The sequence below is a fragment of the Ruegeria sp. H7 genome, assembly GCF_056532945.1.
This window is the reverse complement of the sequence record NZ_JBQFNZ010000005.1, coordinates 229,766-287,436: the sequence shown is the minus strand read 5'-3', so window position 1 is coordinate 287,436 and position 57,671 is coordinate 229,766. Positions and strand designations below refer to the sequence as shown.

At 58.4% G+C, this 57,671-nt stretch carries 42 protein-coding genes and 1 tRNA gene; 26 read left to right on the top strand and 17 right to left on the bottom strand.

What is annotated here, in order from left to right; translation table 11 throughout:
• Positions 1-77 precede the first annotated feature (77 nt).
• The gene (locus tag ACR0AC_RS13255) at positions 78-1,658 is read left to right on the top strand and encodes an FMN-binding glutamate synthase family protein (protein ID WP_480873985.1); all 1,581 of its coding nucleotides are present in this window, start codon (positions 78-80) and stop codon (positions 1,656-1,658) included.
• Positions 1,659-1,663: 5 nt separating this feature from the next.
• On the opposite strand, the gene ACR0AC_RS13250 is transcribed toward ACR0AC_RS13255, so the two are convergent.
• The 4 genes from ACR0AC_RS13250 to ACR0AC_RS13235 are packed head-to-tail and all read right to left on the bottom strand — an operon-like array spanning position 1,664 to position 5,580.
• A complete protein-coding gene (locus ACR0AC_RS13250) occupies positions 1,664-2,320 on the bottom strand; it encodes an ABC-type transport auxiliary lipoprotein family protein (RefSeq protein ID WP_170453728.1) in 657 nt (218 codons plus the stop codon).
• Positions 2,317-3,633, bottom strand: a complete 1,317-nt coding sequence (locus ACR0AC_RS13245) for an MlaD family protein (protein ID WP_170522967.1) — start codon at positions 3,631-3,633, stop codon at positions 2,317-2,319. The genes ACR0AC_RS13250 and ACR0AC_RS13245 overlap by 4 nt, the downstream gene beginning before the upstream one ends.
• Before the next feature lie 5 nt (positions 3,634-3,638).
• Positions 3,639-4,454: an ABC transporter ATP-binding protein gene (locus tag ACR0AC_RS13240; protein WP_170453730.1), complete on the bottom strand. Its 816-nt coding sequence runs from the start codon at positions 4,452-4,454 to the stop codon at positions 3,639-3,641.
• 1 nt (position 4,455) lies between these two features.
• Positions 4,456-5,580, bottom strand: a complete 1,125-nt coding sequence (locus ACR0AC_RS13235) for an ABC transporter permease (RefSeq protein WP_480584543.1) — start codon at positions 5,578-5,580, stop codon at positions 4,456-4,458.
• Between the two features lie 207 nt (positions 5,581-5,787).
• On the opposite strand from ACR0AC_RS13235, the gene ACR0AC_RS13230 reads away from it, so the two are divergent.
• The 8 genes from ACR0AC_RS13230 (at position 5,788) to ACR0AC_RS13195 (ending at position 15,974) form a co-directional block, all read left to right on the top strand.
• Positions 5,788-6,192, top strand: coding sequence for an SxtJ family membrane protein (locus ACR0AC_RS13230; protein WP_480873980.1), 405 nt, complete (start codon positions 5,788-5,790; stop codon positions 6,190-6,192).
• Positions 6,193-6,209: 17 nt separating this feature from the next.
• On the top strand, positions 6,210-6,359 hold the full coding sequence (locus ACR0AC_RS13225) for a DUF5989 family protein (protein ID WP_170453733.1): 150 nt from the start codon (positions 6,210-6,212) through the stop codon (positions 6,357-6,359).
• Between the two features lie 4 nt (positions 6,360-6,363).
• Complete coding sequence (locus tag ACR0AC_RS13220) at positions 6,364-8,199, top strand: carbamoyltransferase family protein (protein ID WP_480873977.1); 1,836 nt, start codon at positions 6,364-6,366, stop codon at positions 8,197-8,199.
• Between the two features lie 72 nt (positions 8,200-8,271).
• Positions 8,272-9,804 (top strand): alkaline phosphatase family protein, encoded by a 1,533-nt coding sequence (locus ACR0AC_RS13215; protein WP_480873974.1) that lies wholly within the window; start codon positions 8,272-8,274, stop codon positions 9,802-9,804.
• A 192-nt stretch (positions 9,805-9,996) separates the two neighbouring features.
• Positions 9,997-11,682, top strand: a complete 1,686-nt coding sequence (gene aspT, locus ACR0AC_RS13210) for an aspartate-alanine antiporter (RefSeq protein WP_170453736.1) — start codon at positions 9,997-9,999, stop codon at positions 11,680-11,682.
• Between the two features lie 18 nt (positions 11,683-11,700).
• Positions 11,701-13,317 carry a bifunctional aspartate transaminase/aspartate 4-decarboxylase gene (locus tag ACR0AC_RS13205; RefSeq protein WP_480873970.1) on the top strand — a complete coding sequence of 539 codons (1,617 nt, stop codon included), beginning with the start codon at positions 11,701-11,703 and terminating at the stop codon, positions 13,315-13,317.
• A 60-nt stretch (positions 13,318-13,377) separates the two neighbouring features.
• Positions 13,378-15,273, top strand: a complete 1,896-nt coding sequence (locus ACR0AC_RS13200; RefSeq protein WP_480873967.1) for a hybrid sensor histidine kinase/response regulator — start codon at positions 13,378-13,380, stop codon at positions 15,271-15,273.
• The gene (locus ACR0AC_RS13195; RefSeq protein ID WP_170453739.1) at positions 15,273-15,974 is read left to right on the top strand and encodes a response regulator transcription factor; all 702 of its coding nucleotides are present in this window, start codon (positions 15,273-15,275) and stop codon (positions 15,972-15,974) included. Before ACR0AC_RS13200 ends, ACR0AC_RS13195 begins: the two co-directional genes overlap by 1 nt.
• 58 nt (positions 15,975-16,032) lie before the next feature.
• On the opposite strand, the gene ACR0AC_RS13190 is transcribed toward ACR0AC_RS13195, so the two are convergent.
• The 5 genes from ACR0AC_RS13190 to ACR0AC_RS13170 all read right to left on the bottom strand — a co-directional run bounded on the left by ACR0AC_RS13190 (position 16,033) and on the right by ACR0AC_RS13170 (position 25,526).
• Positions 16,033-17,343 (bottom strand): HlyD family type I secretion periplasmic adaptor subunit, encoded by a 1,311-nt coding sequence (locus tag ACR0AC_RS13190; RefSeq protein ID WP_170453740.1) that lies wholly within the window; start codon positions 17,341-17,343, stop codon positions 16,033-16,035.
• Complete coding sequence (locus ACR0AC_RS13185; RefSeq protein WP_480873964.1) at positions 17,327-19,477, bottom strand: type I secretion system permease/ATPase; 2,151 nt, start codon at positions 19,475-19,477, stop codon at positions 17,327-17,329. Before ACR0AC_RS13185 ends, ACR0AC_RS13190 begins: the two co-directional genes overlap by 17 nt.
• On the bottom strand, positions 19,474-20,808 hold the full coding sequence (locus tag ACR0AC_RS13180) for a TolC family protein (RefSeq protein ID WP_480873961.1): 1,335 nt from the start codon (positions 20,806-20,808) through the stop codon (positions 19,474-19,476). Before ACR0AC_RS13180 ends, ACR0AC_RS13185 begins: the two co-directional genes overlap by 4 nt.
• Entirely contained in the window at positions 20,801-21,631 is an 831-nt protein-coding gene (locus ACR0AC_RS13175) for a SapC family protein (RefSeq protein ID WP_480873958.1), read from the bottom strand. The genes ACR0AC_RS13180 and ACR0AC_RS13175 overlap by 8 nt, the downstream gene beginning before the upstream one ends.
• Before the next feature lie 64 nt (positions 21,632-21,695).
• The gene (locus tag ACR0AC_RS13170) at positions 21,696-25,526 is read right to left on the bottom strand and encodes a beta strand repeat-containing protein (protein WP_480873955.1); all 3,831 of its coding nucleotides are present in this window, start codon (positions 25,524-25,526) and stop codon (positions 21,696-21,698) included.
• A gap of 225 nt (positions 25,527-25,751) precedes the next feature.
• Between ACR0AC_RS13170 and ACR0AC_RS13165 the strand changes: the two genes are divergently transcribed.
• Positions 25,752-27,800: a dockerin type I domain-containing protein gene (locus ACR0AC_RS13165; protein WP_480873953.1), complete on the top strand. Its 2,049-nt coding sequence runs from the start codon at positions 25,752-25,754 to the stop codon at positions 27,798-27,800.
• Positions 27,801-27,899: 99 nt separating this feature from the next.
• Here the strand turns inward: ACR0AC_RS13165 and ACR0AC_RS13160 are convergent, their stop codons facing one another.
• A complete protein-coding gene (locus tag ACR0AC_RS13160) occupies positions 27,900-29,354 on the bottom strand; it encodes an FAD-dependent oxidoreductase (RefSeq protein ID WP_480873950.1) in 1,455 nt (484 codons plus the stop codon).
• Between the two features lie 248 nt (positions 29,355-29,602).
• Between ACR0AC_RS13160 and ACR0AC_RS13155 the strand changes: the two genes are divergently transcribed.
• Positions 29,603-30,520: a polysaccharide deacetylase family protein gene (locus tag ACR0AC_RS13155; protein ID WP_480873947.1), complete on the top strand. Its 918-nt coding sequence runs from the start codon at positions 29,603-29,605 to the stop codon at positions 30,518-30,520.
• Positions 30,521-30,662: 142 nt separating this feature from the next.
• Positions 30,663-31,787 carry a glycosyltransferase family 4 protein gene (locus ACR0AC_RS13150; protein WP_480874041.1) on the top strand — a complete coding sequence of 375 codons (1,125 nt, stop codon included), beginning with the start codon at positions 30,663-30,665 and terminating at the stop codon, positions 31,785-31,787.
• A 95-nt stretch (positions 31,788-31,882) separates the two neighbouring features.
• On the opposite strand, the gene ACR0AC_RS13145 is transcribed toward ACR0AC_RS13150, so the two are convergent.
• Positions 31,883-31,967, bottom strand: a tRNA-Leu gene (locus ACR0AC_RS13145).
• Positions 31,968-32,719: 752 nt separating this feature from the next.
• On the opposite strand from ACR0AC_RS13145, the gene ACR0AC_RS13140 reads away from it, so the two are divergent.
• The 14 genes from ACR0AC_RS13140 to ACR0AC_RS13075 all read left to right on the top strand — a co-directional run bounded on the left by ACR0AC_RS13140 (position 32,720) and on the right by ACR0AC_RS13075 (position 50,781).
• The gene (locus ACR0AC_RS13140; RefSeq protein WP_170453747.1) at positions 32,720-33,142 is read left to right on the top strand and encodes a hypothetical protein; all 423 of its coding nucleotides are present in this window, start codon (positions 32,720-32,722) and stop codon (positions 33,140-33,142) included.
• A gap of 3 nt (positions 33,143-33,145) precedes the next feature.
• Positions 33,146-35,155: a dynamin family protein gene (locus ACR0AC_RS13135; RefSeq protein WP_170453748.1), complete on the top strand. Its 2,010-nt coding sequence runs from the start codon at positions 33,146-33,148 to the stop codon at positions 35,153-35,155.
• 8 nt (positions 35,156-35,163) lie between these two features.
• Positions 35,164-36,870 (top strand): dynamin family protein, encoded by a 1,707-nt coding sequence (locus ACR0AC_RS13130; protein ID WP_480626722.1) that lies wholly within the window; start codon positions 35,164-35,166, stop codon positions 36,868-36,870.
• Positions 36,871-36,922: 52 nt separating this feature from the next.
• Positions 36,923-37,324 carry a hypothetical protein gene (locus tag ACR0AC_RS13125; RefSeq protein WP_480626721.1) on the top strand — a complete coding sequence of 134 codons (402 nt, stop codon included), beginning with the start codon at positions 36,923-36,925 and terminating at the stop codon, positions 37,322-37,324.
• A 23-nt stretch (positions 37,325-37,347) separates the two neighbouring features.
• Positions 37,348-38,208, top strand: a complete 861-nt coding sequence (locus ACR0AC_RS13120; protein ID WP_480873945.1) for a hypothetical protein — start codon at positions 37,348-37,350, stop codon at positions 38,206-38,208.
• A 64-nt stretch (positions 38,209-38,272) separates the two neighbouring features.
• A complete protein-coding gene (locus ACR0AC_RS13115; protein WP_170622135.1) occupies positions 38,273-40,312 on the top strand; it encodes a dynamin family protein in 2,040 nt (679 codons plus the stop codon).
• On the top strand, positions 40,309-41,595 hold the full coding sequence (locus tag ACR0AC_RS13110; RefSeq protein ID WP_480873942.1) for a dynamin family protein: 1,287 nt from the start codon (positions 40,309-40,311) through the stop codon (positions 41,593-41,595). The genes ACR0AC_RS13115 and ACR0AC_RS13110 overlap by 4 nt, the downstream gene beginning before the upstream one ends.
• A gap of 339 nt (positions 41,596-41,934) precedes the next feature.
• Positions 41,935-44,088: a serine/threonine protein kinase gene (locus ACR0AC_RS13105; RefSeq protein WP_170453754.1), complete on the top strand. Its 2,154-nt coding sequence runs from the start codon at positions 41,935-41,937 to the stop codon at positions 44,086-44,088.
• A gap of 208 nt (positions 44,089-44,296) precedes the next feature.
• Complete coding sequence (locus ACR0AC_RS13100; protein WP_170453755.1) at positions 44,297-45,337, top strand: FHA domain-containing protein; 1,041 nt, start codon at positions 44,297-44,299, stop codon at positions 45,335-45,337.
• A 3-nt stretch (positions 45,338-45,340) separates the two neighbouring features.
• Entirely contained in the window at positions 45,341-46,126 is a 786-nt protein-coding gene (locus ACR0AC_RS13095; RefSeq protein ID WP_170453756.1) for a protein phosphatase 2C domain-containing protein, read from the top strand.
• Between the two features lie 20 nt (positions 46,127-46,146).
• The gene (locus ACR0AC_RS13090; protein ID WP_170622139.1) at positions 46,147-47,409 is read left to right on the top strand and encodes a transporter substrate-binding domain-containing protein; all 1,263 of its coding nucleotides are present in this window, start codon (positions 46,147-46,149) and stop codon (positions 47,407-47,409) included.
• A 44-nt stretch (positions 47,410-47,453) separates the two neighbouring features.
• Positions 47,454-48,560, top strand: a complete 1,107-nt coding sequence (locus tag ACR0AC_RS13085) for a transporter substrate-binding domain-containing protein (RefSeq protein ID WP_170453758.1) — start codon at positions 47,454-47,456, stop codon at positions 48,558-48,560.
• Positions 48,561-49,168: 608 nt separating this feature from the next.
• Positions 49,169-50,125 carry an ATP-grasp domain-containing protein gene (locus ACR0AC_RS13080; protein WP_480708502.1) on the top strand — a complete coding sequence of 319 codons (957 nt, stop codon included), beginning with the start codon at positions 49,169-49,171 and terminating at the stop codon, positions 50,123-50,125.
• A complete protein-coding gene (locus ACR0AC_RS13075; protein ID WP_480873935.1) occupies positions 50,125-50,781 on the top strand; it encodes an HAD family hydrolase in 657 nt (218 codons plus the stop codon). Before ACR0AC_RS13080 ends, ACR0AC_RS13075 begins: the two co-directional genes overlap by 1 nt.
• Here ACR0AC_RS13075 and ACR0AC_RS13070 read toward each other — a convergent pair.
• The 6 genes from ACR0AC_RS13070 to ACR0AC_RS13045 all read right to left on the bottom strand — a co-directional run bounded on the left by ACR0AC_RS13070 (position 50,751) and on the right by ACR0AC_RS13045 (position 57,662).
• Entirely contained in the window at positions 50,751-51,863 is a 1,113-nt protein-coding gene (locus tag ACR0AC_RS13070; RefSeq protein ID WP_480873932.1) for a glycosyltransferase family 4 protein, read from the bottom strand. The genes ACR0AC_RS13075 and ACR0AC_RS13070 overlap by 31 nt on opposite strands.
• Before the next feature lie 5 nt (positions 51,864-51,868).
• The gene (locus ACR0AC_RS13065) at positions 51,869-52,891 is read right to left on the bottom strand and encodes a glycosyltransferase family 2 protein (RefSeq protein WP_170453762.1); all 1,023 of its coding nucleotides are present in this window, start codon (positions 52,889-52,891) and stop codon (positions 51,869-51,871) included.
• Positions 52,888-53,850, bottom strand: a complete 963-nt coding sequence (locus ACR0AC_RS13060; RefSeq protein WP_170453763.1) for an NAD-dependent epimerase/dehydratase family protein — start codon at positions 53,848-53,850, stop codon at positions 52,888-52,890. Before ACR0AC_RS13060 ends, ACR0AC_RS13065 begins: the two co-directional genes overlap by 4 nt.
• Before the next feature lie 10 nt (positions 53,851-53,860).
• A complete protein-coding gene (locus ACR0AC_RS13055; RefSeq protein WP_480626714.1) occupies positions 53,861-55,099 on the bottom strand; it encodes a class I SAM-dependent methyltransferase in 1,239 nt (412 codons plus the stop codon).
• A gap of 239 nt (positions 55,100-55,338) precedes the next feature.
• Positions 55,339-56,457 (bottom strand): acyltransferase family protein, encoded by a 1,119-nt coding sequence (locus ACR0AC_RS13050; protein WP_170453765.1) that lies wholly within the window; start codon positions 56,455-56,457, stop codon positions 55,339-55,341.
• Entirely contained in the window at positions 56,454-57,662 is a 1,209-nt protein-coding gene (locus ACR0AC_RS13045; RefSeq protein ID WP_170453766.1) for a DegT/DnrJ/EryC1/StrS family aminotransferase, read from the bottom strand. The genes ACR0AC_RS13050 and ACR0AC_RS13045 overlap by 4 nt, the downstream gene beginning before the upstream one ends.
• Positions 57,663-57,671: the final 9 nt, after the last annotated feature.

Below are 57,671 nucleotides of genomic sequence, written 5' to 3'. Positions count from 1 at the left end.
TTTGGCGTCAATGCCTTCGGTCTAAATCACATGGGTTCAGACCGCCCCCACCAACAACCCACCCAAGGAGATCAGGAATGGTTGTACGCAGGCTCTATTATTTTCTGAGTTTCGTCTGTCTGCCCTTGGTGGCGATCCTGGGCTTTTTCTGGCCACCGGCGCACTGGCTGCTGGTCATTTTGATCCCGTACGCCGTGATCGGGATGTATGACATGCTGACCACCAAGCATAACGTGCTGAACAACTATCCGGTGCTGGGGCATTTTCGGTACATGCTGGAATTTGTCAGCCCCGAGATCCGGCAATATTTCGTGGAAACCAACGAAAGCGGGCGGCCCTACAACCGGATCATTCGCAGCCTTGTATATTCCCGCGCCAAGGGTCAGGTCGATACGCAGGCGTTTGGTACCCAATATGACATCCTGACTGTGGGCTACCATCGGGCCAACCACTCGCTTGCGCCCAAGGATGTGCACGAAAGCGAAGAAAGGGTGATGCTGGGCGGGCCGCAATGCGAAAAACCCTATGACGCGTCGCGCCTGAATGTGTCGGCCATGAGCTTTGGCGCGCTCAGCGCCAATGCGATCCGGGCCCTGAACGGCGGGGCGAAGGATGGCGGGTTTGCGCACAACACGGGCGAAGGCGGGCTGTCACCGCATCATCTGGCCGAAGGTGGCGATATCATCTGGCAGATCGGCACCGGCTATTTCGGCTGTCGCACGCCCGAAGGTGGGTTTGACAAGGACAAGTTCGCGGAGAAAGCCAAGAAAGACGTCGTCAAAGCGATTGAAATCAAGCTCTCGCAAGGGGCAAAGCCATCACATGGCGGGGTGCTTCCGGCCGCGAAGGTTGACAAGGAAATCGCCGAGATCCGCGGCGTGCCCGAACATCAGGATGTGATTTCACCCCCCGTTCATTCCGCTTTCGACGGCCCCACCGGGTTGATCGAATTCGTGCAGCATCTGCGCGAGATGTCGGGCGGTAAGCCGATCGGCTTCAAACTGTGCATCGGCAACCCGTCCGAGTTTATGGCGATCTGCAAGGCCATGCTGGAAACCGGTATTCTGCCCGATTTCATCACCATTGACGGCTCGGAAGGCGGAACCGGGGCAGCGCCGGTTGAATTCACCAACCGTCTGGGGATGCCGCTGAACGAGGCGTTGATCTTCGTGAACAACTGCCTGCGCGGTGCCGGGCTGCGTGACAAGATCCGGATCATATGCTCGGGCAAAGTGGCCACCGGCTATGACATGGTCGAAAAATTCGCCCTTGGCGCGGATATGTGTAACGCCGCGCGCGCGATGATGTTTGCGGTGGGCTGCATTCAGGCGCTGCACTGCAACACCAATCGCTGCCCCTCGGGCGTGGCCACACAGGACCCGATCCGGGGCCGCGCAGTGAATGTTCCGCAAAAACGCCAGCGGGTGCATCGCTATCACGACGCTACTTTGGAAAGCTTCCGCGAATTGCTGGGCGCGATGGGGAAACAGACAGTGTCCGAACTGACGCTCGCTGATATTCGCCGCCGTACAGCGGACGAGCGGGAGTATTCTTACGCCGAACTATACACGCTGGTCGATGAAGGTGCGTTTCTGTCCGACACGATTCCGCCCGAATATGCAGCGGATTGGAAGCGCGCGTCAGCCGCGCAGTTCTGACGGCGTCAGTTAACGGTCGAACGGGGGTTATTGGCAGCGTGCGTATTGATCCGGCGCACGCTCCATTCCACCGCGTCCCGCATGGTTCGTCCCAACGCGACGTCGAAGGCATTGACCAAATCGGGCGTCTGATCGCTGGCGGCCACTACGTTTTCCTGAAACGAGCTTGAGGCAATGATCTTGTCTTCATATTCATCGATGATCTTGATGTTCATACGGACTTCGATGCGGACGGTTTTGCCGTTTTCGGTCTCGGACACCACGATGCCCTGAAATTCGCGCAGGTCCGGCGCGATGACATAATCGGCGCGAAGACCCACGGTTGAACGACCAACAGCCGCAACCTTGCCCGAGTTCTCATAGCTTTCGACCAGCAGCGCCTGCACGATCAGCGGTGCCCGATCCACCCATCGCGCGCGCGGCAGGTATTGAACCTGCAAAGGGGTCGGTTGCACCGCGATCTGATCGGTGTTCACAGCCGCTGTTGCGGTGGGTTCTTCAACCACGATCTGCTTCTGGATACGCGGCAGCGAGGATGCAAACGTGCTTTTCGGCGTCAAAAGATACAGGTCGTTCGGTTTTGAGGCCTGCTGCAACGTGCCCAAACCGGCGCAGCCGCCCAGTATCACAGCCACCAGGGATAGAATAAGGGGCCTTATCATTGACGGAACTCCGATGCTTGGGTGCCCAGCAAAAAGCGTGCCGGGTCGCGTTCGACCTTGTCGACCAGGCGATCAAGGCTGATGACCAGACGCTGGGATTCTTCAATAAACCGAATGAACTGCGGTAATCCAACCCGCAGGAAATCAGACACCTGACGGCGATTGTCCTGCACCACCCCGTCGATAGTGCCCAGCAGCTCTTTCGCGGAATTCGACGCGCTGAGCACGTCGTCAGAGATCTTGTCGATCTTGTCGGTAATGCCTGCGACGGTTTCGGTCACCTGATTGGCGGCTCGGCGAATATCCTGCGCCACCGGGGCGACGTCGGTCTCGATCACCTGATTGGCCGAGTCAAAGGCCCGCTCTGCCGAGGCCAGCGCCCCCTTGGCCGAGTCCATGGTCGAGGTGATCGATCCAAGCGTCGTGTTGGCGTTCAGAACGGTCTCGGTGATCACGCTCAGGGATGCGCCAGCCTCCTGCGACAACCGGGTGAGGTTCTCGGCCAGATCCGAGCCGCGTTCGATGAACGGGCGGATATCCTGTTCGATCACGCGGTTGGTCGTCGTCAGGGTCACCTTGGCCTCATCCAGCGCCTCTTTTGCGGTGTCGGAAGCGGTTTTGATCGACTTCAATGTGTCCGTTCCGGTTTCAAGGGTGGATTCAGCGGAGCTTATCAACGGGTCCAGCTTTTTGGTGAAGACCCCGATATCCTGCGCCGCATTGCCGATATTGGCCGAGACGGATTCGAAATCCGAAAGCGTCTTGTCCAGCCGACCGGTTGCCGAGGCGAGGTTGTCCAGAATGTCGGACACGGCCTTCCGGTTCTTCTCATCCACGACCGAGTTCAGTTCCTGCAGCAGGGTCACAGCCTCGTCCAGCACTTTGGGCGCGCCTTCAAACAGGGACTGAATGGTGCTGCGTTTGCTTTTGATCACGCTGTCCTGCGGCAAACGCGCTGCCGAGGTGGAGCCGCCGGTTAGCTCGACATAGCCCACTCCGGTCACCCCCAGCGATTGCAACTGGGCAATGGTTTCTTCGGTGACCGGAATATCGGCGTCCACCTCGATGCGCACACGAACCTTCGACGGATCGTCCTCATCCAGGTTCAACGAAATCACCTGCCCGACCGGCAGGCCATTATAGCTGACGCCGCCCGCCGCCGACAGGCCCGAGACATTGTCGAACAGCACATCGTAATAGGCGTATTGGCGGGTCACTTCGAATTTGGCGAGCCACAGGAAGAAGCCGAACGCCCCCAGAATGCCCGCAAGGGTGAACGCGCCGATCAGAATGTAATTCGCCCGGGTTTCCATCGCCTCTACCTGTCCTGCCCTTTGTCCTGCGCCGCGCGGGCGCGGGGGCCTGTGAAGTATTCCTGCACCCAAGGATGATCGACCTTGGTCATCTCTTCAATCGGACCTTCGACCAGCACGCGCTTTTCTGCAAGCACGGCAACCCGGTCGCAGATGGCATAAAGGCTGTCCAGATCGTGCGTGACCATAAAGACGGTCAGTCCCAGCGCCTGCTGCAACTCGCGGATCAGGGCATCATAAGCAGCCGCACCGATGGGATCCAACCCGGCGGTGGGTTCGTCCAGAAACACGATCTCGGGGTCCAGCGACAGCGCCCGCGCCAGCGCGGCCCGTTTGCGCATACCGCCCGACAGTTCCGACGGGAACTTGCCACAGCTCAGCTGGGGCAGTCCGACCAGGCTGATTTTCAATGCGCCCAGCGACTCCATCAACCGTTCGCTGATACCGGTATGTTCGCGCAGCGGGGCCATGACGTTTTGCAGCACAGTCAGCGAAGAAAACAGCGCGCCATCCTGAAAGGCGACACCCCAGTGGCGTTCAATGCGGCGGCGATCTTCTTCGGGGCCGTTCAGAACATCGACGCCCAGAACCTCGATACTGCCCGCTGCAGGTGTATTGAGCCCCACAATTGTGCGCAACAGTACCGATTTACCGGTGCCCGAGCCGCCAACGATGCCCAGAACCTCACCCCGCCAGACATCCAGATTCAGGTCGTCATGTACCACTTGCGGCCCGAACTGATTGCGCAGCCCGCGCACACGGATCACCGCCTCGCGCTGTGCGTCCACCGGGGTAGTCTGATGCTGCACGGTGCCGTCCATGTCAGATCCCCAGCTCTGAGAAAAAGATCGAAAACAGCGCGTCGATGGCGATCACCATGAAAATCGACTGCACCACCGAGGCGGTTGTGCGTTGCCCGACACTTTGCGCCGACCCTTTGACCTGCATGGCCTGCCAGCAGGCGATGACCCCGATGACCAGCGCAAAGAACGGGGCCTTGATCAGGCCAACGGCCAGTTGCCAGACATCGGTGCTTTCGTTCAGGCGCGTGATGAACATGCCGGGGCTGATGCCCAGATCGATCCAACTCATCAACGCGCCGCCGAACAGCCCGGCCATGTCGGCGACAAAGCCGAGAATTGGCAACATGATCAGCAGGGCCAGAACACGTGGGACCACCAGAACCTCGATCGGGTCCAGACCCAGCGTGCGCATGGCGTCAATCTCTTCCTGCACCTTCATCGACCCAATTGAGGCGGTAAAGGCCGAGCCTGACCGGCCCGCGACGATGATCGCGGTCAGCAAAATCCCCAACTCGCGCAGAACCGAGATCGAGATCAGTTCGACCACAAAAATCTCGGCCCCGAATTGTTTCAGTTGCGTGGCCCCCTGAAAGGCCAGAACAACGCCGATCAGAAACCCCATCAGCGCCACGATGGGCAGGGCCTTGAACCCGGTTTCCTCCATATGCGTGAACAGGGCCGCCCGCCGCAGCCGCCATGGCATCGCAATTGTGCGGGCCAGTCGGTGAAGGGTCAGACCCAGAAACCCGAGGATCGACAGCGTATCCTTCCAGGCCCCGAAGGTGCTGCGGCCAACGCTCTCGACCCAATCGGCGAAGGTCCTTGGTTTGGCCAGCCGCCCCGGCTTGTCGGGGATGTTGTGCGATACGGTATCGATCAAAGCGGCATGTGCCGGTTTCAACCCCAGAAACTGAAGCTGCGCACCATTGGCCGTGAACCGCCGCGACAGGTCCGCCACCAACCACGCCCCGCCGGTATCCAACGCCTCGATTTCCGACAGGTCCACGGTCACGTCGCCGCCAACTGGCTGAACCGCGGCGAAGTCGCGTTCGACCGTTTCCAAGGACTGCGTCAACAGCGCGCCCGAAATGCGCACATGTGTGCCGGTGCTTTCGCGCTCAGAGGTGATCTTGGGCGGCGTCATGAGGACATGTGACGGAAAACGCCCACGGGCTGCAACGGCTTTGTGCGCTTTCGCGGGGATTTGGGGGATCAGAATGGCCTGGGTGTGACACTGCTTGGCGTCAGAGGGCAGATTCCCGGTCGCATTGTGACCCAATTCACTTGTTTCAACCGAAGGTAATGCTACCTTATTACATGTGGTTGAGTTTTAGTTGTTTGGTTGTGTGTCATGTCTGACCATCACGCGAATGTTGATGTCGAAATCGGGTCCGAGCGCGGGTTCGGATTTGTCTTAACAGCGGTTTTTCTGATCATTGCCCTGTGGCCTGTATTTGGCGGCGGGTCTCCGCGTTGGATACTGCTTGCTATTGCAGGGATCATCCTTGCGCTGACCTTTCTTGCCCCGCAGGTTTTGGCCAAACCGAACCGGCTTTGGTTCAAGTTTGGTATGCTGTTGGGGGCCATTGTCGCGCCTGTCGTGATGTTTCTGGTCTTCATCACCACCTTTGTGCCGTTTGGCCTTGTGGCGCGTTTGTTGGGCAAAGACCTTTTGTCCGAAAGGCTAGACAGCAGTGCAGATAGCTATTGGGTCGTCCGTAAGGACCAGCCTGGCAGCATGAAACAACAGTTTTAAAGAAGGGAGTACCAGACGTGACATTCGTTTCCGAGCTCTGGTCGTTTTTGAGGGTCAGAAAGAAGTTTTGGCTGCTGCCCATCTTTGTCATGTTGGGTGTATTCGGAGGGCTGATCGTCCTTAGCCAAGGTTCGGCCATTGCGCCGTTCGTCTACACGCTGTTCTGATCTTATGACGTACATTTTGGGCATTTCCGCGCTGTATCACGACAGCGCCGCAGCATTGTTGCGCGACGGCCAGATCGTGGCCGCCGCACAGGAAGAGCGGTTTACCCGCAAAAAACACGACCCCGGATTTCCGGAAAAGGCGATCCAATACGTGCTGGCCGAATCAGGCATCACATTGGCGGACGTGGACAATGTTGTGTTCTACGACAAACCGTTTCTGAAATTCGAACGTTTGATCGAAACTTACATCGCAGTCGCGCCGCGCGGGTTCAATTCGTTCCGAATGGCCATGCCGGTCTGGTTGCGCGAAAAGCTTTTTCTGAAGGATTTGCTGAACAAGCAGCTTCGCAAAATCGATCCCGATTTTACCGTCGATAAGATCCTGTTCTCGGAACATCATGTCAGCCACGCCGCCAGCGCGTTTTACCCCTCACCCTTTGAAGAGGCGATTGTGCTGACGGTGGATGGTGTGGGTGAGTGGGCCACGACCACGGTTGGTATCGGGCGTGGCAATGAGCTGACGATGGTCAAGGAACTGCATTTCCCGCATTCGCTGGGTCTGCTTTATTCCGCGTTTACCTATTACACCGGGTTCAAGGTCAATTCAGGCGAATACAAGGTCATGGGTCTGGCCCCGTACGGAGTGCCGAAATACAAGGATCTGATCCTCGAACATCTGGTTGATTTGAAAGAGGACGGCTCGTTCCGGCTCAACCAGATGTATTTCAATTACACGGCTGGTTTGACCATGACCAGCAAGGCGCTTGAGGATTTGTTTGGCCAGCCGGTGCGCAAGCCCGAAACCGATCAATTGACGCAGTTCCATATGGATATCGCGGCATCCGTGCAGGCCGTGACCGAAGAGATCATGCTGCGTATCACCCGCGATCTGGCGCGCGAACACGGCATCCGAAATCTGTGCATGGCGGGCGGTGTGGCTCTGAACTGCGTGGCAAACGGCAAGATTTTGCGGGACGGCGCGTTTGACAACGTCTGGGTTCAGCCTGCCGCCGGGGACGCAGGCGGGGCACTAGGGGCCGCCTGTGCTGCGTGGCATCAGGAATTGGGGAACCCACGACAGGTCACCTCGGGCGATCAGATGCAGGGGGCCTATCTGGGCCCACGTTTCGAAGATGATGAGATTGCCGAAGAACTGACCCGTGCCGGGGCCAAATTCACCACCTACGAAAACGGTGAACTGGTCGACCAGACTGCGCAGGCGCTGGCGGACGGGAAAGCGGTCGGATGGTTTCAGGGGCGGATGGAGTTCGGGCCACGCGCCTTGGGCGCACGCTCGATCCTGGGGGATCCACGATCCGAGTCGATGCAGAAAACCCTGAACCTGAAGGTCAAATACCGCGAAAGCTTCCGCCCCTTCGCGCCGTCTGTCCTGCGCGAGGACGTCGCGGATTGGTTCGAGCTGGACGGTGACAGCCCCTATATGCTGATCGTGGCCGATGTTCAGGAAAAAATCCGCCGCCAGATGACGGATGAGGAAAACGATCTGTTTGGCATCGACAAGCTGAACGTCAAACGATCCGAGATCCCGGCGGTGACCCATGTGGATTACTCGGCCCGCATCCAGACCGTGCATCAGGATACCAACCCGGCCTTTCACGCGCTGATTTCCAAGTTCAAAGACCTGACCGGATGCTCTTTGGTCGTAAACACCTCGTTCAACGTGCGGGGCGAGCCGATTGTCTGCACCCCGACCGATGCGTTCCGTTGCTTCATGGGTACGGATATCGAGGTTCTGTCGATCGGCAACTGCCTGTTGCGCAAGGAAGATCAGGACCCGGCGCTGAGGGAAAATTACGAGACCAAGTACGAGCTCGACTAAGTTCTTGCGAGGCCAGTCGTTCCGCGACACAGTCCGCATCAGAAATTCGGGTGCGGAATCGAGGTGCGCGACATGGGTCAGGCTGGGAAAGTTCTGTTCATCATCATCGACCAGCTTCGGGCAGATTGCCTGTTCGGAGCGTTGGCGGATCACGTAAACCTGCCAAATCTGCGATCCTTCATGGCCGAGGCGGTGACGTTCAAACGGCACTATTCGGTGACCAACCCCTGTGGCCCGTCACGCGCATCGCTGTTGACCGGGCAATATGCGATGAACCACCGCTCGGTCCGTAACGGTACGCCGCTGCGCCACGATATTCCCAATATCGCGACCGAAATGCGCAAGGCGGGCTATCTGCCGATGCTGTTCGGCTATACCGACACCCCGGCAGACCCGCGTGCCTACGACCCGAATGATCCGATCCTGCGGACTTATGAACAGTCGATGGAAGGCTTCCTTGAAGTTGTCGAGATGCGGTTGGAGGAATCCTATCCCTGGCGCGCGCATCTGATGAAAAAGGGCTATGCGTTCGACAGCTATATGGACGTCTACAAGCCGGTTTCGCCGTCGGGTGGGCCGCCCAAACTAAACGACCCGGCGATGTATCGGGCCGAGGATAGTGACACGGCCTTTCTGACCGACGCGTTTCTTGAAGGTATCGCGTCGCATCACGATCAGAACTGGTTTGCCCACCTGACCTATATCCGCCCACACCCCCCGCTGGTGGCCCCGGCGCCGTATAACACCATGTACGACCCGGATAGTGTGCCTTTGCCGGACCGGCTGGCCACGCCCGAGGCCGAAAAATCCCTGCACCCGTTCTTTGGCCCCAAGCTGGAGGTCTACACCGAAAAAGAGTTCGTGCACGGCTTTGATACAGTCGAGCCCACGGATAAGAACATTCGCACCCTGCGGTCGATCTATTTCGGACTGGCGAGCGAGGTGGATCACCATATTGGTCGCGTGGTCCAGTACCTGAAGGACAGCGGACAGTATGACGATACGCTGATCGTACTGACGGCGGATCATGGCGAGATGCTGGGCGACCGGCACAGCTGGGGCAAGATGACGGTCTATGACGCGGCCTATCACACGCCGCTGATGATCCGGATGCCCGGAAATCAGGCGCGGGCGGGGGCTGAGGTGACGGTTCCCACTGAATCCATCGACATCACGCCGACCATTCTGCAATGGGTCGGACAATCAGCCCCGAACGAGATGGACGGTCGGTCCCTGATCCCCTTATTGCAGGGCAATGTGCCCGACGATTGGCGAAGCTATTCCTTCAGCGAGCTTGATTTTTCCGAGCCGGAAAACCCGACCCTTTGGCAACAGCGGTTGGGGACTGGTAACAGCGATTCATGTCTTGGCATCCTGCGCGATGATCGGTTCACGCTAATCGAGTTTGCCGCCGATCTGCCGCCGATCCTGTTCGACCATCACGGCAAGGGTGAGTTCGAGAACGTCGCCGGTGACCCGGCTTATGCAGATGATCTTGCCCGGTTGTGCCGACAGATGCTGCGGCATCGGATGCGGAACATGGATCATACCCTGTCGCTGCATTCCATCACGCATGAGGGCGCAAAGTCCCGAAACAGGTACTAAGCCTCGGGTTTCGGAAAAATCCTAGACAAATTCATATCTTACGATATCGTCGCCTTGACTTGATGCATTTGATTTCTTTTCCGCCAGGCAGTGTGACGGTTTGATTGGTTGATTGTCCTGTGTGAAGGCCTGCGGCTTCTCATATGAACGGTATCCCGGCCTCTGGGGTGACGTGGTTACAGGAGATGGGCGATGATCGACTGGTTTGTGAATGTGTTGCGCAGCTATCCCGAACTGGCGGTGTTTCTGTCCATCGGCATCGGGTTTCTGGTTGGTCCATGGAAGCTGTTCGGGTTCAGTCTGGGCACCGTGACCGCAACTCTGCTGGCTGCGGTCGTAATCGGGCAGGTGCATATCGAGGTCGACTCGGCCGTCAAATCCACTTTCTTCATCATGTTTATCTTTGCCGTCGGATACGGCGTTGGACCGCAGTTCATACGAGGGCTCAAGGCCGATGGCGCGCGCGAGGTTCTGTTTGCGCTCAGCGTACTGGCCCTGTGCCTGATCGTCCCGGTTGTGGCGGCCAAGATCGCAGGGCTGGAACTGGGTTTTGCCGCCGGGCTTTATGCCGGATCGCAGACGATCTCGGCTGCGATTGGGGTGGCAACGGATCAGATCAACCAGTTGGGTCTGTCGTCCGAGCAGGCGCAAACCTATGCCAACCAGATCCCGATTGCCTATGCGGTCACCTATATCTACGGCACCATTGGCTCGGCCATCATTCTGGCCAAGATCGGGCCGCGTCTGATCGGCGTTGATCTGGTCGCCGCCTGCAAGGAATACGAGGCCAAGCTGGGCGGTGGTGCGGCTGTGGACACGGGCGAGGGGATCGTTTCGGGCTATCGCGCCATCGAATCCCGCGCCTTCGTGATCCCCGAGGGCAGCGATTTGCTAGGCCAACCCGTCAAAGACCTTATGCCCGGCGTCCGCATCTATGCCGAGCGGATCAAACGTGGCGACCAGATCGTCGAGGTCGAAGATGATACGATCCTGCAGGCCGGAGACACGGTCATGTTCTCGGGCCGGCGGGCTGACCTTGTGGGATTGCTCGAAGCCAAGCTGAAAGAGGCCGACGCGCCGGAACTGCTGAGCATCCCGTCCGAAAAGCTGGATGTTCTGATCACCAACAAAGAGGTGCACGGAAAAACGCTGGAGGAGTTGGGCAAGCTGTCCATGGCGCGCGGCGTCTATGTCTCGAAGCTGATGCGCAACATGGTTGAACTGCCTCTTTTGCCGGGCACCGTGCTGCATCGCGGTGACATTCTGACGGTGCTGGGCAGCAAACGTCATGTCGAGGCTGTGATTGCTGAAATCGGATATGCCGACCGGCCCGTAGATACAACTGATCTGGCCTTTGTCGGCTGGGGCATTTTCCTCGGTGGGTTGGTCGGGACGCTGGCCATCACGATGGGCGGGTTTCCGATCAGCCTGTCGACCACGGGCGGCGCATTGCTGTCAGGTCTCTTGCTGGGTTGGTTGCGTACGGTGCATCCCACATTTGGGCGCATTCCCGGCCCGTCATTGTGGCTGATGAACACTTTAGGCCTGAATGTCTTTATTGCCGTGATCGGAATCACCGCCGGGCCGGGCTTTATCGCCGGGCTGCAACAGGCGGGTATTGCCTTGCTGCTGTGGGGGATCGTAGCGACGTCCTTGCCGATGATCTTCTCGGTCTATGTCGGGCACTACGTATTCAAGTTTCACCCGGCCATCCTGTTCGGGGCGTGCGCCGGGGCGCGTACCACCACGGCGGCGCTGGGGATGATACAGGAAGCGGCCCAAAGCCGAATTCCCGCGCTGGGATACGGGATGCCCTATGCCATCGGAAACACGCTGCTGACCATCTTTGGTATGGTCGTCGTTTTGATCCTCAGCTGATTTGGAAAGGTTGGATTCATGGACAGACTGAAACTGCATGACTACGAAGCGCTCAGCCCCTTTCAGATCAAGGATGAGCTGATCAAACTCGCCTCGGACGAGGCGCACAAGTCGAACTCGGCCTTTCTGAACGCAGGCCGTGGCAACCCCAACTGGATCGCGACCCGCCCGCGCGAGGCGTTTTTTGCACTGGGTCAGTTCGCTGTGACCGAAGCCAAACGCGTCATGAACCACCCGGCGGGTCTGGGCGGGATGCCCGCGCAGAACGGATGCCATGAGCGTCTGTTGAAATGGGCCGAGACCCATGCCGATTTGCCGGGTGTGGATACTCTGCTTGAGGTGGTCAAACACGCGATCTTCGCCTTCGACTTTGACGCGGATGCGTTTGTGCATGAGCTGACGGATTCCATCATCGGCGACAATTACCCGGTGCCGGATCGCATCCTGAAACACAACGCGATCATCGCGCATGAATACCTGATGTGGGCCATGTGCTCGGGCCATCAGCCGGATGCGAAATTCGATCTGTTTGCGGTCGAAGGCGGCACGGCGGCCATGTGCTACATTTTCAAAACGCTCAAGGCAAACCGGTTGCTCAACCCCGGCGACACCATCGCCCTGTGCACACCGATCTTCACGCCATATCTGGAGATGCCCGAGCTTGAGGATTACAGCCTCGAATCCGTGCATGTCGAAACCGATGAAGAGGACGGTTTTCAACTGACCGATGCGGCGGTGGAAAAGCTGAAGGACCCGAAGGTCAAAGCCTTCTTTCTGGTCAATCCGGGCAATCCGTCATCGGTTGCATTGAACAAGGCCTCATTGCAAAAACTGGCGGATCTGGTCGAAAATGACCGACCCGATCTGATCATGCTGACCGACGATGTTTATGGCACCTTCGTGCACGATTTCACCTCGGTCATGGGATTCGTGCCGCGCAATACGATTGGAGTGTATTCCTACTCGAAATATTTTGGCTGCACCGGCTGGCGTCTGGGCGTGATCGCGGTTGCGCAGGACAATATCTTTGACTTGAAACTGGCCGAACACCCCGATGAGATCAAAGAGAGTTTGGACAAACGCTATGGCACGCTCAGCCTGACGCCGCGCGACATTCGGTTCATCGACCGTCTGGTTGCCGACAGCCGGGATGTGGCCTTGAACCACACGGCGGGGCTGTCCCTGCCGCAGCAGGTGATGATGACCGTGTTTTCGCTGGTCGAGCTGGTGGATACCAAGAAAGACTATCAGGCCGCCTGCATGGAACTGGTCCATCGTCGCTTCAAAATGCTGACCGAGGCTTTGGGCATCGATGTCGATGCAGGCGAGAACTATGACGCCTATTACGGGATCATCGACTTCGAATTCTGGCTGCGGAAATATGTCGGCGAAGAGGTCGTGGACTGGATCAAGCAGAACGTCCACCCGCTGGATATCGCGTTCAAACTGGCCGAGGATCACGGCATCGTCCTGCTGAACGGCAGTGGGTTCGACGCCCCGGGCTGGTCGGCGCGCGTGTCCTTTGCCAACCTTCCGGACGAGGCCTATTCGCAGATTGGCCGCGCCGTCCGGGCCGTCGCGCGTGGATATGTCGAAGCCTACAGGGCCGCCAACAACAAACCCCTGCACGGGTAATCAGCCCCCTACACCTGCGGGCTGTCTGGTGCTACGGATAACCTGCGGGGGAGGGTGATTTTGGACATTTCGGAACAACGCATTAAGGCGATGACAACCGCCGGGCTGAACCTGATTGGTCAGGCCCTGTCGATCTATGACAGCCAGTTGCGGCTGGTTCTCAGCAACCGCCGGTTTCAAGAGATGTTCGACCTTCCCGACGAACTGGTGCAACCGGGCGCATTGTTCCGCGACACCATCTATTGTTTGGCCAGTCGAGGGGAATACGGCGACGAGGACAGCGTCGAGGAAATGGTCAAGGTGCGGGTCAATCAGGCTCTGGCCTTCGAACCGCACTATATGGAGCGCGTGCGTCCAAATGGTCAGGTGATCTCGATTGAAGGTGCGCCATTGCCGCAAGGTGGTTGGGTTGCCGTTTACACGGACATTACCGGAGCAAAACGCGCTGAAAACCTGCTGCGCGCCCGATCCGAGGAATTGTCCGGCCAATTGCTGACCCATGCCGAGGAACTGTCGGCCACCAACCGCCAGTTGGCGGCGACGATCACAGCGCTGGAAGAGGCCAAGCGCGAGCTGACCGAGATTGAAGCCCGCACGCGGATGACGACCGAAATGATGCCCGCCCATATCGCCCATCTGAACACCGAAGGGCGGTACGATTATTCGAACCGGCGTCTGAGTTCGGTCATGCCCGGTCGTCCGTCGGATATTCTGGGCCTGCATATCTCGCAGGCGTTGGGGACCAGCGCCTTTGGCCGCGTCGAAAGCCATTTGCAAAGGGCCTATGACGGCAATACGTCTGTTTTTGAATTCACCGAAGATCAGGATTCCCGCCGTATCCGAGTCTCGTTCACGCCGGACGGGGCAGGGGGTGTTTACGTCATGTCGGTGGATATAACCGAAGAAACGCAAGCCCGCGTTGCCCTGCAACAAACCCGCCGCCGCGAGATGGCCGCGCAGATGACCAACGGGCTGGCGCATGACTTTTCCAACCTGCTGACGATCATCCTTGGGATGCAGTCCCAGCTAACCAAGATGGACCTGCCCGAGGACGCCCGCGCTCTGGTCGCCGCAACCCAGAAAACGGCGCGGCGGGGTGGTCAGTTGCTGAACCGGATCGCCGATATGACGGGCAATCGCACGCCGCAGCCCAAAGCCACCGATATGCGCCGTCTGCTCGAGGATTTGCGGATTGTCGCCACCCCGTCTTTGCCGCGCGGTGTTGGCCTGTCGGTTGTCAATACCTTGCCGGATCAGGCCCTTATGCTGGATCCGGGTATGTTGCAGGACGCGTTGCTGAACCTTGTGCTGAACGCGCGGGATGCTTGCGGCACGTCTGGTCAGGTCACGATCAGCGCCCACACGGTCGGCAATATCTGGGTCGAGATCACGGTGTCAGACACAGGTCCCGGCTTTTCGTCAGAAGCGCTGGACAAAGCGCTGAACCCGTTCTTCACCACCAAAGGCAGCGATGGCTCGGGCCTTGGTCTGCCGATGGTTTACGACACGGTTAAGCTGGCAGGCGGAGATCTGAACCTGCGCAATACGCCCTCTGGCGCATCGGTCGTGCTGCGGCTGCCCTACCGGCCTGCCCCCCCTGAACAGGATGGTCTGGTGCTTTTGGTCGAAGACAGCGATGACCTGCGCGGACAGTTCCGGGATATGCTGATCGATCTTGGCCATTCGGTGATCGAGGCGACCTCGGCCGATGAGGCGCTTGCGTTGACTGCAAATGTGGAAGGGATTGTCATGGTGCTGTCCGACATTCGGCTTGAAGGGCCCGCTACGGGTTTGGACATGCTGGCGCAGCTTCCAACGGAATTGCCCTGTATCCTCATGACTTCTTTGCCTTATTCCGACCCGCTGCATCGGCAGGCCCTTGCCAAAGCGCCCGTGCTGAGTAAACCCTTCTCGCAGGCGCAATTGTCCGCGCTGATCCGAACCGAGGCCGCTTGATGACCCAGCCGTTGGTGACCATTCTGGATGATGAGCCCGAAATCCGTCGCATCCTGACAGATGCGCTGGAAGAGGCCGGATTCCGCACCCAAAGTTTTTCCCGCGCGCGCGAGTTCGAGGCTGCGTTGAAACGCGTCACACCGGATGTCTGTCTGGTGGACTTGTCTCTGCCGGATACGGACGGGTTGGCACTGGTCCACAGGCTGGCGCTTGAACAAGGGGCGGCGGTGATCATCATTTCGGGCCGGGCTCAGGTACAGGACCGGGTCACGGGGCTGGAACTTGGGGCAGATGACTACATCACCAAGCCATTCGACCCGACCGAAGTTGTGGCGCGCATCCGCGCCCGGCTGCGGTCTCCGCGCGGGCAGGCGCCGAATTCCGACGTCGCGACGTTCAACGGATGGACGGCGTATTTCGATCGTTATGTTCTTGAGGATGGCTCAGGCGTCGAGACACCGTTCAGCCATGCCGAGGGCGAGGTTCTGCGCCTGTTTCTGGAAAGCCCCAAACGTTTGATCAGCCGCGCCCAGATGCAGGAGTCACTGGGCGGTGGGGCCGGTGACAGTTTTGACCGCGCGATGGATGTTCGTATCTCTCGGCTGCGGACCAAGCTGGGAGAGGACCCCAAGAACCCGCGATTGATCAAAACTATCTACGGCGCGGGATATATTTTTGTGGGTGACGTAACCTGGAAATAACTTCCATTTCCCCGAAGGGGAATGGCGCAATCGACCATCGTTCTTAACGAAACCCGGGTTACTCTCGCAGCGCCTGATCTTTGATCTTCACAACGGGCTGCAGAATGTAGTCCAGAACAGATTTCTTGCCGGACAGGATGTCCACTTCGGCGATCATGCCGGGGATGATCTCGACCGCAATACCCTGCGCGTCCAGCATGGTGCTGCTGGTTCTGATCTCAACAACAAATACCTCTTCGTCGTTGCGCTCGGACCGGGTGATTGTATCTGCGCCTATGCGAAGAATTTCCCCATCCAGGCCGCCATAACGCGCAAAATCATAGGCCGTGATCTTCACTTTTACCGGCTGGCCTGCGTGCAGAAAGGCAATGTCCTCGGGTCGAACATAGGCTTCGACCAGTAACGAGTCATCCAGCGGAACAATCTCGATCAGATCCTCGCCGCTTCTGGCCAGACCGCCAATCGTGGTGCGATGGATACGGTTTACGATCCCCCGAACGGGTGAGCGTACCTGCGCCCGCGATGCCCGGTCGCGCAGGGCGGGAAGGGCAGGCTCCAGCGCCGCAAGCTCGGCTGTGGCCAGCGCCAGATCGGTCAGGGCCGCGGTTCGAAACCGGCTGCGCGTGGCTTTGATACGGTCGTCGATTTCGTCCAGCCCTGTTTTCAACCGGCTTGTCGCCGCCTCGGCCCGAACCTTGCGACCCTGCCATTCCGCCTCGCTGCGGCGCAAGGTCAGCAGGGTGGTGGCAGGCTCCATCCGTTGTTCGACCAAAGGGGCCATGATTGCCCGCTCTTCGGCCAACACTTTCAGCGTTGCGTCGGCGGTTACCTGATCGACCAGCCCTTCTTCGTATTCCTGATGTTTCTGTTGTCTTTGACGTTCGAGGATCGCGACTTCCGCGCTTAGTTCGGCTTGGCGACCCTGATACAAGGCGGTTTCCGACTTCACGACATTTGGTGCACCAGTGATCAGCTTTGCGTCAAAACGAAGATCTGTTCCTTCGATTTCAGCCTGCAAACGTTGCACGCGCGCCATGAGACCATAGGCACGCTGCTGTTCCTGACTCAGCTGGCTTTCGATCTGCGTGGTGTCGAGTTCCATAAGCAACGTGCCTGTTTCGACAACCTCACCTTCGCGCACGTGAAGCGCCTGCAGCACTCCGGGCTCGGTTGCTTCGATCATTTGCAGGTCGCCTGAAGGCACAATGCGCCCGTCCACCCGCGTGACGTCGTCGAGCTCTGTCAGATAGGCCCATGTCCCCGCCGCAAGCAGGCAGGCCAGGATCACGATCAGCAACAAAGATCCGCGCAACGGCGAGCGCCCGCGCATTTCACGCGCGAGTTGGGCCAGGTCAGGATGCTGCGACATTCAGATGCCTCCCCACCCGACGCGCGTGCTGCGCCAGCAGGCTTTTGGGTCCGTCCGCGCCGATCTTGCCACCCTCAATCACAATCACCCTGTCGACCAGTTCCAGCAAACTGGTCCGATGGGTGACAATGATCATAGTCGTGTCCTTGGTTGCCTCTTTCAGACGCTGGATCACCTGCGCCTCGGTCTTTACATCCATCGCGCTGGTTGGTTCGTCCAGCAGCAATACGGGCGGTTTGCCGATCAACGCGCGCGCCAGAGCTATGGCCTGTTTTTGCCCGCCCGACAAACCCTCGCCCCGTTCTGCCAGTTGTTGATCATATCCTCCGGGGTGGCGCGCGACGAAATCCTCTACCCCGGCAACACGCCCGGCCTCGATCAGGTCCGCGTCGCTGGGCCGGATCGCTCCGCTGACAATGTTGTCCCGAATGGAGCCTGAGAACAGCCACACATCCTGCAAAACCGAACCGACATTGCGGCGCAGGTCGCCGGGATCAATCTGGCGGATGTCCAGACCATCCAGCATGACCGAGCCCACTCGGGGCGTGTAGAGCCCCAAAATCAGCCGCGCGATTGTGCTTTTGCCCGAGCCGATTTGCCCCAGAATGGCGACCTTTTCACCTTGGTTCACGGTGAAAGATACGCCGTTCAGGATGTCTTCACTCTGATCGGGATAGGCAAAGTGAACATTGCTGAAGGAAATGGCACCCTTGACGCCGGTTCGGGATATCCAACTACGGCCTTCGGGCCGCTCGCTTTCGGCCTGCATCAATGCGTTCAGGTGGCGATAGGCGCTGCGCGCTTGATTCACCCGAGTCAGCGTCTGGGCCAGTTGACCCAAAGGAGCCAGCGCGCGGCCCGTCAGCATGACGGATGCAACCAAGGCGCCCATGCTGGCCTGACCTTCTGTGATCAGGAAAACACCATAAAACACGATCAGAACCTGAGCTGCCTGCTGCGTGAACCCTGTCAGGTTCAAAGCGAGTTGAGTCACCGCCCGGCTTTTTGCACCATGCGCCGATTGCCGTTCAATCGCCTGTTCCCATCGATTGCGCATCTGCCGTCCGGCGGCCGTGGTTTTGATGGTTTCCAAACCCGTTACGGCTTCGACCAATACGGATTGCTTTGATTGTCCATCCTTAAGGCTCTTTTCGGCCATGCGAGACAGGATCGGTTGCACGGCCAGCCCGGTCAGCAACACAACAGGGACGGCAAGCGCGGGGATCAGCGCTAGATCGCCACCCACCAGATAAATGACAAAGACGAACAGGCCGATGAACGGCAGGTCGACCACAGCGACCAACGTGGCCGAGGTGAAAAACTCGCGCAACGTTTCAAACTCGCGCACCGTGCTGGTCATTGCACCGGTCGAACCGGTGCGCGACCTCATCTGGATGTTGAGAAGGTGATCAAAAACGCGCCGCCCCATGAACAGGTCGGCATTCTGGCCTGCCCGATCAATGAAACCCGCCCGCAGCAGCTTGAGAATGAAGTCAAACAGCAAGGCCAAGCCCACGCCGATGGTTAATGCGATCAGGGACTCGGTTGCTTCGTTGGGAAGAACGCGGTCATAGACCACCATGATAAATATAGAAGTCGAAAGGCCCAGCAGATTGGCCAGCGCTGCGGCAAGGGCGACCTGAATATAAGACCACCGGTTGGCCGCCAGAGCGGACCAGAACCAGTGGCCGGCACGGCCGGGGGTGTTTGTGCTCAACTCCGCCTTGTGATCGCGCCGGAACAGGATCGCGTATCCGGTATAGGCTTTTGCAAGAGCCTGTTCGGCCACTTCGCACAGGCCTGTACCGATTTCGGGATCGAAGATAAGCAAGGCCCCACCGGGCGCGCGCCCTTGGTAGGTGACGGCCTTGCCCCCATCCAGTAACAGCATCGCGGGGACAAGGGTGTCGTCAAAGGCTTTGAGGTTCTGGGCACCGTATCCCGCTTGCAGCCCGGCCCGTTGGGCAACGCTGAGAATGTCTCGCACGCTCAAATCGCCATTCTGTCCGGATTGCGCCGAATGAAGTGCGGCCAGAGTGATGGGCCGCTCTAACGTTTCGGCGATGTTCAGCATGCAGGCTTCAATTGCCGATACCTGCTCTTGGGTCGATGGCCTGTCGCTGTGATCCATCATGGTGTGCCCCAAGTGTTGAAGGACAGCCCCAGCAGGTCGAGTATGTCGCCTGTCAGGCTAAGCGCGGCATAGTTGGTCAGGAAAAAGCTCTGTTCGGCCAGGATCAGACGTTCCTGAGCGTTCACGTAATCCCTTTGCGCATCCAGGATTTCGATCAGGCTGCGACGGCCTATGGTGAATTGCGCCCGCGTTGCCTGAACGCTTTCGGCATTTGCCTCGACCGCGATTCTGGCCGCGCGCAATCGTTCGGCCCCAGCTTTCTGGTCCGAGCGGATGAACCCAAGCTCGCGCGTGATTTCCCGGATCAGCGCTTCGCGCGCGAATTCTGCGTCTTTGACCCGAGCTTGCGCGGCTGTGATGGCGGCCCGCCTTTGACCGGTGCTGTCGAGCTCATAGTTGAAGGACAGATCCACACCGAAATTTGCGTCGCGATCCGTGTCCTGATTGGCAAAAGCAGCGACCCGAATGTCAGGCTGCCGACGTGCCTGCGCGGCAGTCCATTCTGCCTTGGCAGCCAACAGGCTTGCGTCTGCCCGGCGGACCTGCGGGCTGTTCATCACGATCTGCGCATCGGTCCGGTTCAGATCGGGTGCCCGAATGGGCTGCGGCAACGGCCCGGCCGGAGTTCCAAACACCTCGCGGAACCGGGCTTCGGCCCGGCCAACTTGGGCGATCGCATCGGCAAGGCGGGTGCGGGCATCTGCCATGCGCGAACGGGCCGTCAACACATCCGCGTTAGACCCGGCACCACTGACCGCCCGTTCAGAAATCTGGCGGACAAGATCTTCGTGCGCGGTGACATTCTGCGAATTGACGTCGCGAATTTCGCGCCGGTCCAGCACCACCACATAGGCTTCGATGGCGGCAAGCGCGGTGGCTGCCGCCGTCTGCAACTGATCGCCATGGCTTTCATAAACCCGAGCCTTGGCGGCGGTCAGATCACCCCTTGCTGCGCCACCGTCATACACAAGTTGCGATACGCGCAGATAAGGCGATACATCCGCAATGTCCGAGTCGATCCGCTCGGACCGCGCGTTCACACCCAATGAGACCTGAGGCAGAAACGCTCCCCTTGCCGCATCCTGATTGGCGGCTGCAACTTCCATGCGTGTTTCGCTTTGCGCCAGCGTCGGGCTTGTTTCGACGGCGTTTCGAATCCGCTGGCCGAATGCGCTTTGCGTCAGCGGGGCAGAGGGTTTGGTCGCCCCGGCACCAGCGGTGCCACCGGAGAACGAAAGTTCAACGCCCGACAAATCGGGGGGCTGCGTGCAGCCGGACACGTGGAGTGCGATGAGAATGCAGCCAGCGATTTGAACAATAATATTAAACATATGCTTGGACACCTTCCGGTTGATTAAGGCCAAAAGCGTGTTCTTTGGCTTGCGCACCGACGACAGCGTCCAAAAATCCGGATATCTCGGATGAGGCGCGTCCACTCGCGCGATGCGCCATCTGACGCTGTGCTTGCGTCAGCCAGGCAACGTGAGACAGCGACACCTGATGAGCATGGATCAGCCGCAAGGCACCACTATTGGTCAGAAGCGATTTGTGGCTTTGGGGCAAAGAGTGCACGGCCTGCAAGCTGACGCCCAGCAAACCATCCGGGCACTCGACACTGGTAAGCTGATCCAGGGGGCTAAACAGATGCATACCCTGAATGACCCGGCACAAAGTCAGTGTGTTCTGCTGAGCGGCGGCGCGTTGGCAAAGAAAACGCTGCACCTTTGCCAACTCGGGTGTCAGCTTGCCGTCCGCGTCAAAAAAACACTCGTCGTGCGGGTCGTCAGTGACAAGCCCAAGGGTTTCGTCGACCATCAGGCAACCCGCCGGTTGGGATTCGGACTGTGCGTCTGTCAGGTCTACTTGAAACGGCGGGCAGCGGAGTGCTGACGGCAAATATTGCGCCAACCAGGTTCCTTCGTCCGACACAAATGGCGTTGACCCCTCGGCGTGCACAGACAGCAAGGCAACGGCTTCGACTTCACCCGAGACGACGCGAAACGCGATTGGAAAAGCGGCCGCAGCCTGAAGGATTTCCGGCTCAACCACCGGGCATTCAGGAAGATGCCGGGCAAATTCAAAGGATGTGAATCGCCGCCAATACCGATGCCCGTGGTTGAGACGCGTGACCGGAGTTAAGCCGTTCTGCACCATAACTGCCCCCTCGTTCTGTTTGGTTTCCAGCCTTTTGCCGAGATTTGTGCCCTGCGGGGACGACCTATGCGGTCGCCCCTGTGGGGTCTGTGTGCAGGATGTTGTCAGCAGTCAGCCCGCTCAGATCGTCCAGCCCGTCAAAGATCGCAACGGTTTCGACCGAGGCTGTATCCGGTGCCGAATAGTCCACTTTGACCAAAGCGCTGTCGGTACCGTCGGTTGCCAGCACATAGAGCTCATCCCCCGCCAGCGCGCCCGAAAAGCTTTCGACTGCGGCTTCGATGGACCCAGCAGTGAGATCTGTCAGAACTGTTGTCAGGCCGACAAACCCGGTATCCGCGCCCAAAGCATCGCCTGTCGCAAGGGTTTCGAAATTTGTGCCGTTGCCGCGCAACGTCAGCACATCCAGACCATTGAACATCAAAGCGTCCGAGACATCGGCCTCTGAGCCAAGCGAGAACCCGGTGATCGTATCAACGCCATTTTCTGCCGGATCAGCCTCGAACACGACGACATCGCGACCCGCATCGCTGAGGTCGATCATGTCATCGCCGTAGCCACCGCGCACGATTGTGTCGATGCCTGCGGCGGTCAGGGTATCAGCGCCGTCTGTTCCCAGTTGAAAAAACGTCGGCCCTCCATCCGGGGTGGTGATCGTCAGTTCAATGAGTTGGGTCGGGTCTTGCACCGTCATCGTGAAGGTGACCAGCGGTTGCGACAGGTCCGTGAACGTGGTTGCCGCACCGCCAAATCGAATGACGTCGCCGGTTCCCGGGCTGGCCAGGAACAGATCGAACTCACCATTCTCGGAATCCGATCCGGTGTCGTATGTGACAACGGACGAGTCAAACTCAAGATCCGCAGTCATCGCCAGACCACTTGAGATATCGCGATCACTGTCGGCGTAAATCGCAAAGGTCACTACTGATCCGGACTGCCCGATTTCCGAGATGACATACGCCGCGGGAACATGCGCCGTTGTCTCGCCGGTTGCCGGCACAGGATCAGGCCCGCCGGAGACTGTTGCCTGAGCGGTGAAACTCAGGTCATCACCGGCCTCGGTGCCCGAAAACTCAGCGGCCGGAACCGTCAGAGACCAGGTCCCGTCGGCAGCGACTGTTGCCGTTCCGACAGAGCTGCTTCCGAGCAAGACGTCTACCGATTGACCCGCGCTAAGCCCAACAGACGTGCCGCTGACAACAAGGCCGGATGTTTGCGCGTCGGCCAGCGAAATAGAGCCGTTGGTGCCAAGTGAATTCAGGTTCAAAAGCGGTCGGAAATCCGTGGTGATGGAGGTTGTGGCCGGGGCTGAGGCATTCCCGGCATCGTCCGACACAGTTGCCGCAATTGGGAAAGCCCCTGTATCCGACAGAGCAGCCAGATCCGAGGCTGGGACGGTTGCGGTCCAGGTACCTCCGGTCACGGTTGCAGTGTATGTCTCGGTGCCCAGCGTGACCGAAACGGTCTGGCCGTTCTCAGCCGTTGTGGTGCCCGAGATGGTAAGGTCACTGTCGCGCTCGATCACGTCCAGCGTTGCGCCGACCGGCAGAGCATCCATCGTGATGGACGGTGCCGAGAAATCGGTGGCAAAGGTTGTGGTTGCTTGGTTGCCGTTTCCAGCCGCGTCTTCGACCGACGCAGTGACGTCATAGGTCACAGCGTCTTGCAGCCCACTCAGATCGGAGGCAGGGGCAGTGAAGGTCCAGCTCCCCCCGGACACGGTTGCGGTGCCGCTTACGTCCACGGTGCCGTCGGGGCGGGCGATCTCTACGGTTATAACGGTTCCATTCGCCGCATCTGATGTTCCCGATACGCTCAGATCGGTTCCCTGTTCGGCGGCGTTCATAACGGCCCCGTCAGAGAGGGTGGATATCGCAATCGTGGGCGCAGTAAAATCCGTGTCGAAACCGCTGCTGGCCTGAACCGCCGGATTGCCCGCAACATCGGACACGTCAGCTATGACGGAAATTGTCGCAGCGTCCGACAGGATTGCCAGATCGGCTGCGGGAACTGTGACGCTCCACCCTCCGCCAGAGGCGGTTCCGGTATATGTCACATCATTCAGAGTGACCGAAACGACTTGCCCATCCTCAGCTGATGTGGACCCTAAGATGGTCAGGTCTGTGGCTTGTTCCGCAGCGCTCATGACTACCCCGTCCGAGAAACTGTCGATGCTCAGCGTCGGCGCGGTGACATCCTTCGACAGGTTTACATCCGCTTGCGGGGCGGCCAGTCCGTCTGCGTCCGAAACATCAGCCGTGATGGTGAAGTCGCCCCCGTCCGCCAGTGCCGTCAGATCTGCGGTTGGGACAGTGACGCTCCAGGTGTCGCCAGAGACTGTGCCGGTATAGGTTTGCCCGTCCAAGGTGACCGTAACCGCCTGACCGTCGCCGACATTCCCGGTTGTGCCGGAAATCGTCAGATCCGACCCGACCTCAACTGCGTTCAGAACGGACCCAACGGCAAGAGGTGAGATATTGATTGATGGACCTGTCAGATCGACCGGTACCGATACCGTGACGGGGACAGAAGGGTTGCCCGCTGTATCGTCAACCGTCACGCTGATGTCGGCGGGAACGCCTGTGGTCAGGCTGGACAGGTCAGCGTTAGGGACCGTCACGCTCCAGCCGCCGCCGGTCGCTGTGCCGGTGTAGGTCTGTCCGTCCAGCGTGACGGTAACGGTCTGGCCATCTTCGGCTGTGGTGGCGCCCGTCAGGGTTAGATCACCAGTTGTGTCGACCAGATCAATCGATCCCCCGGCGACCGGATCCAGTGTCAAGGTTGGCGCGCTGAAATCAGTATCAAAGCTGCTGCTGGCCTGAGGCGCGGGGTTCCCGGCCTGATCCGAGACATCTGCTGTGACCGAAATCGTCGCACCGTCTGGAAGCGACGCGAGGTCCACCGCAGGAACGGTGACGCTCCACGTGCCGCCAGAGACCGTGCCGGTGTAGGTTTGCCCATTCAGGGAAACCGTGACGGTTTGTCCGTTTTCTGCATCGGTTGTACCAGTGATGGTCAAGTCCGTTGCCTGCTCGGCGCTGTTCAGGACAGCGCCGTCCGAGAAGCCGGCCACCGACACGGTGGGCGGCACGGTATCGATGTCGAATGTAACGGTCTCAGTCGACAATTCCTCACCCGTGCCATCCAGGTTGCGGATTGTGATCTCTGAGACCCCCTGCGGCAGGCCGCTGACCTCAGATGGGGTCAGGGAAATGCTCCAACTGCCATCGGCGTTGGGTGTCGCTGTTGTCACCAGTGATCCGATTGTCACCTCGACCGTGCTGGTCCCATCGGGCGCGGTGACTTCGGTGCTGGCGCTATTGAGCGCCGTACCCTGCAAATCGGCAAGATTCAGACTTGGGTAGCTGGGTGCAGGCGGCGGCGCAGGAGTTGGGGCGGTTGGCGCAGGTTCGGTGTCGTCGCCACCGCCGCCGCCTCCGCCGCCCGCTGCTGCGGCGGCTCCGGCAAGGCCAAGACCACCCAAGGCCGCCCCTGCGCCACTGATGCCGCCTGCGGCAGCACCGCCAGCTTCGGCAATGCTGAACTGAGCGATTTCGGCAACCGTTGCCTCGGCAATCATGATGGCGCCGCTGTCCAGAATCTGAACGTTTTCAGCCGCAACAATCAGGCTGCGGCCATCCGCCATTTTCAGCAGGACATCGCCGTTTTTCAAAAGCTTGGCCGACTGAACACCGGGGATGGTTTCGGCAAACTGAAAGGCGTACAGCTCTTCAATCGTGGCCTGAGACAGGGCGGGCAGCGCCATCAGCGTGGAACCCAGACCGCCCGCCAGACCGCGCCCGGCCCAGCGTTTCATCTTGCCGTCGATCCACTGACGAATGTGCTGTTTGCGATCTGCGCCCGGATGAGATTTGGACTCAGGTGCTTTGGTCATCTTACCCTCACATGTGTTTTCCGCGGTTTCGGAAGGGGGACAGTGCGCCCCGTTTAGGCTTTTGCTCATCTGTCTTTCCCTTTGGTTTCTGCGGCGATCGAACCCGAAAAAATTGAACTAAACTGAAGCCGAACTCCTCGTTTTCACCACATTCCTGCTTTGGTTTCGGTCCGGGCATCAGTTGATCCTGTTCGCAACGCCAGGGGTGGCGGTGGGGTGATGGCAATGATGCTGCAATTCGAAACTTTGGTCGCAACGGGGAGCACGGCGCTCGATTCAGGTATCGGCGATACGGCTTTAAAAACGTTTAACAGGGACACGTATCTCTACACCGTGACGGGCCCGGCAGGGGGGATCGCGGTTTGGCACCTGGTGGATGGGTCCATCCCTCAGCTGGTCGACACCGAGTATTACAGCGGCACAATCACGTTTCAGGTGGGGCGCTCGGGAACGCCTGTTTCCTTGGCTGGAACCGACCAATTGGCGTTGGATATAGATACCGCCACGGGGCTTGTGGGCTATGATTTGAACCCGGATGGCACCATCGGTGATCTGCAGGAAACAGGTACCCTGAGCGGCGGAGGGGATCTGTCCGCTTTGGTGCAATTATCCGTTGGCGCGACCGACCTTTTGGCGATGGCGCATGAAGATACCGGCCAGATCGCGACCTATGTCATCAATGGCGACGGCACGCTGAGCCTTGCCGGTCTCACCACAGGGTCTGCCGATTCGATGCTGGCGATTCAGGTTGGGGCAGAGCAGATCGTGATCGCCACCGACGCCGCCAGCAACAGCATCACAACATACACGGTCGCAGGGACCGGTACGCTGAGCGCGGTCGACAACAGCGCGACCACGGGAACGTTGGGCATCGCGACACCAACGGCGGTCGAGGTTGTCGAAGCCTTTGGCGAATCCTGGGTGATTGTTGCCGGGTCGGGCAGCAACTCGCTAAGCGTCATGAAGCTGCACAGCGATGGCAGTCTGATCCCGACCGACCATGTGCTGGATTCGCTGGATACCCGGTTCGCCTCGGTACAGGATCTGTCGGTGATCGAGGTGGACGGGCGGGTTTTTGTGGTCGCCGGTGGCGGCGATGATGGCATCACATTGTTCACCATGACCCCGAACGGGCAGTTGGTGCATCTGGACAGCTATGCAGACACTTTGGACAGCGGGCTGCAGAATGTCGAAAGCCTGAGCGTTGCGCATGTCGGGGACGAGTTGCAGATTCTTGCAACCAGCCAGATCGACGCGGGTGTGAACCTTTTTACGGTGTCCGTCGCTGATCTGGGTGTGGTGAGCGAAGGCTTTGGTACCGTAACCGGCACTGCGCTGGATGATATGCTGAGCGGTGGCGTACTGAACACTGACCTGTCGGGCGGTGCGGGCGATGACATTCTGATCGCCGGGGCAGGGGCGACCACCATGACGGGCGGGGCAGGGGCCGACATCTTTGTCATGCAATCGGGCAGCGGCCCGACAACGATCACCGACTTTCAGGCAGGCGTGGATCGGTTGGACCTGTTTGATTATCTGTTGCTGCGATCCCCCGCGCAGCTGACCGTCACCTCAACCGCCGACGGGGCCGAGATCACCTATCGCGACGAGGTTGTTCAACTCACATCAGCCTCGGGCGGTCCTTTGACGAGCAATGAAATCTTTGGTGCCGGTTTTGGCGGGCCGGACCATATCCCCGTTGATTTCAGCGATCTTGGAGTGACCGATCCGCCGAGTTCTGATGGCATTCAGGGCAGCGTTTCGATTGATTCCGAGGGGGCCAATCCGGGGCTGGGAGATGCCGAAATTCATTTCACTCCCGACGGCAACAGCACGATCAGCACCACAGCGGATGAGGATGGCAGGTTCGACTTGGGCCTGCCTACAGGGACCTACACTGGCGAGTTGGACATCACCAAAGGGTATTCGACCGCCAGCGCCGAAATCACAGCGCTGGATGCGCTTCAGGTGTTGCGGATTGCGGTCGGGCTTGAACCGACATTCGGGCCCGCCGCGCCGGAAAACCTGATCGCTGCTGATATTACACAGGACGGTGCGATCAACGCGCTGGACGCGCTGGCGATTCTGCAAGTGGCTGTTGGGCAACCGTCAGCACATGACGCGAAATGGGTCTTCCTGGATGCCGACGCGGATCTTTCCGGCATTACCGCGTCCAATGTCGACTATGAAACAGGTGTGGATGTGGTCGCCATTGATGGGGTGATCGAGGCGGACATGACGTCAATTCTGTTGGGTAATCTTGAGGTGGTCTAAAAGACTTATAACTATGATTATGTTAATTTCATTTGCTTGGATCTGACAAAATCAACGTCGTTGCCGTAACAAAATCAGACAGATTGCAGCCAGAACACCCTAAACACGTGAAGATGTGGCCTCGGTCGGTATGTTGTCCTTTTGCCGAATGGTCGGGTCAGCGATCAAATCAAACCCGTTGCGATCTTGCGAGGAAATCGCGCGGGCGGCTTGTATGCCGGTCAGGCTGGCCCAATCGGCTCCGGGACGGTTCACATGGTAGATTGAAGAAAACTTCTTAACTTCCTGAAACACGGCGGTTCGGTAGTTCGTCTGTTGTTCACGCCAACTGGCAGCCGCATTGGTACGCGGGAAATGAATCACTTTTGAGCCCAGCATGTCGCTGGATTTCACAAGGCCTGCGCCTTCGAGTTCCGAGATCGCTTTTTTGACCTGATCTTCCTCGCTGAGCTGCAGGATGGGCGCGTTCGCGGCACAGAAATACTCAACGCAGTAAACGCCCTGCCCTTCGGGAACCATCCCGCCACCAAAGGCCCCAAAATTGGTTATGCGCCCGCAATCCAGATTGGGATCGTTCACTTCGAGCCACGCGTGCGGAAAACTGTGAGGTGCCTTCAGGAACAGGTAGACCAGTAGCACTGACCGATCCGCCTCGGGCTTGGGCTGTGGGGTCTGGACGTCACTGTCGGCATGCTTTTTCAGCATGCCCCACAGGTTTTCGATCGTCATGCTGGACACAACGTTGCGAACGGTCGCTTCGTGCTCGACCTCATCTTGGATCCAACGGACAAGCACCTGCTCGCCATTGATCGGTTTCAGATCGGTGACCGTGGCTCCGAACTGTATCTGGCCGCCTTTGTCGTCATAGGTGGCTGCAAGCTTTTCAAAAAGTTGACCAGTGCCGAAATACGGGTGTCGCCAGGCAAGCTGTTTTGAAACGCCCCCACGTCGCGCCATCGTAAAAGCCTGTTTGACAGAGGCCAAACGCCCGGATTTGGTGCCGTTCCCGGTCGGATCCGCCTCGGGTGGCGGCATGTCAGCCCATCGGGCACCGCGGAACTTTTCCCAATACCCTTGGGCCAGCAATTTTGCGAATTTGCTGCCAACGCGGGAATACCAAAAATCCTGATATGTCCGGGGTTGTTTGACCATTCCCTTGATCCAACCCTTCAGCATCGCAGCCCCGCCCGTCGCCAGCCATGTTACAGGCATGCCGCGCGTTGCGCCCCGATACCCGCCAGACATCTCAACGATCCTGCCCTGGTACAGGCTGCCAACGCGGTGCGGGTAATCCCTGTAGTCATCGCCAAGCATTTGGCTCCAAAGATCATCAATCTCGGGAAACCGGGCGTATAGCTCCTTACGCCCCAAATCGAGAATGAAGTCCCCCCAACGCGGGGACCGCATCAGGCCGCCAACCTCGGTGCCTTGTTCGAGAATGATCGATGATTGCCCGGCTGCCTGAAGTTCCAACGCCGCGCTCAGGCCCGACGGGCCCGCGCCAATGATAATCGTATCGGGGATGCTTGTGCTGTCGCTGTGTGAATTGGACATTCTTAACTATTGCAATGGTTAAAATTCATTTTCGGAATGTATAGCAAGTTTTTCCGGGCCGTGTTAGCAATTAATCGTGTTAGGCGTTCTTGTGTCGCGTCTATCAACCGACGGTTATCAGAACGATTTTGTATTTTAGTAAAAGTTAAACGGGTAAAAAGCTGGTGTTATCGGGGTCACAATCCAACGGGGGATTTGTTCTTTCACTCGACTTTGAGTTGATGTGGGGCGTTTATCCTTCGCAAACAGTGGAAAGCTACGGCGCCAACGTCCTTGGCGTTCGAAACGTTGTCCCGCAACTGTTGGACTTGTTTTCCAGCTTCGGGATCAAGGCCACCTGGGCAACCGTCGGGTTCCTGTTTTTTGACGACCGGGATGAGCTTTTGGCCGCCCTGCCCGAGCGCAAGCCGAAATTTCGCGACAAGAGAAACACAACATATTCCTTTCTCGAACAGCTGGGCGAAAACGAAAAAAAGGACCCCTATCATTTTGGCCTGTCGCTGGTCCGGCAGGTCGTTGGTTGCCCGGGTCAGGAAATTGGCACGCATACATTTTCGCATTACTTCTGTCTGGAAGAGCCGCTGGATCAGGCTGCGTTCAAGGCCGATCTAGATGCGTCGATTGCAGCCTCGGCCCGGGTGCAAAGCCGCCCCAGAAGCATCGTGTTTCCCAGAAACCAGGTTTGTGACAAGGCGCTGGACGTCTGTCGTGACCGAGGCATCGATGTGTTCCGCGGTCCGGGCCCGTTTGGCTTTGATACACCAAGTGCGCGACGCGACGAAGGATTGATGCGCCGCGCATCAAGGTTGGCCAACAGCTATGTTCCCAGACCGCACACAACCTCGGTCGATGCAAAGCGCGAGGCTGGTTTGTGCAACGTTCCGGCCAGCCGGTTTTTAAGACCCCATTCAAACAGATTTCCCAGTGCTGCGCGGCTGCAAACCAGCGCAATCCGGCGCGAAATGCGCAGCGCGGCCGAGGGTGGGCAAATGTTCCATCTTTGGTTTCACCCCCACAATTTTGGTGTGAACACCGAAGACAACATCTTAATGCTCAGTCGCATTCTGAGCGAATATGAAGTACTGAAATCCGAGTATGACTGGCCATCTTTGACGATGGCGGACGCGGCCAGTCTTGCCAGGAGAACAGAACCGGTTTCGGGTTGATGGGGCGACAGGAATGCCGGATTTGACACGGAAAATAAGTCAATCATCTGCGATATCCCAGCAGTCCGGGGTCGCGGTTTCGGATCTGATGGATCCGTCCAACGGTCAGAGCCATTGCTGCAGCAGGAGGCTGCCCAAAGTGATGGTGATCGCCAGCCTGACATCTTCACTGGTCAATTTCCGCTTTGATCTGTTGAAGGAAATGGCCAAGCGTGCGGACGTTCTGGCCTGCGCGCCTGATGATGACCCCGAAACCCAGGCCCGCCTGTCCGAGATTGGGGTCGAGTTTCTGCGCGTTCCGATGGATCGAACGGGCACAAGCCCCGCAAAAGATGTGCAGACACTGCTTGGATTGGTACGGGCGATGCGCTCGTATTCTCCGGACACTGTGTTTGCCTATACAATGAAGCCGATTATCTACGGTGGTTTGGCCGCGCGCATGGCGGGCGTTAAACAGTTTCTGCCGATGTGTACGGGGTTGGGCTATGTGTTTGTGGATCTGGAACACAAGCTGCACAAGCGGGTTCTGAAAGCCGGGGCCGTGCGTCTGTACCGACATGCGCTGAAACGCGTGCCAGAGGTTCTTGTTTACAACCAGGATGATGCGGCCGAGTTCAGATCCAAACGCTTGGTTGGGCCTGAGACCAAAGTGACCATTGTTCACGGATCCGGCGTCAACCTTTCAAACTTTCCCAGCTCACCTCCGCCGAAAGGACCTCCTGTATTTCTGATGGTCGCAAGGTTGCTTCGCGACAAAGGCGTTTTCGACTATGTCGAGGCCGCCAGACAGCTGCGCGCCATCCATCCGGAAATCCGGTGTCAATTGCTGGGACCCCTTGATGCGAACCCCGCCTCGGTTCAGCCGCAGGATCTTGAGATGTGGCGGTCGGAAGGCATCGTGGAATACCTTGGTGAAACAAACGATGTGAGCCCGTATCTGGCTGCTTGCTCAGTATTTGTGCTGCCCTCCTACCGCGAAGGATTGTCCCGGACGGTGCTGGAAGCCATGGCTACCGGGCGAGCCATCGTAACCTCTGACGCGCCGGGATGCCCCGATCCGGTTGTCGAAGGCGTCACGGGATTTGTCACTCCGGTACGTTCCCCGGATGATCTGGCGCAGGCGATGCTTCGGTTTGTCGAAGATGAAAGCCTTGTCCCCGAGATGGGCGCTGCATCGCGGGTCCGCGTTGAAGACAAATACGACGTGGTCGGTATCGTCAAAATTCTGCTGGGCAAGCTTGGGTTGTCCGAGATTGCCCTGCGCTAGGGCTGCGGCGTCTTGCAGATCCCGTGATGACCCGGCGATTGCATGCACGAAGGCAATTCAGGACGGCCGTATCGGATTGTTGTTTCGGTTTTTGATGGTGCGGGTGGAGGGACTTGAACCCCCACGCCTTGCGGCGCCAGAACCTAAATCTGGTGCGTCTACCAATTTCGCCACACCCGCAACCGGGCACCTGCGTGCCGGACTGAGGCGCTGCATAACAAAGCTTGTGGCCGAGTGCGAGGGGTAAATTTGATCCGATGGCAAGTTTGTCACGAGCGGACTAAACCCCGTTAATCGGCAGGGGTTTTTGCCGCGAAAGACACTGCTTGGCGTTCGATCCCAGCGACGGTTGAGTAAGTTACTCTGGCAGAAAGTCCACGAGTTGGAACGTATCTTGATGTCGATGAGCCGACGGAATTCGGGTGCCACAATTGTTCTGATCGGCGATACAATGGCTCGTCAGTGTTCGCCTTGGGAAAACGCGTTTACGTTGTGTCGGTCAACACTTAGGGTGCAAAACGGAACGTCTTTTCACCCTAAGTCGCGGACAGCCTTCAGCCCAGAGCGGTGTTGCCTGTCAGGGTTTTGGGCGAAGAAAATTCGACATGGCGGAAAATAATATAAGCAAAACAATATTTTAAGGTGGTTGAAACTCCAATCGCATCTTTTCCACCTCACCTTGCGTCAGGTTTGAAAGCAGCCTTCTACTCGGCCGAAAAAATCTTCGGAACCCCGTAATACACTCAAAGGTTGAGGCATTCCTGCGCAAGCCGCATCACATTTGCGCCACATTTCAAGCACCAAAAAATCTTATTCGCGTCAAATTAACACCGCCTTGGCCGGGCTTGTTGAGCGCAGGAGTTAATGAGTCTTTTTCGCCGCCTTGGCACCGTACGAGTTTTCCGCTCAACTCCAGTACAAGGTTCTTTGCCGTGACCAATCTGAACAACTCCGCTGCCGCCGAGCAAGATGCGATCTTTTTTGCTCGTGAAAGTTTTTTGGGTGAACTCAAGACCCTGAACCGCGATCATCCCGATACAGGCTTTGGCATTTCCCTGCGCACCCATTCGGGCGAGCATTACCTGCTGGCCAACGCGCGTATGCCCCTGCCCGCTGCCAAGTCCGACGGGTTCCCGACGGGCCGGCGCGTGGCCTGTCTGGAAAATGGCGACCGCTTTAGCTCCATCGAAGTTCTGGCCGATTCCGTGGCTTATGAAACAATTTCCCCTCGCGCCGAGGCCGAGATTCTGGGGAACGCGCTGGACTTGATCGCCCGTATCGACACCCTGACCAGCCTTCCTGCAGGCCGCATGTCGCATGAGCCGCAGATTGCTGCCACCGGAACCGGAGGCTGACCCATGGCGCGCAATGACCACCTTTTGTCTGTCGGAAACGAAGCCCTTGCGCCGATGACCTCGGCAATGTCGTCTTTGACGGCACAGATCGACCAATTGACAGAGGTGGCCGATGCGCGGTCTTCGGCCCGGCTGGCCACGCTCAAGACGCGGATGGAGAATTTCACCGCCAGCATCACCATGGTTGGGCAGGTCAAGGCGGGTAAGTCCTCGATCGTGAATATTCTGGCAGGCCGCCCTGCGCTGTTGCCTTCGGACGTGAACCCGTGGACCTCGGTGGTGACGACGCTGAATATCAACACGCGCCCCCCCGGTGATACGAAATCCAAGTTCACGTTCTTCGAGCAGGAAGAATGGGACAATCTGATGGTCGGTGGTGGCCGTCTGGGCGAGCTGGCGAACCGGGCCGGTGCCGATGACGAGATGGACGATATCCGCCGTCAGATCGCCGAGATGAAGGCCAAGTCCGAAGATCGTCTGGGCAAGCATTTCGACCTGATTCTGGGTCAAAGCCACCAATACGACTATTTCGACGAAGAACTGATCCAGCGCTATGTCTGTCTGGGCGACGAGGACGATCCGGATATTGACCCGAAAACGGGTCGTTTTGCCGATGTGACAAAATCGGCCGAGCTTTTCATGGATATCCCGCAATATCCGATCTCGCTGAAGCTGTGCGACACGCCCGGTGTGAACGATACCTTCATGGTGCGCGAACAGATCACGCTGCGCAGCCTGCGCGGGTCCGAGGTCTGTGTTGTGGTTCTGGCCGCCAGTCAGGCGCTGACCACAATGGATATGGCGTTGATGCGGATCATCGCGCAGTTCGAGAACCGTCAGATCATTCTGTTCGTCAACCGCATTGATGAACTGTCGGACCCGGTCAGTCAGGTTCCTGAAATCCGGGATCGCATTCAGGACACGCTGAAACAGAACAGCATCGACGCCAATACCAGCGTTGTGTTCGGCAGCGCCCTGTGGGCCGAGGCTGCTTTGACCGGCAACCCGGACATTCTGACCGAAGAATCCCGGCAGACGCTGAACACGTTCTATCTGGCTGCTGGGTTTGGCGATCAGGCTCCCTCGCTGGACAAGATCTGGGCGCTGTCTGGCTTGCCCGACCTGCTGCTGGCGATGAATGAACGCATCGCCGAAGGCGCAGGTGCGCGTTTGCTGGACCGGGTACGCCACCGCGCGCGCAACATCGCCAGCCAGATCCGCGCAACGGCTGTTGCCAAGACCCTGTCGGGCGGCGAAGGCGTTGTTCGCGATTTGGACGGGGCCTCGCCCGAGGACGCCATTGCCACTGTTGCCTCGGAATATGAAAAGAAAGTCGCCGACCTGACCGCCTCGTTGCGCGACAAGGTGCTGGAACGTCTGAACGCGGCTGAGGCCAATTTTGTCAAACGCGCCACCGACTCGTTGATTGCGCATCTTGAGGAGAATGGCGAACAAGGCACCTGGCAGTACGATCCGGCGGGTCTGCGAACGCTGCAAAAGGCGGCCTATTTCAGCTTTGCCCGGTCCATGAAGAAAGAGGCCGGGGCGCTTTATTCCGCGGCCACAGCGGATGTCGAGGCGCTGTATCACAAGCTGCTGGGCAACCATCTGGGCGAGTTCAGTATCGAAGCGCCCATCGTACCCCGCGTGCCGCCCCCATTGGGCATCGGGCGCACCATCGCGCTGGACTTGCAAAGCACCTGGTGGCGCAGGTGGTGGCAACGCCGAAAAGGGTTCGAGGCCTATGCCGCCGACTATACCCGTCTGATCGCGTCCGAGGCGAACTCGATCACCAAGGATATCGAGGAAAACCAGATCGCAGCGGTTCTGGAAAACGTCCGCGCCGGGCTGGCTGATTTCATGCGCGAGCAGAAAGAGACTCTGCTGAATATCTCGGCCTCGGCTGAAAAAGGCGGGCAGACTCCGGCTCTGATGGCGAATCTGCAATTGCAGAAATCGCGGGACGAGATTCTGGGCGACATCCTGAAAGACCTTAGCAACGAAGCGGCATAAGTAGAAAAATGGCAAAAGACACACATAACCGTTTCGTTTCCCCCAAGGCATGGGAGCGTATCGAGCATTGGTCGCGCCGGAAGCCGGTTTTCGCCTTAATGGGCGAATTCAGCGCCGGGAAATCCACCCTGATGAACTTTTTGCTGCGCACGCACACCCTGCCGACGCAGGTGACGGCAACGCAGTTGCCTCCGGTGTGGTTTAGCTGGGGCAATCGTCCGGCCTATGTCAAACGGCATGATGGCAGCACCGAGCAGATCGAACTGGATCAGCTTGAAACCGTCGGCGTCAACGATGCGCAGTTCATTCGCATCTTTCTTGAGGCGGACATTCTTGAGGCGGTCGATCTGATCGACACGCCGGGTATATCAGACCCCAAGATCTCGACCGATGTATGGCAACGTGCGGTGGGTCAGGCCAATGGGGTTTTGTGGTGCACCCATGCCACGCAGGCCTGGCGCGAGACCGAGCGGGCGACCTGGGTGTCCTTGCCTGAACGGTTGCAACATAACTCGCTGCTGCTGGTGACACGGGCAGATGCGCTGAGCGCGAAGGACCGGCAAAAGGTTCTGCGCCGCGTGAACCGCGAGGCCGGGCATCTGTTCAACCGCTCGATTCTGTTTTCCGCACGTGATGCGATTGAAGCGCGCGACAAGACGGGGGATGCCGAGATGTGGTCGCGCAGCGGCGGCGGCAAGATGATCGACAGCTTTCTGGAGATCACCGAGCAGATCATGGACAACCGCGCCGATCAACTGGCGCGCTATCAGATCGACAAAAGCCTGTCCGACGCGCCCAAGGTGCAGCCGCTGCGCCCGTCGAAGACCACCGAAACGGCAGCGCCCGATGCTTCGGCCCCGCTCAAACTTGTGAACCCGTTGACGGATGCGGGCGAAGATGCCTCGGTCGTGACCAGCTTTCCGGTTCGTCCCGCGCGGGTGGAACGACGCCCCGAAGATGCGGATCGCACACGTATCGACGCAGCCGAGGCCGAGCGTTTGCGCGCCGAAATGGTGCCCGAGTCGACGCCCGAGATTGACGAAAGCAATGAGGACGAGCTGCGCGCCTATTTCCGGGACACGGCCAATGATCCGCTGGACATCGAAGCTGTTCCCGATCCCGAGGCCGATTTGGAAGACTATGATCTTCTGGATGACGCGGAACTGGATGATGAAGTTGAAAACATCCTGGCAGACGACGCATCGGATGGGTCAGCGGATGAGTCCGAGGATCTGCTGTCATCACTGACGAATACGTTGAAGGAAACACCCGAAGCGATTGCAGGCCCTGCGCAAGATCAGGCGCAACCTGATGAGCGCAGCATCGAGGTCTCGGTATCCTCGATCACGGCACTGATGGCCGAACAGCAGGACCAGGGCGCAGAGGAATACGAGCCCGAGCCCGAAACCAGCGGTCTGGTCGAGATCAAGGCATCAGCCGATTTGGTCAATGGTCCCGAAGCCCATGTGGTCGATCTGAATGATCTGACCGAAGTGGCGGTTGGCGCGCCCTTGAGCGCCGCAGCCATGTGGGAGGAAGTGACCAAAAACGAGGATCTGCCCACGGACGCAGAAGCCTTGATCAAGGTCTTTCAGTCCTTTCTGTCCGAGTTCGATCAGATCGCCGTCGAGCATACCGCTAAGCAAGCCAGGGAAACGCTGCGCTCGATCCCGAAAACCAGCGAAAACAGCGGGGCGGAATGGCATGTCTTGTAATCGAAATCGGATTGGGATAACCGCCTATTAGTGAGGTAAAACAGTTAGTTAAATGTCAATTCAGGCTGCCTTGAACACCGCGATCGAAACCATACCCGACTGCATTGCAGCCGGGTATATCGACATGGAAACGGGGATGCTGCTGGGCACCAGCACGCCCGATCCGGACGGCGCGGTTGATCTGGATTCGCTGGCAATCGCCGTGGCGAACCTGTTTCAGGGGCGCGGGGTGGCAGGTTTTGAGGCGCTTTTGCGTCAGGCCGGAACAGAAGACGAGGACAATCCGGGATTTGGGGAAATCGCGGTGTTCTCGAAAGCCCGGCTGAACATCTTTCTGCGGACCCGGGAATATCCCGATCATGTGGTCTGCTACATCTGTCGCAACAGCGCGAATGTCGGGCTGGCGTTGACGAAATCGCATCTAAGCCTGGGGCCGGTTGCGGCCGCAGTATGAACGGGACCAGAGGGGGTCACGGCATGATGGACACGGACATACTCGACATGCTCGAAGATATCGGGCGGTCGTCTGTTGCCCGATTGTCCCCGGCGGTGGTGATCGCGGGGGACACGGCTGCTGCGCGCCGGGCCGAGGTCTTGCGGGTGATCCGTGGCACGATTCTGCCACGCCGTCTGGAGTTCACGGCCGCCAATGGCGACTGTCTGGCAATCGAGGTGAACAGCTCGCGCGTGACCGATGTATTCCGCGTTGTCTCGGGCCCTGTGCCCCATTTTGATACAGCGGCGCGTGACGAATTGATTGAAAACATGGCGCGGCTGGTGACGGATATTGCATCTGCCCCTGCCCCGCTGGAGTTGTTGTCTCTGCAACCCGACAGGGCGCTGGAGGCTGACGATGTCGGCGTCACACTGCGGGAAATCGAAAACGCCTGTGCCAAGATCGATCTTCCGGCGGAACCGATTGTTTCGGTGGTACCCGATGACGCAGAACCTGTTGCCGAACTGCCCGAGCCGCAATCAACCGGCACACTTGCCCAGACGTTTTTTGCGGACGCAGAACGCTTTGCGTTTGGGTCCGTTCTGGCCTCGGCGCAGGACGGCGATATCTCTCACATGGCCGAAGAGTGCGCCCCCGGCGGGCCGTTGTCTCCGGATCAGGCGCTGCTGGCGCAGTTTGCGGCCGATTTGGCCGGTTGGGACAAGGACACTCAGCCCGCGCTGGATCATCCCCAACTGATCGTCATGCGCCCGTCCGGCGGCAAGGGTGCTGGTTTGGCCGTTGTGAATGACGGTCAGCAGATCGCAATCGCCGTGCATGAAGCCCGAAAACTCGGGGCGGTTGTCAATCTTTGGACTGCGTTGCAGGAGGTGAACGGATGATCGCCTCCAAAACATTCAAATTTTCTAATAATTCAAGTCGTGTAGTTTTATCAGGGTAACGAGTATGAGTGAATCCAATCGTCGCGAGTTAATCCGCATAGCCGAGGACATGAATGAGACGAGCCATGACGAGACCCGTCAGTTCATCTCGCGCATTGTCGGCGATCTGTCCAATCTGAAACCGTCGATTGCCTTTGTCGGGCAGATCAAGGCGGGCAAATCCCGTTTGATCAACGGGTTCACCGGGCAGGCCGAATACCTGCCCTCGGATGTGAACCCGTGGACCACGGTGATCACGGATATGCACTTTGGCCACCCCTCGGGCCGGACCGAAGGGGCCGAGTTTCATTTCTTCGACAATCACCAGTGGCAGTCGCTGATCGCCGAGGGTGAAGAATTGCGCAACATGTTCCCCGATGACGAGGACAGCTATAAGCGCGAGATGATCGAAGAGCAGGTCGAGGCGATGAAAACCCGCGCGCAGCGGCGTCTTGGCGACAGCTACGAACAGCTTTTGGGCCAGCATCACGATCTGGAAGAGCTGACCTCGGACGATCTGGCGCGCTATGTCTGCGCCGGAGATGACCCGACCGAGGATGGCCCGTTGGATCCCGGCAGCGACCGGGGTCTTTACAGCGACATCACCCGCAAGGCCGAGGTTTATTTTGATATCGGTCACTTTCCTTTCCCACTCACGGTGACGGACACGCCGGGGGTCAACGACCCGCTGTTGATCCGCGAAGAAATCTCGCGCCAGTACCTCAAGGAATCCGATTTCTTTGTGGTGGTTCTGTCGGCGCATCAGGCCCTGTCGCGTGCCGATCTGAAACTGTTCCGCCTGATGCAGGCCTTGGAGCTTGGGCAGATCGTGGTCTTTATCAACCGCGTGGATGAACTGAGTGGGGGTGCCGGGGATGCCACCAAGGTCCGTGCCGACGTTCTGGACGGGTTGGAACAGGCGCTTGGAAATTCGAATATCGATGTGCTGATGGGCAGCGCACAATGGGCACACTACGCGCTGACGGGCGATGAAACCGGCGTCAACCATGATGACGTTCTGGCCTGGCTGCGCGCGCACCCCGAGCAGATGCGGCAGTATCTGGACGGGGTAGAAGAGATCAAGCAAGGCCCCGGCCCGATCAGCCGCGAGGCTGTCTTGCGCTTTGCGGCCATGATCGCATCGGGCCTGCCGGACCTGCGCCGTCACGTGACGCAGGCGTTGATTGACGGGCCGCGGGATGAGCAATTGCGCATGGCGTGGCAGCACCTGAACAGCTTTGCGCAGGGTGAGTTTGAACGTTCGCAGGCGCATCTGCGCGCGCTTGAGGACGAAACCGGCGAAGCGACGGCCAGCGCGGATGAAAACGACAAAACTCTTGGCGAACTGCGCGGCCTCATCGCAGAAAAAACACAAGACATTACCCGCGACATGGACGACATCCTGTCGAACTTGCGCGGCGTGATGGATGACACCGTGGCCGAGGCGGTCTCGGTCGTTGTGCGTGGTCCCGAGGGGAAGTCACCCTTGCTGGCCAAAGGCGATACCGAGCTGAACTTTACGCCCCTGCGCGACCGGATGCGGGAACTGGTTCAGGGGGCCTCGCAAGTGGTGCGTCAACGGATGCTCAGCGAGCTTTATGCCATCGACATGCGGTGCAATGCGGCGCTGCGCGCCCTGCCCGGTTGGCAGGAACCGGTCGACAATCGCATGAACACCAGTGCCGTGCGTTGGTTCCGCCCGGACACGACCGCGCTGACCCGTGGCATCACGGTAGAGTTGCGTGTAAACTGGCTGTCGCGCCTGATCTCGCGCAACAGCGTGGTGTCACGGGCCGAGCGGATGATTGTGCAGGAGTTCGAACTGATCGGCGACGATCTGATCGACACCACGCGGGATGATTTGCTGGAACGGCTGAACACCGTTCTGGATCACTACCTGGCCCTGTTGGCCGGGCATCTTGAACACAGAAGCGGCGCAGGCGAAACCAATGCCGTTGCCGAGGCGCAAACAGCCTTTGACCGGGCGCGGCGCATCAGGGATGAGCTGGAGACCATCTTTGGACCCGGCCATGCGGAAGAAAGACAGGCAGAGGCTGCGGAATGATCGACTTTCCCGGAACCGAACAGGAAGTGCGCCAGCTTGGGCGCTTTCTGACCGCGACAGAAAACATGGAGCCCGACGCCGCGCTGGAAGATATGCGCGCGCGCGCCCTAGCCCATGCAGAACGTCTGTCGAACGCGGTCAATATCGGTTTCGCGGGGGAGTTCGGGGCCGGTAAATCCAGCCTTGCCAATATGCTGGCCGGGGCAGATATCCTGCCCACGGGTCCGCAGCACCTGAAGTTGCCACTGGTAATCGTTGCCTATGCGGACGCGCCCGAGACAACCGTTGGATGGTGGGACAGGCAGCCCAAGACCTACTCCGGCATCGCGCTGGAAAAGGCGGCGGCGGATGAGCCTGATTTCATCTCGGTTGGGCTGAACACCCCTGCCTTAAAGGAAATCTCGCTATTTGATCTGCCCGGATCGGGCGCGTTGGACGATACGTACAAGCAGACGCTCGAATTGCTGAAATTCGTGGACTGCGCGATCTGGTGCACCAACGGAACCAACGCCTGGCGCGAGACCGAGCGCCATTTGTGGGCACAGGTTCCCGCCGAGCTGCGCGACAACAGCCTGCTTGCCGTGACCCATGCCGACCTGCCGCCCGTGCGCGACGCGCTGGACCGGGTTTTGGCGCGGTTGAACAAGGACAAGGACGGCCTGTTCCGCGCGATTGTTCCGATTGGCACCCCGGTCGCGGTCCGCGCCTTGGCGCAGGAGCCCGAGCCGGACTTTGACCTGTGGGAAACCTGTGGTGGTCAGAATCTGGCCGAACAGGTTCTCGAGGCTGCCTCGGACCGACGCAAACACGACCTGAACGCTGCGCGCGACGATCTGAAACGGGACTTCCTGCCTTATCTGGAAGCCCTGCAAGGCCCTGATGCCGAGCCTGAACAGTCAGACGCGCCATCGATGCAAGCGACGCTGGGCTCTGCCCTGCCGCCCTTGAACAATCCGATTCTTGAAGATTGGCTGGCGGCAATTGCCAGCATTTATGAAGACCTGCGCGATTCCTCATCAATCGAACCTGCGGCCTTTCTGCAAAGCTGTCAGGAAATCGTCGAAGATTTCGCCGAACGGTTGGAGCAAGGCGGTGAAATCGACCCCGAGGCTGACTGGATTCCGGCCGAGTTCGAAAAGGCCACGGACCTGCTGCTGTTGCTGCAATTCGAAAGCGGCGATGCGCCGTTGAAAGATGCGATCAGCATTCTGGTGCAGCTGGGCGATAACCTCGCCTGGGCTGGCAGCACGGTTGCTGCGGCGCAGCCAAAAACCGGAACCTGAGCCGTTCTCGCATAGATTGAGCTGCATTGCGGCGATTCGAAAACAGCAAAAACCGATTCTTAATTGTTTCGAAATCGTAGACCAAGCGTCTCAAATCGGGGCGTCAGTTTTCAAGTTTCTTAGCTATAGAGACAACATATTGTGTTAGTGGATGGTGTGGTATCTAAATATAGATATCGCACAAAAACGATCCATAGTGAAGCCATCAGGCGGCCCCAATAAAGTCAAATTTGAAACGTCTAACCGTTCTCAAGTGTCCTGCGGTTGTTTTTGGTTGTGAGTTCGTGGGCGATTTGCCCGGTTATTGTACCGCAAAACGAGTAGAACGGGCGGAATGAAATGAGCCACAACCAGGCGGTCGGTGCATCGCACGACGAACCTCAGATCGAAGGACTTCAACCCGGCGCAAAGCTTTTGCGCGGGCAGTATGAAATCCTGAAATATCTCAGCAATGGTGGATTTGGAATCACCTATCTGGCGCGCGACAGCCTGGAGCGTGACGTGGTGATCAAAGAGTGTTTTCCCGGTGCCCTGTGCCGCCGTAACGGTGATCTGGTGGCGCCGAACGATCCGGCATACAAAGACGACCTGCGCGCCATCATCGACCTGTTCATTCAGGAAGCCCGCAACCACGCGCGGCTTGTGCATCCCAATATCGTCGATGTGCATCAGGTGTTCGAAGACAACGACACCGCCTATATCGCGATGGACCTGATCCGGGGGTGTGACCTGCTGGATTACGTCGAGAACCCCGAAAACGAAAGCGGCCCGGACTTTATCGTTCAGGTGACCGAAAAGATGCTGTCGGCGGTGTCGTTCATTCACCAAAGCGGGATGCTGCACCGGGATATTTCGCCGGACAACATACTGATTGACGAAAATGGCGACCCGGTTCTGATCGACTTTGGCGCTGCACGGGAACAGGCGGCCAACAAGTCCGCGGCGCTGCTGACCTTGCGGGTGATCAAGGACGGATACTCTCCGCACGAGTTCTACGTGCGCGGGGCCGAGCAAGGCCCAAGCAGCGACCTCTATGTTCTGGCCGCGACCTTGTATCACGCGATCAGCGGAGAGCGCCCGATTGATGGCCAATCCCGCCTGAACGCCTTCAACAATGGGCAGGATGATCCCTACGCGCCGCTGGCCGGTCGGTTTGACGGCTACCCCGAAGGGTTCCTTGAGGCCATCGACAAGGCGATGGAGGTTCACGCTACCGACCGCCTGCAAAGCGCGCTGGACTGGTTGCGGATGTTCCGTGGCCCCGGCGTGATGTTCGATACGTTTGCCTACCGCCCGGTTTCGGTCATCGTCGGGATGGATCGCACGGATAAAGAGGCGGAAAAAGCCCGGATCAAGGCCGAGACCGAAAATGCCGAAGCGGTCGTGACGGCGCTGCTGGCTGGAAACGCCGATATTGCGCTAGGGAACGAAGACAAAAAAGACGATGAACGGGCCAAGTTCGCCGCAAAAGAAGACACTCCGGTCGCGGTGGACACCGTGGTTCAGAGCGGGTCTGGCGGCAGCGGCAAGCTGTTGGCCGGTGTGGCTGTGGTTGCATTGGCAGTTGCCGCGGGTGGCTTCTTTGTCTTGTCGGGTGGCGACAAAGCGGATGACACGCAAACTGCGTCGGTGGTTGCCACAGATGCACAGCCAGCAGTGGTTGAGTCTGAACCCGCCGAGGAAACGGTTGTAGAAACACCCGAAGCCGCCTCCGAAACGGTGGCCACACCTGCACCAGAAGAAATTTCAGAGCCGCCTGTCGAGCAGGCAAGTTCCGACGCTGCGGAAGCGGCTGCCACAGAAGCAGCCGCCGCAGAACCGGACGCGGCGGTCAATGATCCGGCCCCCGCCGAGACCGCTGTTGCGGAACCGGCTGGTCCGGTGGATCTGGCCGAGAACCAGATCGCATTCTCGCATTGGGATGTGGATATTCCTTTCTCGATCTCGCGCCGCCGCGCGTCGACCGGGCATACGTTTTCGATAACCGGCGTTGATCAGAATCAGGACATGTCGGTCATCGGTGATTGGGTTCAGCGCGGTTCGACGATCTTTACGCTCAATGGCAGCCCGGTTCGGGGTGATGCGTCCTTTGCAACGCATGTTCTCGACAACCTCAATGTTGACCCGGACGGCTATATCCGTGTTGCGGCCCGGTATCGCCCCTTGGGTGAAACACGGGCGCAGAACGGTTTGTTGGCCCTGCCCGCCATCCGCTCGGTCGGATTGGAGAACGGCTATATGTTCACAATCCGCAGCACGGGTGACGAGAGTTGGCAGACCGTTGTGTCAGACGTTCCAGCCGAGACTGCGGGCGACCTGCAGAAAGGCGATGTTCTGCTGAGCGAGGCGCAGGGTGGTGTCGCACTCAACGGCGCAGAGAGCCTGGACGAGTTGCTGGCCGCGCTTGTTGCCGAAGAAAAATCCCAGGCCCGTTTCACAGTGACACGGAACGGAAGTGAAACGGCCGCTGTGATGCCGCTATCGCAGGAGTGATCTGACCGGTTCGAATGTGATTTGCCAGTGTGTATTTGCTGAGGATGGCCGCCTTTCAGGCCATCCTGACGGGGACCGGCCCGCCGCAGAAGGTAAGAGTTTTCCAGGTTTTTCAATATGATGAACGCCGCTGTGCTGTCTTGCGCAGAGGTATGTTGCAGCCCCCGGCACACATGTTGCGTGCCAAGAGATTGAAGGTGTCGACGCCATGTTCAAATACAAAAGCCCTCTTAGCCGGCTTCTCGAAGGCGCCGGCAAAGCCAAAGAAGACGAAGCCACGGAAACCACGTCGGCAGCGGCCAGCGAAGATCCCATCGAGGAAAAGCAGGAACAGCCCATCGCTGATTTCAACGCCCTGCGCGCGGCGCTGGCAGGCGGGAATATGTCATCCGAATCCTATGAGGAAACGGATGAATTGATGCCGGAAGAAAAGATGCCGGACTTTTCTGAGGAAGATGCCGCAGAGGTTGAGGAGCCGGTTGAGCAGTCGATCTTCGTGGAAGACGAGGCCGAAACAGCTGACATGGGTGCAGAGGAAGAAACGCCTGCACCGGTCGCGGATGAGCAGATCGTGACCCTGCGCCTGACCACCGAAGACGCGGTTGAGCCAATCGAAGAAACACCCTCTGAGCCGGAAGCGATTGCTGAGGAACCGGTGCAGACCCCCGTTGAGGAACCGGTCGCGGAAGAACCAGTGGCAGAGGTCGTTGAAACCCCCGCCCCGGTGGCTGAAGCCGCGCCTGAAGTGACGCAGGAAGTTGAGGCAGCGCCACAGCCCGCCCCCGCGCAGGACCGCCGTTCGCGCGTCAAGACCACGTTCCTTGGGTTCGAGCGTGCCGACACGCATGTTCAGGACCTGATGGAAACCGCTGAGCCGGTCGCTAAAACCGAGGCCGTGCAAGAGACCTTCCCTGTCGGGTGGCTGGTTGTCACCTCGGGGCCCGGACGTGGGGCCAGCATCACCCTGACAGAAGGTCTGATGCAGATTGGCCGCAACGACGATCAGGCGATCCAGCTGGACTTTGGCGATACGGGGATTTCCCGCTCGAACCACGCGGTGATTGCTTATGATCCGGAAGATCGCAAATGCTATCTGGGCCATGGCGGCAAGGCCAATCTTGTGCGCCTGAACGGCAAGCCGGTGCTGAGCACTGTGGCGCTGTCCAGCGGCGACCTGATCCGCATCAGCGAAACCTCGATCCGGTTTGCAGCCTTCTGCGACGACGGCTTTGACTGGCGGGATTCGTAATAGATGCTGGCGACTCCGGCATATGATATTGCGCTGATCCTGAACCAGGGTCAGCGAGACACGCAGGAAGATGCCGTGGCTGCACGGATGTTCGATGCGATCGACGCGGGTTACATCGTGATCGCTGACGGCATGGGCGGTCATGAAGCGGGCGAGGTCGCCTCGGAGCTGGTAATCGCATCCTGGCGCGAGTCGCTGGATGCGGAGCTGAGCGGTGACACCCTGGTCGAACCCGCAGCGGTTGATGCCTTGCCCCTGGCTGCGATGCTGGCCAACACGGCGATTGCGAACCACAACGAAGAAGAAGGCGGCGGCTTCAATATGGGGTCAACGCTGCTGGGCGCGCTTTTCCTTGACCAGCGGATGTACTGGATTTCAATCGGTGACAGCCCGCTTTATCTGTTTCGGGATGGTGTTCTGACACAGGTCAACGAAGACCATTCGATGGCCCCCGTGATCGATGCGCAAGTGGCCGAAGGCAAGCTGACCGAGGCGCAGGCGCAGTCCCATCCGGATCGCAATCAGCTGACCTCGGTTGTCATGGGTGGTGCGATCCCCAAGGTTGACTGCCCTGAAACGCCGCTGACGCTGAGCTCGGGTGATGTTGTGATCCTTGGCAGCGATGGTTTGCAGACCCTCTCGGACAGCGAAATCGAGGCTGTTCTGCGCGAACACAAAACCGCATTGGCACAGGAAATCGCGGACGCGTTGCTGCGGGCCGTTCTGGCCAAGGCCAATCCAGATCAGGACAACCTGACAATCGCAATCGCGAAACCGACACGACCCTAACAGGCAAAGCAACAGGACCCATGAGAAAGCACCTAATCATATCAAGCCTTGCCCTTGCCGCCGCCACCGGCGCGGCCTCGGCGCAAGAGGCATGTTCGACCTACGAGATTCAGCGCGGCGACAGCCTGCGAGAACTGACGATCCAGGTCTATTCGACCGAGGATTTCCGCATCATTTACGATGCAAACCGCGATGTCATCGGGTCCAACCCCAACATCATCCGTGTCGGTGACGTTCTGACCCTGCCCTGCCTCGAAGACGTCGGCCGTGCGGTTGCTCCGCCGGAAACCGAGGCGGAACGTCTGGCCGCCGAAATGGCATCGGAATTGGTGAAAGCCGCAGAAGAGCGTGCGGCGAAGGCGATTGCCGATGCCGAGGCCCGCGTTGCGGCGGCCGAGGCCGAAGCCAAGAAAGCCAGCGAAGACGCCGTTTCGGCGGCCAAAGCGTCGGCGGTAGAAGAGATTGAAGCGGCCCGCGCCGAAGGTGCCGCGTTGATCCGAGAGGCCCGGTCGGAAGACCGCCCCGAGATCCGCGACAGGCAGATTCTGCTGATCACAGGCGGCAACTACGCGCCGTTCACCGACGAGGAATTGCCGAACCGTGGGCTTTACACCCGTCTGGTCGAAACCGCGATGCTGCGCGCCGCGCCCGAGCAGGCGTATAAGATTCAGTTCGTCAACGACTGGTCCTCGCATCTGGACCTGCTGATGCCAACGCTGGCCTTTGACGGAACCTTCCCGTGGTCGCGCCCCAATTGCGAAGAGGCGGCAACCCTGTCTGAAAGCGACCGTGAGCGCTGTGAAACCTACAATTTCTCGAACCCGTTCTACGAAGTTGTGGATACGTTCTTTGCCCTTGAAGGATCGGGTTACGAACAAACGCTGACCTATTCCGATTTCGCGGGCACGACCATCTGCCGCCCCGAAGGCTGGTCGCTATCGCATATGGATGCCGTCAGCCTGTACGAGCCGGTCATCAGCCTGATGCGTCCCGTTTCGCCGGATGACTGTTTTCACGCGGTCATCGAAGGGCGCGCGGATATCGTCGCAATCGAAGCCCATCTGGCGGTAGAGGCAATCTCGCGGCTGGGCTATGAGCATCGCATCATCGAAAACCCCAACCTTGCGGCGATCAAGTCGCTTAACGTCATGACCCACAAAGATAATCCTGATGGGGAAGCGATCCTTGAGACGCTGAATCAGGGTCTGACAATCATGCAGCAATCCGGCGAATGGCGCGACATCGTGTCGTCTGCACTGCGGCATCAAATGGAAAATGGCTAAGGCCCCAAATGGCCTGACAAACGAATAGTCTGGAGGAAGTGGACATGTTTGAATTTAATCTGAAGAAAGTTGTAATGTCGGCCGGCGCCGTTACGGCGCTCAGCGCCGGTGCTGCCGCAGCACAAGAGGCCTGCACCAACTACACCGTTGCAGACGGCGACACGATGGCGACCATCGCGATTGCCGCCTATGGCACCTCGAACTATCAGCCGATCTTCAACGCGAACCGCAACATCATCAACAACCCCAACGCGCTTGAGCCCGGCCTGGTCCTTGCTCTGCCCTGTGAAGATGGCAGCCTGCCAAACGGCCAATCGGCGCAGGAAATCATCGCAGCGGAAGAACAGCGCGCGGCCAGCGTCAAGCGTTCGAACGTCTACGCCCCGCCGATTAAGATGGTTGCCGGTAACGGCTGGGAGCCGTTCACAACCGAGGCGCTGAGCGGCGGCGGCATCATGACCCGTCTGGCAACCACCAGCCTGCAGCGGGCTGGCAACAGCCGCGATTATTCGGTCAGCTTCGTAGACGACTGGAGCTCGCACCTGGAGACCCTGTTGCCGCTTGGGGCATTTGATATCTCGATCGCCTGGACCGTTCCGGATTGCACAAACCGCACATACGAATGGTCGGCTGAAACAACGGCGCGCTGCACCCAGTTTGTTGCGTCTGTTCCGGTCTACGACGTCGTCGGCGGCTTCTTCACTCTGCCCGAAAGCCAGTATGCAAGCGCGACGGATTTCAGTGATCTTGAAGGGTCCACCATTTGCCGGATGGCGGGTTGGAGCATGGTTGTTCTGGAAGAAGTTGGCTTGAACCGTGAGAACACAACCGTCGTTCAGCCCAGCTCTGCGCGTGAATGTCTGGATGCAGTTCTGACCGGCACCGCGGATGTGGCGGCGTTCGAAGTTGATCTGTTTGCATCTACCATGAACGACATGGGCCTGACCTCGGCTGACATCATTGAAAACCCATATGTTTCGACCCTGTCGTCGATGAGCTTCCTGGCGCACCGCACCAACCCGTTCGCGCGCGAATACATTGCGATGATGAACAAGGGTCTGAACGAAATGCGCGAGTCCGGCGAATGGTACGCGATCATTTCGGACTCGCTGCGCGAGCAGAACGAAAAACTGAACGCAGCTTCGAACTGATCCCTCGGTTCAGCTGAACTCACTGGGCCGGTCCTGTGACCGGCCCTTTTTTGTTTTTGAGTCCCGGTCGTGCCCGCTGAGTTCCAGGCCATTCGGATCGTGCAAGTGGATGGTCACAGCCAACCCCAGCGACCTTGCGTGCCTTCCTGCGCAGGCAAGTATACAAAAGCCAGAAAAGCGTGTTTTTGGTGCTGGAAAAGCAAATGGCCAGCACCCCAAATGCTGGCCATTCAACGAGTGAGTGATTTAGCCTTGCGGCCTCACCGGTTGTAAAACTTTGTTGGCCTCAAATTACACAGATAAACCCTGCACGAGAATTAGGGGAATCCCGTAGAAACGGTAAAATTCTAGTCAAGTGCTTGTTTATGTGCGCATTTAAGTCGGTTCTTTGGCCGATCTGCACTATGTTTCGCGGTCATCCGAACCTATTGGCCGGTTCGGTACATGCCGGTAGGGTGGTGGGATGTTTCGACGGTTGATCACAACCGCACGGGGCAAAATATTTCGCCTCAACGGCGCGATGAGCGTTCACAGAATTACCTTAACCATGTAACTGTAGGTCTGTGTAGTTGTTTGATATTTTATAGGTAAACATGGCTCGTCGCGCCTTGAAACTTCTTCTTTGTTCCGCTGGTCGTCGCGTTGGGTTGCTGAACTGCTTTCGTGCGGCCGCCGAACGCCTTGAATGTGATCTCGAAATTCTTGCATGTGATTTGAACCCGGATGAAAGCGCCGCCTGCGCTTTGGCTGATCAGGCGTTTGCAGTGCCAAGAACCGACGATCCCGGTTACATCCCTGCTGTTTTACAGATCGTGCGCGATCATGGTGTGGATCTGGTGGTCCCCACGATTGATCCCGAACTGTTGCCCCTGTCCGTGGCGCTGGACGAATTCGCCGCCGTAGGCGCGCATGTGCATGTCTCGCCCCCGAATGTGATCGAGGTTGTTCGGGACAAGCATCAAACCTCTGCCGTTCTGGCCGCGGCCGGAGTGCCCGTTCCGCGCACATTGGATCACGCGGGAGTTCTTGAGAATCCAGACGGTGTGTCCTGGCCAGCTTTCGCGAAACCAAGCGGCGGCAGCGCCAGCCGCGGGCTTCAGGTTTTCAATTCGATAGACGAAGTGCCCGACGTTTTCCCCGAACCCATGATCTTTCAGGACAATCTGAGCGGATCGGAATACACGATTAACATGTTTGTCGATCAGGAAGGCCGACTGCAAACGGTGATACCGCACAAACGGATCCAGATCAGGGCGGGTGAGGTCGAAAAGGGCCGCACGGAACGCCGCGCTGACCTGCACAAAATTGCCGAGGGGATTGTGCACGCACTGCCCGACCTGCGAGGGGTGGCGTGCTTTCAGATCATTGACGACCCGAAACTTGGGCCATGCGTCATCGAAATAAACGCGCGTTTTGGGGGGGGATACCCGCTGGCGGACCATGCAGGCGCGCCGTTTGCGCAATGGTTGCTGGAAGAGGTGGCCGGATTGCCATCGTCCCCCCATAACGATTGGCGCGACGGGGTGCGCATGATGCGGTATGACAGCGCCGTGTATATCGATTGATGCTGGTCTTTGATCTGGATGATACCCTGTATCTTGAACGCGATTTTGCGTTCAGCGGGTTTGCATATCTCGAACGCTGGGTCGCAGAACATTACGGCGTTTCAGGATTTGGACCTGCCTGTCAGAATATCTTTACAACCGGAGACAGGCGGAAAATCTTCAATACCGCCTGTGCGTTGCTTGGGCTACCAGACACTCAGGACTTCATTGGTCGACTGGTGCAGGAATACCGGCTGCACGTTCCAAAAATTCAGCTCAGCCCGGACGCGGAACGGTTTCTGAATGCCGCAAGCCATCCGATGGGGTTGATCACCGATGGGCCGGAACGGATGCAGCGCAACAAGATCGCCGCGCTGGGGTTGGAACAACATATCGCGCATATTCGCCCCACCGGTGCTTGGCCCGAGGTGTTTGGAAAGCCGCATCCCCGCGCATTTGAAGAAATGGAAAGCCTGGCCCCCGGGGGGTCAAAAATGGTCTATGTCGCGGATAATCCCGCCAAAGACTTCGTGACGCCGAACGCGATGGGATGGCAAACGGTGCAGGTTTTGCGAAACGGCGCGGTGCATGATCCCAACCCACCGGATCAGGCGCACGCCGCGCAGGTAAGGATCATTGACTTCGATCAGTTGCCGGACGTGATCGAGTTTTCCTGAAACATCGAGTGGCTTGGAACAATTTGATCGATGACCTGATCCCAGTCACTCAGCACCCGAGAGGGTTTCAGCCAGTACCGGTTTTCCACCGCAGATTGCCGCATTTTCGCAAGGCTTTCATTGTCCGTCAGCAGCCCTGCCACAGCGTTCGCCAACGCCGGAGTGTCCTCCGGAGCAACGAGGATACCGTTCTCTCCGTCCCGGATAATCTCTCGCGGGCCATAGGCGCAATCGAAGGCCACAACCGGCAAGCCGGAAACGGTTGCCTCGGCAACCACATTGGGAAACCCTTCGAACCGCGACGGGAACACCAGCACATCTGCGTCCTGCATCCACGCGCCGGGTCGCGCGCTTGATCCGGGCAATTGAACACGGTCGGTCAGACCCATTCGTTGAACCTGACGCTCAAGCTCATCGCGTTTTGGGCCATCACCAAATATCGTCAATTTGGCGTCGGGCACCCGGCTGATGATCTCGGGCATGGCATCCAACAACAGGTCAAACCCCTTTTGCCATTCCAACCGGCCCACGGCGACCATGTTTGCGGCCCCCTCCCCCAACGTGACATCCGAAAAAGGTGCGCAAGGATTGGGAATGACATGCGTGTGATTCGCCAAAGCGTCAGGTAAATCCTGACGGGCGCGTTCGGTTTGCATCACGATGGCCGTGGCCGAGCGGGCCAGCGTATTGAACCCTTTCAACCAGATCGGATGGGCGTGCTGCGCTTGCGGATTGTTACGCTCTGACACCAAAACGGGGACATTCAAACCCGTGTTTGCCAACAGGGTCAGCACGTTGATCTTGGTGAGGAACGACATAATCAGATCGGGTTGCACCTGCCGCACAGTCTGCCGGATATGCAGCAACCGCCGAAATTGCACCAGCTTTGAGAATCCGTCGCCGGGGTGAATGACATGCAGGTTCGTCGCCTCGGGGTAGTCGAAATACGAACTGTTGTCGGGGGTTGCCATCCCGACGATATGCACCTCATCCCCAAGGCTCAACCGATGCTCGGCGATCATCGCGATGTTCTTTTCCGCCCCACCTGCACCAAAACCACCTTGAACCATTAACAACTTCATGGGGGTTACTCGGCCGCGTTGTGCAGACGGCCACTTATTCCGCTATCTGGCAAATCTGCGTGTTGCGATTGGGCGTCCGGGATGGTGTGTAACGGATGGGGCGCGTTCACCTCTTTCTCGATCAACGGACGGTTCAGGTCTTTGGATTGAAGGAAGATCCGGCCGATATATTCACCCAGGATCCCAAGGAACATGGCGTTCAGGGTCATCGACAACAGCAACAGGATCGTTGTCGTCGCAAAACCGCCGGGCCAATCCTGCCCGAAGAACAGTTTCCCGATGATGTAGCCCATCATCAGCAAAAAGGTCATCAGGCCCACGGTCAGGCTGATCATCGAGGCCAGTCGCAACGGCAGCAGCGAATGATTGATCAACCCGTCAATGGCGAGCGACAGCATTGCCTTGAACGGAAACTTTGACTCGCCTGCGGTCCGGGCATCGCGATCATATTCAAACCCGACCTGCTGAAATCCCATGCCGCTGATCAATCCGCGCACATAGGGCGAGCGGTCGTCTACAAGGCGCAGCTCGTCCAGAATGCGGCGATCCGTCAGGCGGAACTCACCCGCGTTTCTGGGTAGATCGTCATTGCTGATCATGTCGATCAACGCATAGAAACCCCGCCGGGCCGCGGCCACAATCGGACCGTCGGGCAGGCTGCGGCGAATGCCATAGACGACGTGATTGCCCTGCCGCCACAAGTCCAACATCATCGGGATCAATTCGGGCGGGTCCTGCATGTCGCAATCCAGCTGAATCGAACATGCGCCGTTGGCAGACCGATACGCAGTCAGAACCGACGATTGATACCCCATGTTTCGGGCAAAGCGGATTACACGGACCCGGTGATCCTCGGCTGCGATCTCGGACAGAATGTCAAAGGTGCGGTCCGTCGAATGGTTGTCGGTGAAGATGATCTCGGGCTCGTAATCGGGCAGATTGTCGAAGACGTTGACAACCCGGTCATAGGCCGTTTTGACGTTGTCTTCCTCATTCAAGGCCGGAATTAGAATGGATACCAGTGTCATGCGCGCGCTCCCGCCGTCGCTGATGATGCTTTAAACTGCTTTGCCCATTGAAAAGTGCGTGTCAGGCCGTCCAACAGTGAAATCGCGGGTTGCCAACCATATCGCGCCTTCATCTGGCTTGCGTCGGGCAACAGGACATTTGGCTCATCAACCGGTGCATCGCATTTTAGCATGCTTTCACCGGCTCCGGCCAAACATCTTAGATGCTGAACCACCTCTGACATTTCGGGCGCATGGCCCGTGCACAGGTTGATGACCGGGCCCGCCTTTTCAGGGGCGTCTGCGATTTCCATCAGGCCCTGAACGACGTCATCCACATGGATCAGGTCCCGGCGGTCATGGGGGCGCCGAAGGTGAACGGGTCTGTTGCTGAGCAGGTTTTCAATAACCTGAGGGATCAGGAATTCTTCGGATTGTCCCGGCCCGTAGGTCAACGCCAGACGTGCGGTCACGGCGACAAAGGGCAATCTGGGTGCCGCCATCTCAAGGTATTTTGTGCCCGCTAAAAGAGATGTTCCGTAAGCGTTTATGGGATGTTCCCGCTCTGTTTCTACAAATGGCAGGGGAACATCACCGTATTCTGCAATGGTACCGGTTCGGACAAAGGCCCGAGGCGGCGACGCGCAGGTCGCGGCCGCCTTGATCAGACGGGTCAAACTCTTGAGGTTTTCGTCGATGCTCTGATCCAGGTCCGAAAGGTCTGGCGCGTTCGAAAACCGGGTTCGCGCCGCTGTGTGAAACACCGTGTCCGGAGCAAAATCCTGAAAGCAGTCGCGCAGCGCGTGCTCGTCAGAATAGGCGCAGCGATACGTCGCAACGTCTGACACAGCAGTCCCGAGACGGCCGAGCGATGATCCCGACCGTGTCAGGATCGCAACCTCATCCCCCCGGTCCAGACAGGCCCGAGTGAGGTGCGATCCGATGAACCCTGATGCGCCTGTTATGAGGACACGTGCCATCGCCGGATCCTCAGGGAAGGATAACCGGCATTGGCAGCGGGACGATGAATTTTCCGCCCTGGGCTTCGAACTCGGCCATTTGTTCGCGGATCTCGTCAAAGAAGTTCCAGGCCAGCACCAGCAGGTAATCGGGCTTGCGCTCAAAAACCGCTTCGGGCGGCAGTACCGGGATCAGCTTGCCGGGCGAATACAGCCCCTGCTTCAGCGGGTTGCGATCGACCAGGAAATCAAGCGTCTCAACCCCGATGTCGAAATAGTTCAACAGTGTGTTGCCTTTGGCCGGTGCGCCGTAGCCTGCGACTGTCTTGCCGTCGGCTTTCAGGTCCGCCAGAATTTTCAGCAGGCTGTCGCGCAGCTCGTGCACGCGGTCGGCGAACTCTTCGTAACTGGCGCGGTCGGTCATGCCTGCCGCCGCTTCGTCGGCCAACATTTCGGCCACGATGGGCGCAGGCGTTTTGTTCAAAGTCGCGCGCTGCATGAACACCCGCATCGAACCGCCGTGGACCGGCAGTTTGGTCACGTCGACAACGTCCAGACCCACCGCTTCCCCAAGCTTGACGATGGACAACAAGCTCAGTTCCGAGACGTGCTCGTGATACACGTTGTCGAATTCATTGGTTTCCAGAATGGCCTTGCCCCAAGGCACCTCGATGATGAACACACCATCGTCGGTCAAAAGATCAAGGACACCGGCGGTGAAACCGTGCAGGTCGTCGATATGGTTAAAGGTATTTGTTGTCGTGATGACGCTTGCAGGGCCTTCCTGTTCGCGCACAGTCTTGGCGGTTTCCGGGTTAAAGAAATCAACATGGACCCGCACGCCACGCTCATTCGCGATTTTGGCAAGGTTTGCCGCCGGATCGATCCCAAGACATTTGCCGCCCAGCCCGTTTGCGTGGGACAGCATAAGCCCGTCGTTACAGCCGATATCCACGATCATACCGCCTTGCGCGCGATCAACCGCCACCTGGGCGAGCCCCGCGAAATGGGTATGCATCGTAGCCGCGCCAGACGGCACGTAGAGGTAATCGGTGAAGAAATCAGCCGGAACCTGGTCGGCGACCTGTATCAGGCCACAGTCCAGACAGGCCTGCGTGTTCAGCGGAAATGCGGGTTGCGGTTCCGACAAGTCCTGCGTTTTGGCGAACATATTGGCCGGAGGGTGATTGCCCATCGGCAATACCAGCATCAGATTTTCTGATTTACAGGCCCGGCACGTTGTGCGGGATGTTGGACGTACACTCTGCATATTCATCACACTACCTTCATTTCAATTCAATATGCGCAAAAAGCGCGACAGCTATCTGTTTTAGGTTGCGTACCGTTTGCGGTTATGTGTCCGGCAACCGGTATCTCAGGAAGTTCTGCGTCACAGAATTGCTTAGCAGATGGTTCAAACACAGCGTTGCCTTGGGGGCGTATTACCAATCTGTGCCTGTGTCTTTTTCCTTTCCTCCTTTTCGGCGAATGCGACCCGATGATTTCGGATCAAAACACCTTTTGCTTGAACACCTTCTGATACAGCCAGGTTTCGACCGTTATGTGCGCCAGATGCGCGACCAGTACGCCCAGCGGAATTGTCACCAGGATAAAAATCGAAACCGACAGCGGAAAGTTCGAACCGAACCACCCCATCTTTTCGAAGACCATGCGCATTGGCAGGTACACGTAGGGGTGTGTCAGGAACATGCTGTAGCTGATCGTGCCCAGATAGAAGATCCATTTGCTGGAAAAAACGCGGCCACTGATGCTGCCCGGTGATATGGCCAGCATGAAATACAAGACCGAGAACACGATGGTCAGTGTCACATTCGGATCGACGAAATCTGACGGGATATAGAGAACCTTGCCAAGTTGCAGGAAATAGACCGCGCCACCAAATGCCAGTATCTCGCCAACCGGAACCAGTTTGCCGGTTGGAAGCATGCCCCGATCTGCAAGCAGCCGGATCATCACGCCGCCAAGGAAGAACAGCGTCGCCGGGAAATAGAGTGTGAAGGCCACCGCAGCCAGTACAGACAACGCCAGACCGATCTTCGATGGGCGATGGATGGCAAATGCCATGACCAGCCCGGTCAGAAGGTAGAACCACATCTCATAGACAATGCTCCAGGCGTTGGGGGTCAGTTGCCCGGTATTGGTGAAATTGGTCAAGAACGTTAAGGCCAGAAAGATCTTCCACGGGTCCTTCAGTTCCGGCGCCGTGTTGGTGACCGCGTTCAACACGATGAACAACATCGTCATGGCAAAGAACAGCGGATAGATCCGAATCAGACGTCGCGCAGCGAACCCGCCCGGCGAATATTTGATCGAGCTGGGAAGGATAACGAAGCCGCTGATGATAAAGAAGAAAAACACTACATTGGTTCCGAAGTTCCAATAGTGTTCGAGACCCGCGAAAACAGAAGGATCATCTGCATAAGCGTTCAGTGCGGTCCCCCCGGCCAGATGGGCAATGAACACCATCAGCGAGGTTACGCCCCGAAAGGCATGCACCGTCATATTGAACGACGCGGCATGCCCTTTCGGTGCCGCCTGCGCCTTTGCTGAACCCTCAGCAGGCGCGGCGATCTCCGGAGAAACCTGGGTCTCTCTGACGTCGGTCATGCAGGGACCTTCCTTGCGCCATGCGTTTCGGCGAATTTGTTAAAGGTTTCATGCATATAGGCAATCTGCGCGTCGTCCAGACCGTGGTGGCACGCCAGAAGGATACCGCCACGCATCACCGCATCGGCGGCGGGATAGCCGTCGGGGCTGGTTTGGCACGTGACATTCTTCATGGCCGGTTGTCGCAGGATGTTGCCGGTAAAGACGGGGCGGGTCTGGATGTCCGACTTCTCAAGATAAATCTGCAATTCGCGGCGCGTGAACGGCGCGCCTTCGCGCAGGGTCAATGGGAAGGCCAACCAACCGGTCCGCGAACCCGGCAGTTGTTCGGGCAGGATGAACCAGTCTTCATACTGGGCAAAGAACGCCCGATGCGCGGCAAATGCCTTTTCGCGAACCTGAATATTGTTGTCCAGTTTGCCCAGTTGAACCAAGCCAAAGGCGGCGCTGATCTCGGACGGTTCCAGATTGTAGCCGAGGTCTTCAAACAGGAATTTCGCATCATACTCGATACCGTCCAGCATCACGTTGAAGCGGTTCTCGATGGCCTCGGATTCCACAAACAAGGACGACGAACGCCCCCATGAGCGCAGCAACAGCGCTTTGCGGCCCAGATCGTCATCATTGACGCACAGCATGCCGCCATTGCCCGCACCGTTGATGACATGGCTGCCATAGAAGCTGGTGGTTGAGACGTCGGAATAGACACCCGTGCTGGTTCCATCAATTGTCGCGCCCAGCGTATCGGCGCTGTCTTCGATCACTTTCAGACCATGGGCATCGGCCAGTTCGCGGATACGGCGCCAATCGGGCAGGTTGCCAATCAACGATGGGATCATCATGGCCGAGGTTTTCGGCGTGATCATCCGTTCGATGGCATCCACATCGATATTGTAAGTCCCTGGGGCCGCATCGACAAATGCGGGGATCAGGCCCTGTCGGACCAATGGGGCCACGGTTGTCGCAAATGTCAGCGCAGGCGTAATGACCTCACTGCCTTTCGGCAGGTCAAGGATTTCCACGGCGAGGTAGTTGGCCGATGATCCGGAATTGACCATCACACCATGGCGCTTGGCAAACAGGGCCGAGACCTGCTGCTGCATCTCGCGCACTTTGGGGCCCATTTGCGTGGATGTTTTCAGCACCTCGACCACGGCATCGATCTCTTCCTGGCCATGTACTGTTTGCCCGTAATTCACTCTCATTAAAGTCGT

Excerpts from the sequence above, each read along its gene's own strand:
- ACR0AC_RS13255 (WP_480873985.1), top strand. The coding sequence starts at position 78 with ATGGTTGTACGCAGGCTCTATTATTTTCTGAGTTTCGTCTGTCTGCCC.
- ACR0AC_RS13250 (WP_170453728.1), bottom strand. The coding sequence starts at position 2,320 with ATGATAAGGCCCCTTATTCTATCCCTGGTGGCTGTGATACTGGGCGGC.
- ACR0AC_RS13245 (WP_170522967.1), bottom strand. The coding sequence starts at position 3,633 with ATGGAAACCCGGGCGAATTACATTCTGATCGGCGCGTTCACCCTTGCG.
- ACR0AC_RS13240 (WP_170453730.1), bottom strand. The coding sequence starts at position 4,454 with ATGGACGGCACCGTGCAGCATCAGACTACCCCGGTGGACGCACAGCGC.
- ACR0AC_RS13235 (WP_480584543.1), bottom strand. The coding sequence starts at position 5,580 with ATGACGCCGCCCAAGATCACCTCTGAGCGCGAAAGCACCGGCACACAT.
- ACR0AC_RS13230 (WP_480873980.1), top strand. The coding sequence starts at position 5,788 with ATGTCTGACCATCACGCGAATGTTGATGTCGAAATCGGGTCCGAGCGC.
- ACR0AC_RS13220 (WP_480873977.1), top strand. The coding sequence starts at position 6,364 with ATGACGTACATTTTGGGCATTTCCGCGCTGTATCACGACAGCGCCGCA.
- ACR0AC_RS13215 (WP_480873974.1), top strand. The coding sequence starts at position 8,272 with ATGGGTCAGGCTGGGAAAGTTCTGTTCATCATCATCGACCAGCTTCGG.
- aspT (WP_170453736.1), top strand. The coding sequence starts at position 9,997 with ATGATCGACTGGTTTGTGAATGTGTTGCGCAGCTATCCCGAACTGGCG.
- ACR0AC_RS13205 (WP_480873970.1), top strand. The coding sequence starts at position 11,701 with ATGGACAGACTGAAACTGCATGACTACGAAGCGCTCAGCCCCTTTCAG.
- ACR0AC_RS13195 (WP_170453739.1), top strand. The coding sequence starts at position 15,273 with ATGACCCAGCCGTTGGTGACCATTCTGGATGATGAGCCCGAAATCCGT.
- ACR0AC_RS13190 (WP_170453740.1), bottom strand. The coding sequence starts at position 17,343 with ATGTCGCAGCATCCTGACCTGGCCCAACTCGCGCGTGAAATGCGCGGG.
- ACR0AC_RS13185 (WP_480873964.1), bottom strand. The coding sequence starts at position 19,477 with ATGATGGATCACAGCGACAGGCCATCGACCCAAGAGCAGGTATCGGCA.
- ACR0AC_RS13180 (WP_480873961.1), bottom strand. The coding sequence starts at position 20,808 with ATGTTTAATATTATTGTTCAAATCGCTGGCTGCATTCTCATCGCACTC.
- ACR0AC_RS13175 (WP_480873958.1), bottom strand. The coding sequence starts at position 21,631 with ATGGTGCAGAACGGCTTAACTCCGGTCACGCGTCTCAACCACGGGCAT.
- ACR0AC_RS13170 (WP_480873955.1), bottom strand. The coding sequence starts at position 25,526 with ATGACCAAAGCACCTGAGTCCAAATCTCATCCGGGCGCAGATCGCAAA.
- ACR0AC_RS13165 (WP_480873953.1), top strand. The coding sequence starts at position 25,752 with ATGATGCTGCAATTCGAAACTTTGGTCGCAACGGGGAGCACGGCGCTC.
- ACR0AC_RS13160 (WP_480873950.1), bottom strand. The coding sequence starts at position 29,354 with ATGTCCAATTCACACAGCGACAGCACAAGCATCCCCGATACGATTATC.
- ACR0AC_RS13150 (WP_480874041.1), top strand. The coding sequence starts at position 30,663 with ATGGTGATCGCCAGCCTGACATCTTCACTGGTCAATTTCCGCTTTGAT.
- ACR0AC_RS13135 (WP_170453748.1), top strand. The coding sequence starts at position 33,146 with ATGGCGCGCAATGACCACCTTTTGTCTGTCGGAAACGAAGCCCTTGCG.
- ACR0AC_RS13130 (WP_480626722.1), top strand. The coding sequence starts at position 35,164 with ATGGCAAAAGACACACATAACCGTTTCGTTTCCCCCAAGGCATGGGAG.
- ACR0AC_RS13125 (WP_480626721.1), top strand. The coding sequence starts at position 36,923 with ATGTCAATTCAGGCTGCCTTGAACACCGCGATCGAAACCATACCCGAC.
- ACR0AC_RS13120 (WP_480873945.1), top strand. The coding sequence starts at position 37,348 with ATGATGGACACGGACATACTCGACATGCTCGAAGATATCGGGCGGTCG.
- ACR0AC_RS13115 (WP_170622135.1), top strand. The coding sequence starts at position 38,273 with ATGAGTGAATCCAATCGTCGCGAGTTAATCCGCATAGCCGAGGACATG.
- ACR0AC_RS13110 (WP_480873942.1), top strand. The coding sequence starts at position 40,309 with ATGATCGACTTTCCCGGAACCGAACAGGAAGTGCGCCAGCTTGGGCGC.
- ACR0AC_RS13105 (WP_170453754.1), top strand. The coding sequence starts at position 41,935 with ATGAGCCACAACCAGGCGGTCGGTGCATCGCACGACGAACCTCAGATC.
- ACR0AC_RS13100 (WP_170453755.1), top strand. The coding sequence starts at position 44,297 with ATGTTCAAATACAAAAGCCCTCTTAGCCGGCTTCTCGAAGGCGCCGGC.
- ACR0AC_RS13095 (WP_170453756.1), top strand. The coding sequence starts at position 45,341 with ATGCTGGCGACTCCGGCATATGATATTGCGCTGATCCTGAACCAGGGT.
- ACR0AC_RS13090 (WP_170622139.1), top strand. The coding sequence starts at position 46,147 with ATGAGAAAGCACCTAATCATATCAAGCCTTGCCCTTGCCGCCGCCACC.
- ACR0AC_RS13085 (WP_170453758.1), top strand. The coding sequence starts at position 47,454 with ATGTTTGAATTTAATCTGAAGAAAGTTGTAATGTCGGCCGGCGCCGTT.
- ACR0AC_RS13075 (WP_480873935.1), top strand. The coding sequence starts at position 50,125 with ATGCTGGTCTTTGATCTGGATGATACCCTGTATCTTGAACGCGATTTT.
- ACR0AC_RS13070 (WP_480873932.1), bottom strand. The coding sequence starts at position 51,863 with ATGAAGTTGTTAATGGTTCAAGGTGGTTTTGGTGCAGGTGGGGCGGAA.
- ACR0AC_RS13065 (WP_170453762.1), bottom strand. The coding sequence starts at position 52,891 with ATGACACTGGTATCCATTCTAATTCCGGCCTTGAATGAGGAAGACAAC.
- ACR0AC_RS13060 (WP_170453763.1), bottom strand. The coding sequence starts at position 53,850 with ATGGCACGTGTCCTCATAACAGGCGCATCAGGGTTCATCGGATCGCAC.
- ACR0AC_RS13055 (WP_480626714.1), bottom strand. The coding sequence starts at position 55,099 with ATGCAGAGTGTACGTCCAACATCCCGCACAACGTGCCGGGCCTGTAAA.
- ACR0AC_RS13050 (WP_170453765.1), bottom strand. The coding sequence starts at position 56,457 with ATGACCGACGTCAGAGAGACCCAGGTTTCTCCGGAGATCGCCGCGCCT.
- ACR0AC_RS13045 (WP_170453766.1), bottom strand. The coding sequence starts at position 57,662 with ATGAGAGTGAATTACGGGCAAACAGTACATGGCCAGGAAGAGATCGAT.